Source organism: Natronolimnohabitans innermongolicus JCM 12255 (assembly GCF_000337215.1).
In the GTDB taxonomy this organism is placed as follows: domain Archaea; phylum Halobacteriota; class Halobacteria; order Halobacteriales; family Natrialbaceae; genus Natronolimnohabitans; species Natronolimnohabitans innermongolicus.
In genome coordinates this window covers 1-54,157 of record NZ_AOHZ01000068.1, presented here as the reverse complement: position 1 = coordinate 54,157, position 54,157 = coordinate 1, and the positions used below count along the sequence as shown (strand labels likewise).

General features: G+C 64.3%; 64 protein-coding genes and 2 pseudogenes. 24 read left to right on the top strand and 42 right to left on the bottom strand.

Features of this window, described 5'->3' with window-relative positions; genetic code table 11:
* Nucleotides 1–46: 46 nt before the first annotated feature.
* Nucleotides 47–256 carry a hypothetical protein gene (locus C493_RS14295; protein WP_007260169.1) on the bottom strand — a complete coding sequence of 70 codons (210 nt, stop codon included), beginning with the start codon at nt 254–256 and terminating at the stop codon, nt 47–49.
* Between the two features lie 108 nt (nt 257–364).
* Here C493_RS14295 and C493_RS14290 point away from each other — a divergent pair, with 108 nt between their 5' ends.
* Complete coding sequence (locus tag C493_RS14290; RefSeq protein ID WP_007260168.1) at nt 365–1,207, top strand: polyprenyl synthetase family protein; 843 nt, start codon at nt 365–367, stop codon at nt 1,205–1,207.
* 30 nt (nt 1,208–1,237) lie between these two features.
* Here the strand turns inward: C493_RS14290 and C493_RS14285 are convergent, their stop codons facing one another.
* The 3 genes from C493_RS14285 to C493_RS14275 form a co-directional block, all read right to left on the bottom strand.
* The gene (locus C493_RS14285) at nt 1,238–2,353 is read right to left on the bottom strand and encodes an NAD(P)-dependent alcohol dehydrogenase (protein ID WP_007260167.1); all 1,116 of its coding nucleotides are present in this window, start codon (nt 2,351–2,353) and stop codon (nt 1,238–1,240) included.
* Between the two features lie 165 nt (nt 2,354–2,518).
* Nucleotides 2,519–3,640 (bottom strand): DUF373 family protein, encoded by a 1,122-nt coding sequence (locus tag C493_RS14280; RefSeq protein WP_007260166.1) that lies wholly within the window; start codon nt 3,638–3,640, stop codon nt 2,519–2,521.
* A gap of 120 nt (nt 3,641–3,760) precedes the next feature.
* A complete protein-coding gene (locus tag C493_RS14275; protein ID WP_007260165.1) occupies nt 3,761–4,378 on the bottom strand; it encodes an MBL fold metallo-hydrolase in 618 nt (205 codons plus the stop codon).
* 195 nt (nt 4,379–4,573) lie between these two features.
* Between C493_RS14275 and C493_RS14270 the strand changes: the two genes are divergently transcribed.
* The gene (locus C493_RS14270) at nt 4,574–4,747 is read left to right on the top strand and encodes a DUF5786 family protein (protein ID WP_007260164.1); all 174 of its coding nucleotides are present in this window, start codon (nt 4,574–4,576) and stop codon (nt 4,745–4,747) included.
* Nucleotides 4,748–4,756: 9 nt separating this feature from the next.
* Nucleotides 4,757–5,353, top strand: coding sequence for an endonuclease dU (locus C493_RS14265; RefSeq protein ID WP_007260163.1), 597 nt, complete (start codon nt 4,757–4,759; stop codon nt 5,351–5,353).
* A 61-nt stretch (nt 5,354–5,414) separates the two neighbouring features.
* On the opposite strand, the gene C493_RS14260 is transcribed toward C493_RS14265, so the two are convergent.
* Complete coding sequence (locus tag C493_RS14260; RefSeq protein WP_007260162.1) at nt 5,415–6,653, bottom strand: MBL fold metallo-hydrolase; 1,239 nt, start codon at nt 6,651–6,653, stop codon at nt 5,415–5,417.
* 193 nt (nt 6,654–6,846) lie between these two features.
* Between C493_RS14260 and C493_RS14255 the strand changes: the two genes are divergently transcribed.
* On the top strand, nt 6,847–7,365 hold the full coding sequence (locus tag C493_RS14255; RefSeq protein WP_007260161.1) for an Lrp/AsnC family transcriptional regulator: 519 nt from the start codon (nt 6,847–6,849) through the stop codon (nt 7,363–7,365).
* Between the two features lie 159 nt (nt 7,366–7,524).
* Here the strand turns inward: C493_RS14255 and C493_RS14250 are convergent, their stop codons facing one another.
* Together C493_RS14250 and C493_RS14245 are read right to left on the bottom strand one after the other, a co-directional pair.
* A complete protein-coding gene (locus tag C493_RS14250; RefSeq protein ID WP_007260160.1) occupies nt 7,525–8,688 on the bottom strand; it encodes an acyl-CoA dehydrogenase family protein in 1,164 nt (387 codons plus the stop codon).
* Nucleotides 8,688–10,058 carry an aspartate aminotransferase family protein gene (locus tag C493_RS14245; protein ID WP_007260159.1) on the bottom strand — a complete coding sequence of 457 codons (1,371 nt, stop codon included), beginning with the start codon at nt 10,056–10,058 and terminating at the stop codon, nt 8,688–8,690. Before C493_RS14245 ends, C493_RS14250 begins: the two co-directional genes overlap by 1 nt.
* A 340-nt stretch (nt 10,059–10,398) precedes the next feature.
* On the opposite strand from C493_RS14245, the gene C493_RS14240 reads away from it, so the two are divergent.
* Entirely contained in the window at nt 10,399–11,805 is a 1,407-nt protein-coding gene (locus C493_RS14240; protein WP_049889378.1) for an APC family permease, read from the top strand.
* A 58-nt stretch (nt 11,806–11,863) separates the two neighbouring features.
* Here C493_RS14240 and C493_RS14235 read toward each other — a convergent pair whose 3' ends face one another.
* The 5 genes from C493_RS14235 to C493_RS14215 all read right to left on the bottom strand — a co-directional run bounded on the left by C493_RS14235 (nt 11,864) and on the right by C493_RS14215 (nt 14,875).
* Nucleotides 11,864–12,292: a hypothetical protein gene (locus C493_RS14235; RefSeq protein WP_007260157.1), complete on the bottom strand. Its 429-nt coding sequence runs from the start codon at nt 12,290–12,292 to the stop codon at nt 11,864–11,866.
* Between the two features lie 84 nt (nt 12,293–12,376).
* Entirely contained in the window at nt 12,377–12,721 is a 345-nt protein-coding gene (locus C493_RS14230) for a hypothetical protein (RefSeq protein ID WP_049889385.1), read from the bottom strand.
* 7 nt (nt 12,722–12,728) lie between these two features.
* Nucleotides 12,729–13,790 carry a hypothetical protein gene (locus C493_RS14225; protein ID WP_007260155.1) on the bottom strand — a complete coding sequence of 354 codons (1,062 nt, stop codon included), beginning with the start codon at nt 13,788–13,790 and terminating at the stop codon, nt 12,729–12,731.
* A gap of 42 nt (nt 13,791–13,832) precedes the next feature.
* Nucleotides 13,833–14,534, bottom strand: a complete 702-nt coding sequence (locus C493_RS14220) for a TetR/AcrR family transcriptional regulator (protein ID WP_007260154.1) — start codon at nt 14,532–14,534, stop codon at nt 13,833–13,835.
* A gap of 56 nt (nt 14,535–14,590) precedes the next feature.
* Nucleotides 14,591–14,875, bottom strand: coding sequence for a hypothetical protein (locus C493_RS14215; RefSeq protein ID WP_007260153.1), 285 nt, complete (start codon nt 14,873–14,875; stop codon nt 14,591–14,593).
* A gap of 381 nt (nt 14,876–15,256) precedes the next feature.
* Between C493_RS14215 and C493_RS14210 the strand changes: the two genes are divergently transcribed.
* Nucleotides 15,257–15,661: a 30S ribosomal protein S6e gene (locus C493_RS14210; protein WP_007260152.1), complete on the top strand. Its 405-nt coding sequence runs from the start codon at nt 15,257–15,259 to the stop codon at nt 15,659–15,661.
* Nucleotides 15,662–15,682: 21 nt separating this feature from the next.
* A complete protein-coding gene (locus C493_RS14205) occupies nt 15,683–16,120 on the top strand; it encodes a DUF7112 family protein (protein WP_049889377.1) in 438 nt (145 codons plus the stop codon).
* Between the two features lie 336 nt (nt 16,121–16,456).
* Here the strand turns inward: C493_RS14205 and C493_RS14200 are convergent, their stop codons facing one another.
* The 9 genes from C493_RS14200 to C493_RS14160 form a co-directional block, all read right to left on the bottom strand.
* Nucleotides 16,457–16,957 carry a helix-turn-helix transcriptional regulator gene (locus C493_RS14200; protein ID WP_007260150.1) on the bottom strand — a complete coding sequence of 167 codons (501 nt, stop codon included), beginning with the start codon at nt 16,955–16,957 and terminating at the stop codon, nt 16,457–16,459.
* A 331-nt stretch (nt 16,958–17,288) separates the two neighbouring features.
* Nucleotides 17,289–17,747, bottom strand: a complete 459-nt coding sequence (locus C493_RS14195) for a FlaD/FlaE family flagellar protein (protein ID WP_007260149.1) — start codon at nt 17,745–17,747, stop codon at nt 17,289–17,291.
* Nucleotides 17,748–17,874: 127 nt separating this feature from the next.
* Entirely contained in the window at nt 17,875–19,632 is a 1,758-nt protein-coding gene (gene flaJ / locus C493_RS14190) for an archaellar assembly protein FlaJ (protein ID WP_007260148.1), read from the bottom strand.
* 25 nt (nt 19,633–19,657) lie between these two features.
* A complete protein-coding gene (locus C493_RS14185; protein ID WP_007260147.1) occupies nt 19,658–21,337 on the bottom strand; it encodes a type II/IV secretion system ATPase subunit in 1,680 nt (559 codons plus the stop codon).
* Nucleotides 21,338–21,340: 3 nt separating this feature from the next.
* The gene (locus tag C493_RS14180) at nt 21,341–22,069 is read right to left on the bottom strand and encodes an ATPase domain-containing protein (protein ID WP_007260146.1); all 729 of its coding nucleotides are present in this window, start codon (nt 22,067–22,069) and stop codon (nt 21,341–21,343) included.
* Nucleotides 22,062–22,544, bottom strand: coding sequence for a flagellin (locus C493_RS14175; RefSeq protein ID WP_007260145.1), 483 nt, complete (start codon nt 22,542–22,544; stop codon nt 22,062–22,064). Before C493_RS14175 ends, C493_RS14180 begins: the two co-directional genes overlap by 8 nt.
* The gene (locus C493_RS14170; RefSeq protein WP_007260144.1) at nt 22,534–22,989 is read right to left on the bottom strand and encodes a flagellin; all 456 of its coding nucleotides are present in this window, start codon (nt 22,987–22,989) and stop codon (nt 22,534–22,536) included. The genes C493_RS14175 and C493_RS14170 overlap by 11 nt, the downstream gene beginning before the upstream one ends.
* 23 nt (nt 22,990–23,012) lie before the next feature.
* Entirely contained in the window at nt 23,013–24,245 is a 1,233-nt protein-coding gene (locus C493_RS14165; RefSeq protein ID WP_007260143.1) for a FlaD/FlaE family flagellar protein, read from the bottom strand.
* Nucleotides 24,246–24,249: 4 nt separating this feature from the next.
* Nucleotides 24,250–24,453: a hypothetical protein gene (locus C493_RS14160; RefSeq protein WP_007260142.1), complete on the bottom strand. Its 204-nt coding sequence runs from the start codon at nt 24,451–24,453 to the stop codon at nt 24,250–24,252.
* Between the two features lie 353 nt (nt 24,454–24,806).
* Here C493_RS14160 and C493_RS14155 point away from each other — a divergent pair, with 353 nt between their 5' ends.
* From C493_RS14155 to C493_RS14135, 5 genes are all read left to right on the top strand, one after another.
* Nucleotides 24,807–25,412: an archaellin/type IV pilin N-terminal domain-containing protein gene (locus tag C493_RS14155; RefSeq protein WP_007260141.1), complete on the top strand. Its 606-nt coding sequence runs from the start codon at nt 24,807–24,809 to the stop codon at nt 25,410–25,412.
* A 6-nt stretch (nt 25,413–25,418) separates the two neighbouring features.
* Nucleotides 25,419–26,009 carry an archaellin/type IV pilin N-terminal domain-containing protein gene (locus tag C493_RS14150; RefSeq protein ID WP_007260140.1) on the top strand — a complete coding sequence of 197 codons (591 nt, stop codon included), beginning with the start codon at nt 25,419–25,421 and terminating at the stop codon, nt 26,007–26,009.
* 50 nt (nt 26,010–26,059) lie between these two features.
* Nucleotides 26,060–26,533 carry a DUF7500 family protein gene (locus tag C493_RS14145; protein WP_007260139.1) on the top strand — a complete coding sequence of 158 codons (474 nt, stop codon included), beginning with the start codon at nt 26,060–26,062 and terminating at the stop codon, nt 26,531–26,533.
* 322 nt (nt 26,534–26,855) lie between these two features.
* A complete protein-coding gene (locus C493_RS14140; protein WP_007260138.1) occupies nt 26,856–27,161 on the top strand; it encodes a HalOD1 output domain-containing protein in 306 nt (101 codons plus the stop codon).
* A 146-nt stretch (nt 27,162–27,307) separates the two neighbouring features.
* Nucleotides 27,308–27,994, top strand: coding sequence for a twin-arginine translocation signal domain-containing protein (locus C493_RS14135; RefSeq protein ID WP_007260137.1), 687 nt, complete (start codon nt 27,308–27,310; stop codon nt 27,992–27,994).
* Between the two features lie 158 nt (nt 27,995–28,152).
* On the opposite strand, the gene C493_RS14130 is transcribed toward C493_RS14135, so the two are convergent.
* Together C493_RS14130 and C493_RS14125 are read right to left on the bottom strand one after the other, a co-directional pair.
* Nucleotides 28,153–28,578 carry a type II toxin-antitoxin system VapC family toxin gene (locus tag C493_RS14130; protein ID WP_049889376.1) on the bottom strand — a complete coding sequence of 142 codons (426 nt, stop codon included), beginning with the start codon at nt 28,576–28,578 and terminating at the stop codon, nt 28,153–28,155.
* On the bottom strand, nt 28,578–28,826 hold the full coding sequence (locus C493_RS14125; protein WP_007260135.1) for an AbrB/MazE/SpoVT family DNA-binding domain-containing protein: 249 nt from the start codon (nt 28,824–28,826) through the stop codon (nt 28,578–28,580). The genes C493_RS14130 and C493_RS14125 overlap by 1 nt, the downstream gene beginning before the upstream one ends.
* Before the next feature lie 652 nt (nt 28,827–29,478).
* Between C493_RS14125 and C493_RS14120 the strand changes: the two genes are divergently transcribed.
* The 4 genes from C493_RS14120 (at nt 29,479) to C493_RS14105 (ending at nt 32,651) form a co-directional block, all read left to right on the top strand.
* Entirely contained in the window at nt 29,479–29,907 is a 429-nt protein-coding gene (locus tag C493_RS14120) for a DUF5807 family protein (RefSeq protein ID WP_049889375.1), read from the top strand.
* Between the two features lie 90 nt (nt 29,908–29,997).
* Entirely contained in the window at nt 29,998–30,693 is a 696-nt protein-coding gene (locus C493_RS14115; RefSeq protein ID WP_007260133.1) for a hypothetical protein, read from the top strand.
* 105 nt (nt 30,694–30,798) lie between these two features.
* Entirely contained in the window at nt 30,799–31,659 is an 861-nt protein-coding gene (locus tag C493_RS14110) for a cyclase family protein (RefSeq protein WP_049889374.1), read from the top strand.
* Nucleotides 31,656–32,651 carry a fumarylacetoacetate hydrolase family protein gene (locus C493_RS14105; RefSeq protein WP_007260131.1) on the top strand — a complete coding sequence of 332 codons (996 nt, stop codon included), beginning with the start codon at nt 31,656–31,658 and terminating at the stop codon, nt 32,649–32,651. Before C493_RS14110 ends, C493_RS14105 begins: the two co-directional genes overlap by 4 nt.
* Before the next feature lie 27 nt (nt 32,652–32,678).
* Here C493_RS14105 and C493_RS14100 read toward each other — a convergent pair whose 3' ends face one another.
* The 9 genes and pseudogenes from C493_RS14100 to C493_RS14060 all read right to left on the bottom strand — a co-directional run.
* Nucleotides 32,679–33,074 carry a hypothetical protein gene (locus C493_RS14100; protein ID WP_007260130.1) on the bottom strand — a complete coding sequence of 132 codons (396 nt, stop codon included), beginning with the start codon at nt 33,072–33,074 and terminating at the stop codon, nt 32,679–32,681.
* A 100-nt stretch (nt 33,075–33,174) separates the two neighbouring features.
* Complete coding sequence (locus C493_RS14095) at nt 33,175–33,783, bottom strand: GTP-dependent dephospho-CoA kinase family protein (protein WP_007260129.1); 609 nt, start codon at nt 33,781–33,783, stop codon at nt 33,175–33,177.
* Nucleotides 33,784–33,794: 11 nt separating this feature from the next.
* A complete protein-coding gene (spt4, locus tag C493_RS14090; RefSeq protein ID WP_007260128.1) occupies nt 33,795–33,992 on the bottom strand; it encodes a transcription elongation factor subunit Spt4 in 198 nt (65 codons plus the stop codon).
* A gap of 2 nt (nt 33,993–33,994) precedes the next feature.
* On the bottom strand, nt 33,995–34,570 hold the full coding sequence (locus C493_RS14085) for a DNA-directed RNA polymerase (protein ID WP_007260127.1): 576 nt from the start codon (nt 34,568–34,570) through the stop codon (nt 33,995–33,997).
* Between the two features lies 1 nt (nt 34,571).
* The gene (locus tag C493_RS14080; RefSeq protein ID WP_007260126.1) at nt 34,572–35,015 is read right to left on the bottom strand and encodes a PIN domain-containing protein; all 444 of its coding nucleotides are present in this window, start codon (nt 35,013–35,015) and stop codon (nt 34,572–34,574) included.
* 27 nt (nt 35,016–35,042) lie between these two features.
* Nucleotides 35,043–36,275, bottom strand: coding sequence for a translation initiation factor IF-2 subunit gamma (locus C493_RS14075; protein ID WP_007260125.1), 1,233 nt, complete (start codon nt 36,273–36,275; stop codon nt 35,043–35,045).
* Nucleotides 36,276–36,350: 75 nt separating this feature from the next.
* The gene (locus tag C493_RS14070) at nt 36,351–36,800 is read right to left on the bottom strand and encodes a hypothetical protein (RefSeq protein WP_049889384.1); all 450 of its coding nucleotides are present in this window, start codon (nt 36,798–36,800) and stop codon (nt 36,351–36,353) included.
* A gap of 412 nt (nt 36,801–37,212) precedes the next feature.
* Nucleotides 37,213–37,890 carry a phosphate signaling complex protein PhoU gene (gene phoU, locus C493_RS14065; RefSeq protein ID WP_007260123.1) on the bottom strand — a complete coding sequence of 226 codons (678 nt, stop codon included), beginning with the start codon at nt 37,888–37,890 and terminating at the stop codon, nt 37,213–37,215.
* Between the two features lie 2 nt (nt 37,891–37,892).
* Nucleotides 37,893–38,300: pseudogene (locus C493_RS14060) on the bottom strand (phosphate ABC transporter ATP-binding protein); the annotation flags it as partial.
* On the opposite strand from C493_RS14060, the pseudogene C493_RS14055 reads away from it, so the two are divergent.
* Nucleotides 38,238–39,116: pseudogene (locus C493_RS14055) on the top strand (PhoU domain-containing protein); the annotation flags it as partial. The pseudogenes C493_RS14060 and C493_RS14055 sit on opposite strands and share 63 nt — an antisense overlap.
* Nucleotides 39,117–39,187: 71 nt before the next feature.
* On the opposite strand, the gene C493_RS14050 reads toward C493_RS14055, so the two are convergent.
* The gene (locus C493_RS14050; protein ID WP_007260120.1) at nt 39,188–39,670 is read right to left on the bottom strand and encodes a low molecular weight phosphatase family protein; all 483 of its coding nucleotides are present in this window, start codon (nt 39,668–39,670) and stop codon (nt 39,188–39,190) included.
* Between the two features lie 267 nt (nt 39,671–39,937).
* On the opposite strand from C493_RS14050, the gene C493_RS14045 reads away from it, so the two are divergent.
* Complete coding sequence (locus C493_RS14045; protein WP_007260119.1) at nt 39,938–40,354, top strand: arsenate-mycothiol transferase ArsC; 417 nt, start codon at nt 39,938–39,940, stop codon at nt 40,352–40,354.
* 19 nt (nt 40,355–40,373) lie between these two features.
* Here C493_RS14045 and C493_RS14040 read toward each other — a convergent pair whose 3' ends face one another.
* The 4 genes from C493_RS14040 to C493_RS14025 form a co-directional block, all read right to left on the bottom strand.
* Nucleotides 40,374–41,285, bottom strand: coding sequence for a universal stress protein (locus C493_RS14040; protein ID WP_007260118.1), 912 nt, complete (start codon nt 41,283–41,285; stop codon nt 40,374–40,376).
* A gap of 1 nt (nt 41,286) precedes the next feature.
* Entirely contained in the window at nt 41,287–42,468 is a 1,182-nt protein-coding gene (arsB, locus tag C493_RS14035) for an ACR3 family arsenite efflux transporter (RefSeq protein ID WP_007260117.1), read from the bottom strand.
* An 87-nt stretch (nt 42,469–42,555) separates the two neighbouring features.
* Nucleotides 42,556–43,011, bottom strand: a complete 456-nt coding sequence (locus tag C493_RS14030) for a RidA family protein (RefSeq protein WP_007260116.1) — start codon at nt 43,009–43,011, stop codon at nt 42,556–42,558.
* Between the two features lie 104 nt (nt 43,012–43,115).
* Nucleotides 43,116–43,505 carry an ArsR/SmtB family transcription factor gene (locus C493_RS14025; protein ID WP_007260115.1) on the bottom strand — a complete coding sequence of 130 codons (390 nt, stop codon included), beginning with the start codon at nt 43,503–43,505 and terminating at the stop codon, nt 43,116–43,118.
* A 128-nt stretch (nt 43,506–43,633) separates the two neighbouring features.
* Between C493_RS14025 and C493_RS14020 the strand changes: the two genes are divergently transcribed.
* Nucleotides 43,634–44,629, top strand: a complete 996-nt coding sequence (locus C493_RS14020; protein ID WP_007260114.1) for a DUF5787 family protein — start codon at nt 43,634–43,636, stop codon at nt 44,627–44,629.
* A gap of 39 nt (nt 44,630–44,668) precedes the next feature.
* On the opposite strand, the gene C493_RS14015 is transcribed toward C493_RS14020, so the two are convergent.
* Together C493_RS14015 and C493_RS14010 are read right to left on the bottom strand one after the other, a co-directional pair.
* A complete protein-coding gene (locus C493_RS14015) occupies nt 44,669–45,916 on the bottom strand; it encodes a DHH family phosphoesterase (protein WP_007260113.1) in 1,248 nt (415 codons plus the stop codon).
* 106 nt (nt 45,917–46,022) lie between these two features.
* Nucleotides 46,023–46,496, bottom strand: coding sequence for a universal stress protein (locus tag C493_RS14010; RefSeq protein WP_007260112.1), 474 nt, complete (start codon nt 46,494–46,496; stop codon nt 46,023–46,025).
* Between the two features lie 169 nt (nt 46,497–46,665).
* Here C493_RS14010 and C493_RS14005 point away from each other — a divergent pair, with 169 nt between their 5' ends.
* A complete protein-coding gene (locus C493_RS14005; RefSeq protein ID WP_007260111.1) occupies nt 46,666–47,133 on the top strand; it encodes a universal stress protein in 468 nt (155 codons plus the stop codon).
* A 79-nt stretch (nt 47,134–47,212) separates the two neighbouring features.
* On the opposite strand, the gene C493_RS14000 is transcribed toward C493_RS14005, so the two are convergent.
* On the bottom strand, nt 47,213–47,776 hold the full coding sequence (locus C493_RS14000) for a GNAT family N-acetyltransferase (protein WP_007260110.1): 564 nt from the start codon (nt 47,774–47,776) through the stop codon (nt 47,213–47,215).
* Nucleotides 47,777–47,778: 2 nt separating this feature from the next.
* Nucleotides 47,779–48,147: a universal stress protein gene (locus C493_RS13995; protein ID WP_007260109.1), complete on the bottom strand. Its 369-nt coding sequence runs from the start codon at nt 48,145–48,147 to the stop codon at nt 47,779–47,781.
* Between the two features lie 170 nt (nt 48,148–48,317).
* On the opposite strand from C493_RS13995, the gene C493_RS13990 reads away from it, so the two are divergent.
* Nucleotides 48,318–49,775 carry an ATP-binding protein gene (locus C493_RS13990; protein WP_007260108.1) on the top strand — a complete coding sequence of 486 codons (1,458 nt, stop codon included), beginning with the start codon at nt 48,318–48,320 and terminating at the stop codon, nt 49,773–49,775.
* Nucleotides 49,776–49,828: 53 nt separating this feature from the next.
* Here the strand turns inward: C493_RS13990 and C493_RS13985 are convergent, their stop codons facing one another.
* The gene (locus C493_RS13985; protein WP_007260107.1) at nt 49,829–51,520 is read right to left on the bottom strand and encodes a bacterio-opsin activator domain-containing protein; all 1,692 of its coding nucleotides are present in this window, start codon (nt 51,518–51,520) and stop codon (nt 49,829–49,831) included.
* Between the two features lie 322 nt (nt 51,521–51,842).
* Here C493_RS13985 and C493_RS13980 point away from each other — a divergent pair, with 322 nt between their 5' ends.
* The 3 genes from C493_RS13980 (at nt 51,843) to C493_RS13970 (ending at nt 54,058) form a co-directional block, all read left to right on the top strand.
* Nucleotides 51,843–52,310, top strand: coding sequence for a response regulator (locus C493_RS13980; RefSeq protein ID WP_161606904.1), 468 nt, complete (start codon nt 51,843–51,845; stop codon nt 52,308–52,310).
* Nucleotides 52,311–52,394: 84 nt separating this feature from the next.
* Entirely contained in the window at nt 52,395–53,177 is a 783-nt protein-coding gene (locus C493_RS13975) for a PHP domain-containing protein (protein ID WP_007260105.1), read from the top strand.
* A 293-nt stretch (nt 53,178–53,470) separates the two neighbouring features.
* Nucleotides 53,471–54,058 (top strand): hypothetical protein, encoded by a 588-nt coding sequence (locus C493_RS13970; protein WP_007260104.1) that lies wholly within the window; start codon nt 53,471–53,473, stop codon nt 54,056–54,058.
* Nucleotides 54,059–54,157 lie beyond the last annotated feature (99 nt).

Genomic DNA, 54,157 nt, shown 5'->3' with positions numbered 1-54,157 from the left:
CAGCGACAGGAACACGATAGCGATCCGCACAGTCGCCGACCGCGAGCTACCGAAGTCCGACGATCACCAGCGTGATACCCAGAAGCGTCCCGACGGCGACGAACGCGGCGCCGATCGCCCCGAGTAACTCCGGGGCGGTCCAGCCCGTGATCTCGTCTTCGTAGCTCATGACGCTCGCCGAGAGGAGCAACGAGAGACCGGCTCCGAAGATCATCGTCGCGAGGTCGACGCCGAAGGGATTCCCGAGGTCTGCCATACGATCCGGAGCGATGCGTGTGAAAATAACGCTGTTGCCGTCGGTCGCAACCTCGACGAGCCGGTCGCAACCGTCACGTACTTTTCGTCCCCATCCTAACCGCGGGTAATGGATCGTCTGGAGCGCCGTCGAGCGCTGATCGAGGAGCGCCTCGTCGAGGTGGTCGACGGCCTCGAGCCGGACGCGCTGCGCGAGGAGGTCCGACACACGGCCCTCTCGGGCGGCAAGCGCGTCCGACCGATGGTGACGCTGTTGACCTGCGAGACCGTCGGCGGATCGGCCGAGGACGCGGTTGATTTCGGCGTCGGCATCGAACTCGTCCACAGCGCCTCGCTCGTGATCGACGACATCATCGACCGCTCGGAGCTGCGCCGCGGAACCACCAGCGCGTGGGCCGAGTTCGGCTACGGCCCGGCGATCGTCTCGAGCGACGGCCTACTCGGCGAAGCGTTCGCGCTCTTTTCCTCGGACCCGCAGGCCACGCAGGTCGTCGCCGAAGCGATGGTCGAACTCGGCGTCGGCGAGGCGACGGAGCTGTCGGCCGAACCCGAAACCGAAGACGAGTACATGACGCTGGCCCGGCGCAAGACCGGTGCGCTGTTTCGCGCCGCCGCGGAGTTGGGTGCCATCGCGGCCGACTCGGACCCGCGGACCGTCGAGGCGCTCGGCGAGTACGCCGAACGGGTCGGTGTCGCCTTCCAGATCAGAGACGACGTCCTCGACGCGATCGCCGAGCCCGGCGAACTGGGGAAGCCGACCGGCCACGACGCCGCCCTTGAGCGGCCGTCGGTCGTCCAGGTGACCGATCTCACGCCCGAGGAGGCAAACGCCCGCGCTCGAGCCGAGTCCGACCGCGCGCTCGACGCGCTCGACCGCGTGGAGGTGGTCGATCCGACGGCGAGAGAGTACCTGCTCGAGCTGGCCGAGTTCGTCGTCGAACGGGAGCGGTAAGCGACGAGAAGGGCGGTTGAGGGCGGTGTCTCAGGGCTCGCCCATTCGCAGGATCGGCTTGATCGTATCGCCGCTCTCGGAGTCCTCGACGGCCTGTTCGATCTCCTCGAAGTCGTAGTAGGTGACGAGTTCGTCGAACGGGAACTTCCCCTGCCGATAGAGGTCGACCAGATCCGGGATGAACTCCTGTGGCATCGAATCGCCCTCGACGATACCGGTGATCGTCCGGCCGTTGATGAGGAGGTCGTTGACGTCGTAGCTCGCCTCGGTTCCGAGCGCTGGCGCGCCGACGATTCCCATCGTTCCCCGCTGGGTAAGCGTCTGAACGGCCTGTTCGGCGACGTCTGGGACGCCCGTCGACTCGAGGGCGTAGTCGACGCCGCCGTCGGTGTACTCCCGGACCGCGTCGACCACGTCGTCGACCGACTCCGGGTTAATCGTCTCGGTCGCGCCGAGCTCGGCGGCCATCTCGAGTCGGTTCTCCTTTAAGTCGATCGAGACGACCTCGGCACACCCCTTGAGATCGGCGGCCATAACGGCTGAGAGTCCGACGGAGCCGGCGCCGAAGATCGCGATCGAGGAGCCGGCCTGCGGGTCGAGCGAGTTGATGACGGCGCCCGCGCCGGTCTGGATCCCACAGCCGAGCGGGCCGAGCAACTCCAGCGGGACGTCGTCTCCAGTCTCGACCGGAACCACGTTGCGCTCGGTTGCGATCGCGTGAGTCGCGAACGACGACTGGCCGAAAAAGCGGCCGCTGAGTCGGTCGCCGTCCGCCGACAGCGGCGAGGTGCCGTCGGGACGCTGGCCGCCGAAGTTGTGCTCGAAGAACGACTCGCAGTAGGCCGGCTGCCCCGCGTGACAGCTGTGGCAGTCGTCGTCGTAGTCGAAGCTCAACACCACGTGATCGCCGGCTTCGACGTTGCTCACGCCGTCGCCGACGGCTTCGACCACGCCGGAGCCCTCGTGGCCCAACACCGCGGGCAGGGGTGTCGGGTACAACTGGTCGCGGACGATCAGATCCGTGTGACAGACGCCGGTGCCGACGATGCGGACGAGCACCTCTCCCGTCTGGGGTTCCTCGAGGTCGACGGTTTCGATCTCGAACGCTCCGCCCTCTTCAGAAACGACCGCTGCGTCGATCTCCATACTGTCTTCTGTTACCAACCGTCGAGATGAAGCTTTGGGGTCGACGCGGGTCTCGAGTCAGGGTGTCAAAACGAACGCGGCCTCGTACGGATTGCTGTCCCGATGTCCCGGCGCAACCGCCGCCCGGGTCGCGGGTGCGCCGGACCTGACGGACGGGAAATCGTATCAGAGCCGGTCGGTCGAGCGGGCGCTGCTGGCGTCCTCCGGTTCCTCGTCCGCGTACCGCGATTCGAGGACGGCGAACGTGAGCGTACTGGCGATCCCGAGCAGCGTACCCACGGTCAGCGCCGCCGCCAGAACGTTGATCCCGACCTCGTCCAGGAAGTACGCGCTCACCGCGTAGAGGACGACTGCAATCGAGATTACGTAAAAGGGCGCGTTGAGATAGCGCCACTCGAGTCTGCCTGCGATGTACTCGTCGGTGATCTGGCCGAGGCTGGTGGTGATTCCGGCTGCGGCAATCCACTGAATCGAGCCGTAGACGAGCGCCGCCACTACGACGGGAGCGCCGACGTCGCCCGAGGCCGACTCCTGGACCGACTCGAGGGTGTTCATACCGCTGACGCCGCCCAGTACGAACAGCGCGGCGGCGACGACGTAGGCGAGCAGCGTCGTCCGGCCGGCGTACAGCGATCGGCGGGCGCGCTCGACGGCCTCGTCTAGGCGCTCGCCCAGGCCGAGCCCCCGCGAGATCAGATAGAGCCCGAGCAGCGCGGAGGTCGTCCCGATGACGAACCCCGGCATCTCGAGGGCGCTGCCGATCAGCGCGAGCGGGTAGATCAACAGGAGGATGCCGAGCGGGATGAGGACCGTGCCGCGCGTCTCCGGATCGTTCAGCACCTGTTTGAACGTGTAGTACATCGACTCCAGGTTCTGGGCCTGCCGGACGACGACGCGGCGGACGCCGTCGATGGGGACCCGCGAGCGGATGATCGGGATGACGGACTCGTCCTGTGCGCCGTCGGTGATCACGAGCGCGGTCACGTCCTCGGCCGTCGAGAGGCTCGCGAGAACGGTGTCGACCTCGTCGCCGACCTCGCGGTTAGCGTTGACGTCACCCTCGTCGTTGCCGGTGACGACGGCGACCTCGACGCTCTCGTTTCGGTCGGCCAGGTCGTCGTAGACGTGCAGCCCCTGGAAAATTACGTTGACGTCGGAGTCCTCCGGGTCCGCCGTCGCGAGGGCGACGGCCGCCTCCTCGACGGGTTCGCGGCCGATGACTGGCGTCGAAAAGCCGGTCTTGCGACCGAGGTCGTCGTCTAAGTCGACACAGAGGACCAGCAGCATCTATCGACCGTTCGAGCGCCGGGTATTTCCATCTTCTGGGGACGACAAAATGCGGACCCGGCGCTCGAGCGGCGAGTCGACGCCGGTCCGATTCCGTTCGCCGTCTTCGGGACGCTCTCGCTACTCGTCCGGATACTTCGGCGTTCGCTCTTTGGCCCGCTCGAGCGACGTTTTGACGACGTCCTGGACGTTCCCGTGGAAGACGCTACCGTGACCCGCGTACATGTGCTCGACGCCCTCGGGCATCCGCTCGAGCAGTTCCTCGATGCTCTCGATGAGTCGGTCGCGCGACTGGCCGGCCATGTCGGTCCGGCCGAAGCTGCCGTAGTCGAAGGCGCCGTCGTCGTGGACGACCACGTCGCCCGAGAACAGCGACGAGTCGGAGACGAACGAGACGTGGTCGTCGGCGTGGCCGGGCGTGTAGACCACGTCGAACGCTTCGTCGCCGATCGTCACGGTATCGCCGTCCGCGAGTTCGTGGGTGCGCGTCGCATGGTCGTCGTAGGCGTAGACGTCGGGGTCGAACGCCTCGGCGACGGCCTCGAGCTGGGCGACGTGGTCGCCGTGCTGGTGGGTCATCACGACGCTGTCGACGTCGTCGGTGTGGCTACGGATCTCGTCGACGACGCCGTCCCAGCCGCCGGCGTCGACCAGGGTCGTCGTTCCGTCCTCGCCGATCGCGAGGAAGGCGTTACAGGTGAACGTCTCGGCGTCTTCGGTGACGTGGTGGACCTCCATACCACCTAGCTCGTGAGCCGGGCCCAAAACAGTGCTGTCCGCGATTGCGGGCGGCGTTTCGGGGTTCTCGATCCGCCGCCGTCCCCGACTCTTTGCTATCATCTTGGCGACAGAACCAGTTGGGAACGGTGAGATATCCAATTGTAAACCAATCACCACGAGATTTTTCACTTCCGATCCCCAATGGAACACTGTATGGGATTCGGGAGCTACGACGAATCCGAACAGCAAGAAGTCGACGCTGATTTTGACGACGACGATGCGGTACAGTCCGACGAGACCAACCACGACGGAACGATCGAGTTCGAAAACGGCGCCTCGAGCGACGAGTTACTCGATCGCCTCCAGGAGATCAAAGACGAGAGTTGATCGATCCGGATGAAATCCGGGGCGCGGGGGTTGGGTATCGCTGAATCGACGGCTGACAGCGACAGCCAAAGCACGGTCGCGGGTGCCGTCGTCCGCGCCGACCGCGTTCTCGACGGACTCGCCTACCGACGGTGTACGGTCGGCGGAACCGACGCGACCGACGCCGTCGTGGCGCTCGTCGACGACCTCGGTCGGCCCGACGTCCGGTACCTCCTTCTGGGAGCCGTCGCCCCCGCGTGGTACAATCTGCTCGATCTCGAGCGGATCCAGATGGCCGCCGACCGGCCGGTTCTCGCGGTCACGTTCGAAGCGAGCAACGGACTCGAGGCCGGCCTCCGGGACGCCTTCTCCGGCGCGGAACTCGAGGCGCGACTCGAGACCTACCGCTCGCTGCCCGAACGCCGGGAACTGACGGTCAACGACGAGACCGTCTACGTGCGCCACGTCGGGTGTTCGTGGGACACGGCCCAGGCGGTCGTCCGCGCGTTCACGCCGGAGGGTGGCCGTCCGGAGCCGATTCGAGTCGCGAGCGTGGCCGCTCGAGCGGGCGAGACCTACCGCGGGCGGGTCGACGGCGACGGCGACAGCGACGGCGACGGCGATTAGGACCCCGCTCGAGTGCGACGTCCACGACGACAGCGACGCCGACCGCGAGAGCTATCAGCCGCTACCCGGACACGGTCACGACGTCGCCCAGTTCGGGCGCGCTCGAGTCGAATCCCTCGCCTCGCAGCTCTTCGGCGAAGGCCTCGCAGCGGTCGCCGTGGTTGATCAGTACCTCGCTGTCCCGGTAGGACTCGAGGAACTCGAGGATCCCGTCGCGGTCGGCGTGGGCCGAGAAGTCGTACTGTTCGACCCGCGCGCTGACGGGCATCATCCGCCCGTCGATCTCGGCGCTCCCGGTCTCTAAGAGGTCCCGGCCGGGCGTTCCCTCGACCTGATAGCCGGTCATGGCGATCTTGTTCGTCGGGTTCGCCCGAATCTCGGGGATGTAGGTCATCGCCGGCCCGCCGGAGAGCATCCCGCTGGTAGTGATGATCGCGGCCTTTTGGTCCGTAATGCGCTTGCGCTGGCCGTCGCGACCCGTGACGAATCGCGCGCTCGAGATCGCTCGCTGGAGCGCGTCGGCGTCGCGGACGAACTCGGGGTACTGACGCAGCATTCGGGTCACCGATTTTCCCATCCCGTCGACGTAACAGGGAACGTCGTGGGCCTCACAGACGAGCAGCATCTCCTGTGTGCGGCCGATCGCGAAGGCGGGAACGACGACCGTGCCGCCCTCCCAGAGGGTCGTCTCGACGCTCTCGGCAAACCGCTCCTCGACGACGGCGCGATCCTCGTGTTCGACGTCGGAGTAGGTGCTCTCGCAGACGACGATATCGGCGTCGGGCCGCGCGGTCGTTCCCGAAACGAGGCGTTGATCGTCGGTGTGGAAGTCGCCCGTATAGAGCAGTCGGGTCTCGCCGTCGTCGACGAGCACGTGCGCGCTGCCGGGGATGTGGCCGGCGTTGAAAAACGTCACCTCGTGGCCGGCCGCCTCGAAGGACTCTCGGTAGCCGTGGGTCTCCGAGACCTGCGTCACTCGCTTGACGTCGGTCTCGGTAAAGGGGCAGTGAAACGATCCGCCGTGGAGTTTCAGGGTGTCTCGAGCCAGCGTCAGCGTCAGTTCGTACGTCGGCGGCGTCCAGTGGATCGACGGCCGCGCGTCGCCCGATAGCAGGGCGGGGACCGCCCCGACGTGGTCGAGGTGGCCGTGGGAGACGACGATCGCTTCGGGGTCGGGCGTTTCGACGGGGAACTGCGGCGGGTTCGCCGTCAGCATCCCGAAGTCGAGCAACAGGGCGTCGTTTACGACGATCGCGCTGCGGCCGACCTCCCCTGCACCGCCCAGAAACCGAATATCCATTAGCGATCGGTTGTCGTTCGTGCTGTTTGACAACGTCGATTGACCGGCGTCCGAAGTGTGAGATCACAGCCCGAGGTGTGGTCGAACTACTGGACTCGAGGGGCGCAACCGGTTCGAATCCCTCTCGAGGCCCAGCGCCGACGGACGCGGTATCAGAAAAGCATAGGATCGGGTGCGTCAAACGAACGCACGGATGTACAACTCACTCGACGAGCGGGACATCAAGATTCTCTTTGCGATCGCCGATCGGGAGACCGACAACACGGAAGTCATCCACGAAGAGACCGACATTCCGAAGTCGACGGTTCACTACCGCTTGCAGAACCTCAAGGAGGAGGGAGTTATCACGAACGATCTGTACGAACTCGATCTCGACAAAGTCGGCCTGGGACTGACCATCATCTCCGAGGTCTGGGCGGAGTTCGACGAGGGGTATCACGAACGAGTCGGCGAACAGCTCGCCGATATCGAGGGCGTTAACCAGGTGTATTTCACGATGGGCGATACCGACTTCGTCCTTCTCGGGCGGCTGACCTCGCGGGATATGGTCGAGAAACTCGTCGAGGAGTACGAATCGATCGACGAGATCAACCGGACGAGTTCGAAGTTCGTCATCTCGACGATCAAGACGAGCGAGGGGATCGGGACGCTGCGTAACTACGATCAGGCGTCATTTCTCGAGGCACACGGTTTCGCCGACGATGCGGAATAGCCACCGGCCGACCGCTCGCGTATCGTCCCCTGTCGCCGGGACGCCAGGCTCGTCGCTACTGGGTGCCGACGAGGGTTCGCGTTTCGACGGGCACGGTCAGCGTCGACAGCCGACGATACCGAAGCGCTCGACGGCGGCGTCTCCGCCACCGCTGTCCGCTCATTCGTAGGCCGGGATTCCCGTGAACGCCTCGCCGAGGACGAGGGTGTGGATGTCGTGGGTGCCCTCGTAGGTGTAGACCGTCTCGAGGTTGGCCATGTGACGCATCGGCGAGTAGTCCGTCGTGATGCCGTTCCCGCCGAGCATCTCGCGGGCGATCCGTGACTGGTCGCGGGCCATGCGGACGTTGTTTCGCTTGGCCATCGAGACGTGCTGGGGACGCAGCTCCCCGCGTGCTTTCAGTTCGGTGAGGCGGGAGACGAGCAGCTGGGCGAGGGTGATCTGGGTGCCCATCTCCGCGAGCTTGCGCTGTTGAAGCTGGAACCGGCCGATCGGACCGCCGAACTGGTCGCGATCTTTCGCGTACTGGCGGGCCTCCTCGAAGCAGTCGCGCGCGGCGCCGACGGCACCCCAGGCGATGCCGAACCGAGCCTGCGTGAGACAGGACAGCGGCCCTTTCATCCCGGAGACGCCGGGGAGAACGTTCTCCTCGGGCACGTGAACGCCGTTCAGCCCGATCTCGCCCGTAATTGAAGCCCGCAGTGAGAGCTTTTCGGAGATTTTGTTGGTCGTGACGCCGTCGCGGTCGGTCTCGACGAGGAAGCCCCGAACCGGCGCGTCGGGGTCGGACTGGTCGCGCGCCCAGACGACGGCGACGTCCGAGATCGGCGAGTTCGTGATCCAGGTCTTCGAGCCGTTTATTACGTAGCCGTCGCCGTCTTCCTCCGCGCGGGTCTCCATCGCCGACGGGTTCGAGCCGTGTTCGGGCTCCGTGAGGCCGAAACAGCCGACGGCCTCGCCGCTACCCAGTTTCGGCAGCCACTCCGTTTTCTGCTCTTCGCTCCCGTAGGCGTGAATCGGATACATCACGAGCGCTCCCTGGACCGAGGCCATCGAGCGCAGCCCCGAGTCACACGCCTCGAGCTCTCGCATCAGGAGGCCGTACGCCGTCTCGGAGACGTTCGGCGAGCCGTACCCCTCGAGGTTCGGGGCATAAAACCCCATGTCGCCCATCTCGGGAATCAACTCGGTGGGGAAGGTCCCGTTCTCGAAGTGGTCGCCGATGTCCGGGCGCACCCGCTCGTCGACGAACTCCCGGGCCGTGTCCCGAATCAGGCGTTCTTCGTCCGTGAGCTCCGACTCGAGGTCGAGGAAGTCGAACATCAGTTGCGTCCCTCCGCGGTACTCGCTCGAATCGCGTTACAGAGGATATCCATCCCGACCGCCGCCTGTTCACGGGTAAGGACGAGCGGCGGTATCAGTCGCAGTACGTTTCCGTGCCGGCCGGCGTTCCAGACGAGGAGCCCGTTTTCGTAACAGCGGGTCTGGATCGCCTCGACCAGATCGGCGTCGGGCTCGCCGTCGTCGACGAACTCAGCGCCGACGAACAGTCCCTTGCCCCGTACGTCGACGACCTCCGGTGTCGTCTCCGCGACTTCGTGGAGCCGATCGCGGAGGTACTGCCCGAGCGTCGTCGCGTGTGACAGCAGGTCGTGGGATTCGATGTATTCGATCGCTCGCAGTCCGCCGACCATCGCCGGCGCGTTGCCGCGGAAGGTCCCGACGTGGCCGCCGGGCCCCCACGTATCGAACTCCTCGTGATAGAGCATCGCCCCGATCGGCAGTCCGGTCCCGCCGAGTGCCTTCGCCATCGTGATCGCGTCAGGGGTCATGTCGAAGTGGTCGGTCGCGAACCACTCGCCGGTTCGACCCAGTCCGGTCTGAATCTCGTCGACGATCAACATCGCGTCGTTGTCGTCTGCGATATCGCGAAGCCCCTGGAGAAAGCCTTCCGGGGGAACGACGACGCCACCCTCGCCCTGAATCGGCTCGACCCAGATGCCGGCTGGCGTCTCGTGACCGCCGTAGGGCGCCTCGAACTTCCGCTTGACGGCGTCGAGACACCGCTCACAGGCGTCCTGACCGCCTACGCCCGCGTTCCGCATCGGATAGGGGACGTGAACGGCATCCGCCAGTAGCGGGCCGTATCCCGCTTTGTACTTCTTGCCCGCAGTGAGACTGAGTGCCCCAGCGGTCGTCCCGTGGTAGGCACCCTCGAAGCCCAAGAGCCCGTGGCGACCCGTATTGTGTTTGGCGAGTTTGATCGATCCCTCGATCGCGTCGCTCCCGCTCGGGCCGCCGAACACGACGTTGCTCGAGCCAGCCAGGCCCCCAGGAGCGATCGTTCGCAGTTTCTCGATGAGGTCGACTCGCGCCTCGGTCGGGAAATCGATCGTGTGTGCGACCGACTCGAGTTGCTCCTGCGTTCCCTCGAGGACGTAGGGGTTGGAGTGACCGACGTTCAGAACGCCGATCCCCGCAAAGAAGTCGAGGAAGGTGTTTCCGTCGACGTCACGAACCGTCGCCCCTCGCGCCTCCTCGAGCGCGATGGGGACTCGGCGCGGATACGCCACTGCGTTGCTGTCGATCTCTCGTTGTCGCTTCAGTAGTCGCCGTGAGTTCGGTCCCGGCACCTCGTCGACCGATGGTTCGGTCGCGAAGTGAAGGTCGCCGATCGATGGGCCTACGGCCATGGGTCATAATCACACTCCAGGAATATATTGGTTTGGATCCTACTGTATCGCCCATAGTAGCATTACATCCAATATAGAATTTTATATTGGATAATATCTAACAAGCCGTAAGCGACCGCCCGAGAAACGGTACTCGAACAGCGCTTTCGAGTGACCACGGTTGCCACTTACTAACAGTACCACGACCAGCTGCACAAATCTGTAGTCCATACAATATGGTGTATATAGATTGGATATTAGCCAATAATCTGGTTTGATGCTGGAACTAGTGCAAAATGTACGGAAGATATAAGAGCAATCGTATTTATGCGATATATGCTACGCAATCACAAGAGAAACCATGTCAGAGACCACACAGAGCGGCCTCGAGAAGGCACTGGGAAGAAAAGAGATGCTCATTCTGGCGTTCGGCGCGATGATCGGGTGGGGATGGATCATCCTCGCTGGCGATTGGATCAACGACGGGGGACCACTGGGTGCGATCGTCGCGTTCCTCGGCGGCGCGGTCGTCGTCGGCATCGTCGCACTGATTTACAGCGAACTCGCCGCTTCGATGCCGTTAGTCGGGGGTGAACACGTCTACAGTCTTCGGGCGCTCGGGCCGGTCGGTTCGTTCGTCTGTACCTGGGCGATCATCTTCGGGTACGTTACCGTTGCCGCGTTCGAGGCCGTCGCGCTCCCGTCCGCGATGGCGTTCATCATTCCCGGCTTCGATGCCGTCCCGCTCTGGAACGTTGCCGGCGAGCCGGTGTACGCGACCTGGGTCGTCGTCGGCGTACTCGGCACGCTCGGGATTACGTACCTGAACTACATCGGAATCCGGATCGCCGCACAGTTCCAGATAATCATGACCGTCGTTATCGCGTTCGCCGGCGTCGTCCTGATCGCCGGGGCGATTACGAACGGGCAACCGTCGCCGGATAGCTCGTTCGGTGGCGGGACCGCCGGCATCTTCGCCGTCGTGTTGATGACGCCGTTCATGTTCGTTGGCTTCGACGTCATCCCGCAGTCGGCCGAAGAAGCCGACATTCCGGCGCGGACACTGGGGCTGTTGATCGTTCTCTCCGTTGGATTGGCGGCGCTGTTCTATATGGCCGTCATCTGGGGCTCGAGTCGCGCGCTCTCGGGTAGCGCCCTCGTCGGGAGTTCGCTCCCCGCAGCGTCGGCGATGGCCGAGCTGTACAACAGTCCGACCGCCGGCCAAATCATGGCTCTCGCGGGCATCGCGGGGATTCTCACGAGTTGGAACGCGTTCATCATCGGCGGCAGTCGAGCCCTCTTTGCTCTCGCTGAGTCCGGAATGTTGCCAAAGACGCTCTCGAAGGTCCACCCGGAACACAATACCCCGAGCAACGCAATCCTGCTGATCGGCGGTCTGTCCGCGCTCGCACCGTTTTTCGGCCACCAGATGCTCACGTGGATCGTCAACGCGGGCGGACTCGGCATCGTCGTCGCCTGGTTCATCGTCCCCGTCTCGTTCCTGGTCCTGCGCTATCGTGAACCCGACATGGACCGGCCGTACAAAGTCCCGGGGGGATCCGTCGTCGGGATCCTCGGCTTCGTGGCGACGGCGATTTTCATCACACTCTATCTGCCGGGCGGTCAATCGGCACTGCTGTGGCCCTACGAGTGGCTCATCGTCCTCGGATGGTGTGTCCTCGGTCTCGTACTGTACGCACTCTCGGGCGATACGTCGGTCGAAACGGCAGACGAAGTGGTGAGCAGAATAGAGGCACTGGACGATTGACAGCCGGTTCACGACAGACTCGAGACCGCACCCGAACTTCTGTTTCCGTTCGTCTCCGCTATCGTTCTCTGTGTCGATGGCGCGACCGACCGGTCTCGACGTCGTCTTTCATCTCGCTCCCGTCCCCGTCGAAGAGACGATCGAGTTCGCGTTCGAACTCGGCCTCAGTGAGTTCCCCTTCGACGTACTTCGACTGAAGCGAAGCCGGTGTCGACGAGGCGTCTGCAGACGCCTCAGTGCTCGCTGTGTCGGTGCGGTACGCGTCGCTGCCGACCCCGTCGGCCTCATCGTCGCTGCCGAGAAACGAGACGAGTCCGTACGCGGCGAACACGAGGCCGGCGATGACTGCCAGGGTGATGGCCGCCGCGACGACGGTGGCGACGATCGAGAAGACGATCCCGATAATCGTCGCGATTACACTGAGGACGATCACCGCGAGGACGAGGGCGCCGACGCCCTTCAAGAGGAGTGGTCCGAGGCGTGCCATACGTGTTGTTCGGGGTACACGCACAAAAAGTCACCCAGGCTGCCCCAACAGGGGGCTACCGGTTCGAAGACGCAACGACTCGGATCAGGAGCCGTTCGAGTGTGCGTCGTTCGATGCGGCCGCGATCGAGCCGGGCCGTTTCGTGAGACCGATGAGGTAGACGTCGAGGAGACAACTCACCATGATCGCAAGCGGGATCGCGACGTCGACGTAACTGACGGACTCGAACTGGAGCGCGGTCACCAGGAAGGGTTCGCTCAGATCGAACGCGCCCGACAGCGTCCGCGCGGAGAGGAAGGCGAGCGCGAGCACGTAGAGCCCGAACCAGATCGCCCCGCGTTTCCACTCGCCGAGATAGCAGTGTCCCAGTCCGGCGACGAACACCGACAGGGGATAGGCCGGCCAGATCGGTCTCGAGAGGTCACTCATCGGTGGGTCACCCTCGTCGGCCACCCGACAGCCGCGTCGCGCGCTCGAGGCGCTCGAGCGGCGCCGGGTCGGTCGCTCGCTCCTCGGCCGCCGGTGCATCGGTTCCGATCGCATCGGCGAGTGAGGCGATCGCATCGCGAGCGCGCTCGAGGTGGCGTTCGACGAGCGGGTCCACCTCGGCGTCGGCCGTCTCGCGGTTTGCCGTGCCCGACTCTCGAGTCGGCTCGCCGACGAGGGCCTCGACGGCGTCCGATCGGTGGCTGACGGTGGTTTCGACGGCCGTCCATGAGGCGAGTGCGCTCATCAGTGCGTGACTATAGGTTCCGAGCGCCGTCCGTGTTTCGGCCGGCGCGCCGACGACCGCAGCCCCGAGTCGGCCGGCCGTTTTCGCGAGCGTCGCTTCGACGCCGATCACGTCCGGCGTTCGAGACTCGCCACGCTGTTTCGGGCTCGAACTGGACCGGTCTCCGTCGACGTCGATGTCGCCGACGCCGCCCCCGTCTCCGTCCCCTCGAAGACAGCCTCGAGCGAGCGCCGTCGATCCCGACGTCAGCGCGCGGTACAGATCGAGGCGAGTCCGGTCGGAAACGGGGGCGTCGGCGATCATCGTATACGCGCTGGCGTGGAGGTGGTCGCTCGCCAGAATGGCCGTATCGCGGTCGGTCGGCGATTGAATCCGCTCGAGCAGCGGGGGAAGCCAGTCCGATCGAGACGCCGCCAGCGCCGTCGATCCGTCTCGGACAGCAGTATCGGTATCGCCGTCGTCATCGCCAACAACCAGTGCGAGTCGAAGTCGGACGTATCCCTCGAGGAGCGCGGTCGCGCCGGCCACGGGCTCGAGCAGGTGTTCGACGCTGGTCGGACCCGGGCGCGTCGGATCGTCGCGGTCGACGGCCTCGAAACCGACCGTACCGGCGGCCGTACACAGCGCGACGGGAAGCGACCGATCCCACCGCGGAAGCGACGCGGAGGCGACGGTTCGGACCGTCGGTGCAAGCCCGGACAGCGAGTCCGCGATCTGTGCTGGCCGGTCGTCCCGAACGGCGTCGGCGATGTCGTGTCGAGTCATCGAATCACCTCATGCGGATCGCATCCGGCGAACGATGCGCAATCATCCGGAGGACGCTCCGTTTTCGTCCGCGTTCGATTCCGATCCAATTGCTGACTCGTCGTCCTCGAGTAGTCGATCGTCGGCGGGGAACTCGGTGTCGACGTCGGTAGGGAACTCGACGCCCGGTGCGAGCAGGTCCGCAAGTATTCGCTCGGTGGCGCCCGCTTCGACCGTCTCGAGGTATTCGTCGCGATCGAGCGTAACCTGTCGAATCCGCGCGCCGTCGAACGTCGCGAGCAACAGGGCGGCGACCGACTCCGAATCGTGGTCTCGGAACACCTCCTCCTCGATTCCGTCCTCGAGGATGTCCTCGAGGGCTGCGCGGAGCCGATCGTCGCTCTTGCGAAGCTGCTCGCGATAGACGTCGTTGTACGGCGCTTGCGCGCGGAGCTCGAGCAGTGCCGTATGAAAGCCGAGGTGTTCGTCCTCCGGCTCGGAGAGAAACCAGTCGACGAACATCGCGAGGCGCTCGAGCGCCGGCCGGTCGCGCGTCTGCTCGATTCGCGCGTCGAATCCCTCGATCAGGTACTCGACGAAGTCGGCGACGAGCGACTCGAGCGAGTCGTAGTGATAGAACAGCGCGGACTTGCTCCGCTCCGTTCGGTCCGCGATCGCCTGTGCGGTGAGATCGCTGTACCCCTCCTCACAGAGCGCTTCGTACGTCGCGCGCATGATCGCGTCGCGAATGTCGGGACTGGTCACTGACCGAGTAGTCAGCTAGAACGAGCAAAAGTCGTTTCGGTTCGACCGGTCGATCGTCACTCTTCGGTTCGATACCGTCTGATTCCGAACTGGCCGTAGCCGCCGTAGGCGAGTTCGAGCGAGCCGATCCACCAGTTCCAGCGATCGGTCGGCGGCCCCTCGGGGGCGTCCGACAGCTCCTCGACGACGACGTCGTTCGTCAGCGTCGCGCCGACGTCGTCCTCGTACTGGCCGGAGTCGGCGAGGTCGACGGCCTGCCGGACGACGACGCGGGACTGGCCCATCGTGCCGCCGAACTCGTCGCGCAGCCGCACCTCGAGTCGCCCGGGATCGATGAACACGACCGAACGTAGGTCGCCGACCTACTTTACTCTTCGAGCACCAGCGATAGCGGAGCGACTCGAGAAAGACGAGACGATTTCGAACACCCCGATCAGAACGGAGACAGTGGTCGATCGTAGTGGCCGAGAGGACGGCTCGAGCAACGCGAGAGCCGTCCGACCCGGGGGAGGGCAGGCCAGTACCCGTAATTTCACCACGAGTGAGGCCGAAGGCCGAACGAGTGGGCCGACGACCGATGTGAAAGGCGCTCTCGAGCGCCTGACACGGAGGGAGGAGCGCTTTTCATCCAAGTTTTGCCGAGGGCCACCTTCGGTGGCCCGCAGCGCAAAAGTTGGGTCGTGATCGATGTTCTTTTGAGCGACGACGCGCTTTCGTCGGGTATGGCAAGTTTCACTGTCGTCGTCGGCGACCCAGACTCCGGGTCGTCCTACCAGCTCGAGGCGGAAGCACAGGATGCGAACCGATTCATCGGCAAATCGATCGGCGAGGAAGTCGACGGTGGCGCCGTTGGCCTCGACGGCTACACGCTCGAGATCACCGGCGGCTCCGACGACGCCGGCCGCCCGCTCAACTCCGACGTCGCGGGCGCGAACCTGAAGGAAGTCCTGATGCAGGGCCGCCAGACGGGCTACAAGCCGGCCCGCGACGGCGAGCGACGCCGGATCACGGTCCGCGGCAGCGAGGTCTCGGACGCGGTGGCCCAGATCAACGCCTCGATCGTCGAGCGCGGCAGCGCCGACGTCGACGAACTGCTCGGTGAGGGCGACGCCGAGGACGACGAGTAACGACGCCCCGTTTTCATTGTCATGGCAGATCGAATCCCGAGTGACCACCCGTCAGTGCAGACGGTCCGGGCCACGTGTGCGGAGACAGCAACCGGCGTTCGACTCGAGGTGCCGGCCGACGACCGCGAGGCGTTTCCGACCGATGAGGTCGTCCGAATCGTCTGCGACGGTGACGAACTGTTCGGTCGCATCGAGCGAGCGCTGACCGGCGAGGATCGATTCGTTCCGGGCGTCTACGACACGCCGGACGCAGCCCGCGATCCGAGCGGCGCGACCGACCGACTCCTCGAGTGGACCGACGCCCACGACGTCGCGGCGGGCGGATCGGTCCTCATCGACGTCATCGAACCCGAGTTTCTCTACGGACTTCGCGAACCGGGCGAGACGACCTTCTACGACGCTCGAGAGCCGCCAAGCGAGAGCTTGAGCGATATCGCGAAGGATCTCGAAGATCAGTAGCGGGCAAGACACCGGTAACACCTGCGCCGGCTCGAGGCTACGAAGCGGTTCGAGAGCGCCTGTAGTGGCCCCAGACACGAGCCAGTAGCGATGGAGCCGACGGGAACTCGAGTGCGGCTCGTCGTGACTCGTTGTGGTTCGTCGCGACTCGAGACGCGAGCGAGCGACTGTTGGAGAGTCGGTATCTCAGACATGGTCGTTGCTGGCTGATAGCGGGTGCTGGCGGCGATGACGTATTGATCCACGGGCACAAAGAAGTGAACGCAATCTCTCGGTCGTGGCGTGTGACCGACGATAACCGAAGGCGCGATGCCGCGAGTTGTCTCGCGAGCGCTCTCAGAGCCGTGGGAGAAACGCGTACAGCAGGAGACCGAACGCCAGATGCTGGACCATCGTTCGCTCGACGTTCGCTCGAACGTACTCTTCGTCGGCGATGGAGTACTCTTTGGTCCGAACCTTCGCGTGCATCGAGAGCACGTCCTCTTCTTCCAGGTTGTGCAGGCTCGGATAGACGGTGCCCGGGCTGAGCTGGGCGCCGAAGAGATGGGTCAGATCCGACAGGAGCTCCTTTCCGTGCGTCTCCTCGTGCAAGGCAATGAGCATCAGCAGGATCTCGTCCAGATTCTCTTTGATTATCGCCTCGTCGAACTGGACGTTCTCGGTCGGTAGCGCCTCGTTGACCTGTTCCATCAGTTCGTCGAGCTCGCGCTCGATATCCTTGGTCGACTCTGCCGTCGTTCCGAGGGTAATATCGTACGATTCCGACTGTTCGTTCGCAGTCGCCGCCCTCGACAGTTCGTCGAAGACGGACTCTGTATTGGGGGTTTCCTCACGCATTGACGATCACCAGTGGGGGGTTCGTGAAAGGTATCGATACCTGTCGGCCACACACTGCCGACGGAAGACTGATACCAACCACGACTAGTAAGTCCCTGGGACTAACAGATATTAAACAACAGGGAACCGAACAGAACAGTTTTCAATAATTAAAAGCGTTCTAGATTTATAAAATAAAAAGAGAGTTTAGCGGTGACCGAGGCTCCAAACACGATCAACCTCGTAACCACAATTCTTCAACCATATAGGGGCACATAGTTCTTATTCTGAAATATATACGACCCATGGATTCAGTCCGATAAGTGTTATGGCCATCCCCACCAATGAATGATCAGTAGCTCGGTGATTCGTCGCGGATGACGCTCACCATCTCGTCCGGTTCGTCGGACTCCTCTTGATCGTCGATCCGGCGTTCGACTCGCCGTTCTGCCATGCGCGCGATCATAACGTGTTCCTCGAGGTCGTCGCCGCGAATGGTGGCGATGTACTCGAGGCTCTGGGCGTGGGCGCTAAACAGCGTTCCGCTGAGCGATTCGAGGGGATACTCGAGGGAGGTCGGTTCGTCGTAGCGCTTGTTGTGAATCTCGCCGAGCGAGAGGCCGCGGAGATACGAGGTCATCTGCTCGCGGACGAGCGGGCTGATCCAGCCGAGGTCCTCGTAGTAGCGCAGGCAGTTGAGCGCGCCCGTCGTTCCGAACGTTTCGCCGAGAAACCGCGCCCATCGGATGGTCGCGTCGGTTCGTCCGGCTGATCGTTCGAGCGTCTCGAGATACGGTTTCGATCGTGACATGGTGGGGTGACCGGTCTCTCCGGACTATACCGATAGCAGTCGTGGAAGTATCAAGAAGGTTCGTCCGATTACGAGCGGTGAGTCGCTCGCGTTCGCCCCGCCGGAAGGCGGTGGCGCCGGAGACGGGTCACATCACGAAATTGACGACGTACTGCGTGGCCGTCGCGATGATCGCGCCCAGCCAGGTCAGGAGGACGAAGTGGACGAGCGAACTGATCATGTGACCGCGGTCGGTGATCCGGATCATGATCGCCGACAGCATCGCGTTGATCAACACCGTAACGATGAGCAGGTATTCGATGGCGACGATGTTGTACTGCTCGGTGTGCATGAGGCTGTTTGCGACGTTGCCGCCGCTTACACCCGTTCCCTCGCCCGCGGCTTCCTGGCCGAGCTCCATCTCGGTCGTGATATCCATCATGATGTCGACGACCTCGAGGCCGATGAAGAAGGCGAAGACGCTCGCCGCGGTGATGCCGTAGAGGACGCCGAGCAGCGTCGTCGTCGCCTGCTGGCGCTTCTCGCGAACCTTGAGCACCTCGTTTTGGTTCTTGCTGATGACGTTGCCAAGCACCTGCGGATCGCCGCCCATCTGCCGACCGACGACGTACATGTCGCCGAACTTCTGGATGAGGTAGGAGCCGGTTTCGGCGGCGAACAGTCGCCACGAGCGGATGTTGTCGATCCGCATGTTGAGCCGTTTGTACAGGGCGTCGATGTTCGGCGTCAACGCGCCGAAGTCCTTCTTTCGCAGACTCTCCAGTACGCTGCCCGTCGACGTCTGTTTGACGCTCTCGACGGCGCCGAGCGCGCGGATGAAACTCGGGAACTCGCCGTCTCGCACCTTGACGCGCTCTTCTTCCTGTCGCATCTTCCAGCCGGGGTACAACAGCGGCGTCACCGGAATCGCCGCCATGATCGGCAGCGGAATCCGGTCGCTCGCGATCGGCACGTAGCCAAGCAGTGTGACCAGGACGAGCGCCGCGAGAACGATGCTGGCGCCGACACCGATCACGAGCGCTCGAGGGATGCGTGAGAGCGGCCCGGTTCCCGCCGTCTCCTCGATGTACCAGAGCGGGTCGTACGGCGCGACGACGTGGATCGCGTACACGAACCCGATCTGAACGATCGCGAACATGACGATCGTCCCGCCGATGAGCAGCGTCGGACTGACGCCGGTCAGGATCGGCAGGACGATCGCGAACACGAGAACGAACGCGACCGAGAGCATCATCGACATGTACAGCTCTTTCATCACGTCGAGTTTGGCCAGATCCGCCTCGTAGCGCGTGACGAACTGCTGGATGATCGTGTCCTGTTCGTCGATGAGGAACTCGTCGATCTGCTGGCCGCCGCCGACCGTGTACGCCAGTCGCTCGAGGAAGTCCGTCAACAGCGGACTCGTCGTCTGTTTGGCCCGCAGACGGCAGGCGTCGTCGAGGCTCTGATTCCAGGTGTCGACGAGCGCGACGAGGTGGCCCATCTCCTCGGCGATCGCGTCGTACTCGTCTTCCTCGGCGAGGATCCGGAACACCTCCACGCGGTTGATGTTCGTCATCGAGAGGACGGTGATGTGCGTCAGAAAGAGGTGAAACCGCTGGCGCACCTGCTTTCGTTTCCGGTCTCGCAGCAGCTTCGGGTAGATGATGGCGACGCCCATCAACAAGAGTCCAAGGAGCATCACGGGGACGACGACGAACAGCGGGAATCCGATGACGATCACCGCGACCGTCGCGACGACGAAGAAGAGAAACGCCGGCGCAATGGCGAGCAGGAGATACCGTCCCGTCGACATCTCCATCTCCGCGTACGCGCTGTGTAACGACTTGAGCACCGCTCGAGCGCTCATATCGGGCGACGGCGGAGAGTCGGTGTTCGTCGACATGGTCGTAGTGAAGGGAACGCGTTCGTCAGGCGAACTGGTTGATACCGCTGATCCGGATCGGCAATCCTTCGATCCCGTCCCGCTGGAAGTCGGAGATCGCCTTGTTGACCTCGTGGTAGCCGAGCACGTCGGCGTCGATGAGCTGGCGGATGATCTCGGCGCGACGGTCGAGTTCGTCGTAGATCTCTCGCGTGTCCTCGTAGCCGAGCAAGGTCGCGATCTGTTCTTCTAACACGTAGGAGTTGTTGCGGCCCGTGAAGGCGACCTCGTCGTCCCGCGGATCCCACTTGAACGCCTGCCGGGTGACGACCCCGCCCTCGTAGTCGGAGTAGCCTTCGATCTCCTGAACCGAGGTGACCCGACGGAGGACGTCGTCGCCCTGCTTGACCCGATTCTGGAACAGCGCGACGTCGCAGTTGTCCATGAACGTCTCGGGGACGTTGATCGGGTTCCCGGTAAAGCGCTGGATCATCGAGACGATGTCGCTGGCGTGGAACGTCAGCATGACGGGGTGGCCCGTCTGGGCCGCCTGGAACGCCATCTGTCCTTCCGCGCCACGAACCTCACCCACGATGATGTAGTCGGGACGCGAACGCAGCGCGGCCGCGACGAGGTCGAACATGTCGACGTCCGCCGACTCGTCGCCCGATCCCTCGCGCGTGAGCAGTTGCTGCCAGGTGTCGTGGGGCGGAATAACCTCCGCCGTGTCCTCCGCGGTGTAGATCTTTGCATCCCGCGGGATAAACGAGAGGGCGGCGTTCAGCGTCGTCGTCTTCCCCGACGCCGTCTCGCCGACGACGAACACCGTCTGCTCGTTCTCGAGACAGAGCCAGAGGTAGGCCGCCAGCTCCGGGCTGAGGGTTCCCCACTTCGTGATCTGGAAGACCGACAGCGGAATGTCCTCGCCCTGGCGGATCGTCAGCGAGGGGCCCTGGACGGAGACGTCGTCGGAGTAGATGATGTTGATACGCGAGCCGTCGGGCAGCGTCGCGTCGATCACCGGATCGGAGTCGCTGACGGGGGGGTTCATCCGCTCGCCCATGTTGCGCAGCCACTGCTCGAACTCCTCGGGCTCCCCGAAGTCGACGGTCGCCTCGATCATCCCGTAGGTGCCGTGGTCGAGGTAACACTGCTTGGGGCCGATGACGTGAATGTCCTCGTTAGCCGGGTCCGTCATCACGGGCTCGAGCGGACCGAGGCCGACGATGTCGCGCTGGAGCTGATAGCGCAGTCGGTCGAACTGATCCTGCGAGAGCGAGATCTTGCTCGAGCCGAAGGAGGTCAGTCGACCGACCGACTGGCTCGCGATTCCCGAACTCACGGTGACGACGTCGTCGAGCAGTTCGTCGAGGTGGACCTCGAACTCCTCGCTGTCGCCGGGCGCCGGTCGCGTGACGCTCCGGTCGAGGATTCGGCGACGGATCCGATCGTACAGTTCCTGATCTTCCTCCTCGAGGGTGGGCTCGACGCAGTAGTAGGTCGTACTGATCCCCATGTCGCCGTAGACGTGACAGAAGATCGGTTCCTCCGCCTCGTAGATGACGTTCGGCCGGTGGGACTCCCACTCGCTCGAGGGTTCGTCGATGAGCTTCGGATACTCGCCGTACTCCGCGTAGAACCACTCCAGGTGTTGTCGGAGGTGGGGATACTCGTCGGCCAGCGCGTCGAGTTCGGTCTCGAGTCGGTTGGTCCCGAAGTCTGCCATGCGTTATGCCACCGTCCTGCTGACGATCGAGATGCCGCGTCCCTGCTGGACGCTGAAGCCGATGGAGTCGTCGACCGGCGACTTCATGTTCTGGAATCGTCGAACCAGGATGTTCCGGCGGATCTCCTGCCCGACGGTGTTCGTCTCGATCTGGAAATAGATGTCGGCTACGTTCCGCAGCGGGCGCAACGCGTCGTCGCGAACGCTCGTCGGGTCGACCGTCAGGACGACCGTCTTGTCGGCCATCGTCACCTGCCGGAGGAACGTCACTAGCCGCTGAATCACGTGGTCTTCGTTGCCGTCGTCGATGACGGCCTCGTAGTTCGGATCGTTGCGCAACAGCGCCGAGAGGGTGTCGACGAAGACGACGTCGGCCTTCCAGAGCGTCTTCGCGCCGGCGAATCGAGCCAGCAACTGGCGCTTCGTCCCCTCGTCGTGAGTGTCAACGTCGGCGTGGAGGAACAGCAGTTGCTCGTTTAACAGCAAGTCGACGACGTCGTAGGACAGCGAGTCCATCTGCTGGACGAACTCCCAGGACTCGAGTTCGGTCGAGATGTACGTTACGTAGGCGTCTTCGGTCGCCATCCCGTAGGAAAACCGCTGGGAGAGGGCGCTCTTGCCGGCGCCGTCTTCGCCCTCGATGAGGACGACGCTTCCCGTCGGGAAGCCGCCGCCGATGGCGTTGTTCACGCGATCTCGCCCGGTCAGTCCGATGGAGTGGTAGTCAGTCATTGGTGGATGGGACGTAGAATTCGAACGTCTCGTCGTCGCCGTTGGTCAACACGGCGATGCGGTGCTCGGTTCCCGAGTCGAGGTCCGCTCCGTCGAGGCGAATCTCGAGAACCTCGCCGCTGCGCCAGGCCGAGGAGTCCGCGTCGCTGCCGTGGAGTTCGGTCGAGAACTCGCCGTTCGTGCGGTACTCGCCGTTTATCAGAACGTCGAGGTCGCTCCCGTCGCCGGAGAGCGTTCGGTCGCCGGTGTTCTTGACGAGGATCGAGACGGTCCCCTCGCCGTCGTAGACCGCGTCGCTTCCCGGATCGCTGATGATCTCGATGTCGGTGTCGATCTTTTCTCTGACGTCGCCGCTCTGGGTCTCGATCGAGCCGCTGATATCGTTGACGTTCGTCACGAGCGTCCCGGCGACGCCCGCCGCGACGAGCATCGCCGCGATGAACAGGACCAGCGTCGAGACGGACTCACTCGACATCGTCTACCTCCGTCTCGGTTATCGCGAGTCCGTGCTCGGTCACGAGTTTGATTCGATCGGGGTGGTCGTCGGCTGCGACCGTAATCGAGAGCTCCTCGCCGGGCTGCCAGGTCTCGCGGTCCACACTGCCGTCGACGCGCGTGTCGTCGCCGGACAGCGCCGTGTACTGGCCGTCGATCAAGAGATCCGTCGCCGGCACCGACAGCGTCGTCGAACCCGTGTTGGTCGCGGTCACGGTGAGCGTTCCGGACTCGTCGCCGGCCTCGTAGGTCGCCTCCTCGAGGGCAAAATCGGCGTTCCGAAGGTCGAGCATCCGGTCGTCGCGGTCGTCGATCGCGGTCATCCGGTTGTCGTGGGCCGTCTGTACCACCGGGTAGGCGAGTCCGACGGCGATGAGAACGCCGACGAAGATGATCGCGGTCGCGCCACTGGTACTGAATCCCACGTCCGGTCACCTCTCGCGGTCGATCACAGTTCCGGCTCCGGCTCCGGCTCTGCCGTCGGTCCCGGCGCGGTCGCCGATGGCGACGCCGCGTCCGCGCTCCGGTCGGGATCGACTTCCTGTTTCGTCTCGTGAATCTCCTGGAGCTTCATAATGTACGTGTAGCTATCGGCGTGATCCTCGGCAGTTAGTTCTTCGGGTGTCGTGCCCGGATCGACGTGTATGTCGAGGTCGGGACCGCTCAGGACGTGCTCGAGGTGCTCCTTGACGTCGTCGTTGATCCAGCCGATCTCGGCGTAGTAGGAGATCGCCCGCAGCGTCGCGGCCGAGCCGCCCGTCCGAACCAACTGGGTGAGCCACTCGAAGACGATGATGTCCGTCGCGTACGTGTCTGCGAGCCCGGTGAGGGTCACGTCGGTCGAGTCGTCGTCGGTCGTCCCCTCCTCGCCATCGGCCGCGTCGGCGTCCGCCTGCGCTCGAGCGTCGTCGGACGCATCGTCGCTCCCGTCGACGCTCTCGGTCGCCTGCACCTCGACGCGGGTGTCGTCGGCCGCGTCGTCCTCGTCGAACGTGATCGTCTCGCCGCCTTCGGATTGGGCGGCCGCCGCGTCCTCGATCACGCCCTTGAGATCGCTGAACGAGACCGTCTCGTCTTCCTCCGTCGCCTCGACGGCGGCCTGAATGCCGGCGCCGAGTTCGGCGTCGTCCTCGGGGCCGTCCTCGGCGGCCATCTCGTCCTCGCCGAAGACGCCGAAGCCGTTCTGGGCCTCGCCCTCTCCGGTGAACGGGTTCACGTTGTCGGTCACCTGGTCGTACATCCCGACCAGCTGCTGGACGCGTTCGTTGACCTCTTCGACCTGATCGGCGACGTGTTGCTGGGAGTCCTGTACCGATCCCAGCTCCGATTTCTTGTCCTCGAGTTCCTCCTCGAGTTCTTCGATTCGGTAGTGGAGGTCGTCGATGTCGTCGTCGCTCTTCGAGCCCCGGCTGAAGAAGCCACCGCCGCCGCTGCCGTCGTCGTCATCGTCGTCGTCGTCTTCGTCCTCGGCGGCCGCGCTTATCGCGTCGGCGTTCATGTTGAGGCTCGATCCCGACGACTCGTCGCCGTCGGTGCCGTCGCCGAGGTCGGTCTCGGACGCGGCCTCGCCGTCGAACTCGTCGCTGTTCCGTCGCGCCTCGCGGTCGTTCCCGCGTCGGCCGCCGCTGTTCGTGAGGAAATCTTCGATGAGTTCGCGGAAGGTTGCGAGTCCGAAATTCATCGCGTTAGGCACCTACACCGATCCGTCGTTGGCCGGCGCGTTCGTCGGGCTCGCACTCGAGGTCGAAATCGAAGTCGAAATCGCGGTCGCGGTCGAACGAGACGGTGAGACACCCGCCCGTCCCGACACGCGACTCGAGTGCGGACGCCGGCTCGGCTGCGCCGACGAAAACGGGCGGCGCTTCCCCGGGGACACGTCGCAGACTCATGCTACTCCACTGTAGAGAGTAGGGTCCTAAAGGTCTAGCCTCGAGTTCGGTCCGCGTTTCGAACCGTGAGTCGAGTTTCGATACGCCGTCTGAAATGGTACGGAGCTTGATAGTCTAACTATTCATTGTGCCGACCGGGGTGCATCCCCAGATACTGTGATGCCAACGACGTCGCCACACGCCGACCTTCGACGGGACGCAACCGCTGTCCCGTCGCCACGCCCATCGCGGGAGCGACGGGCTCGGCTCGTCGAGTCGGCGGTCGCCGTCCGAGGGGACGGCCATCTCGAGCGTCTCACGCGAACGCGTGACGACGCGGCGCTGGCGACGACGGCACGCAGGGTGTACGCACTATGTTCGAAACTATAACAGACAACGACGAACGCGGTCAGGTGGGTATCGGTACCCTCATCGTGTTTATCGCGATGGTGCTGGTCGCAGCGATCGCGGCAGGTGTACTGATCAATACGGCCGGAGATCTGCAGAGTCAGGCCTCCGATACCGGATCCGAAACGCAGGAGCAGGTTGCGAACCAGATTGAGGTCGTTCACGCGACTGGCAGCGTAGATGACAGTCAGGATACCGCTGTTGTCGACCAACTCAATTTCACACTGATGAAGTCGGCTGGATCGGATGTTATTGACTTGCAATCGATGACGGTCCAGTTCACTGGTGCACACGATGATCTTACACTTGCACACAGTGAATCGGAAAGTGACGCTGACGGTGAATTCACTACTGAAGAAATCGTTGGTGACGAGAACTCACTTACTAACAGTGAAGACAGAGTCAAACTCTCTCTCGATCTTTCGGCTGAAGGCTTAGAGGTTGGTGACGAGGATGGTCTCGAAGGCGGTGAGAGTGCAACTGTACGTCTCGTTGATCAGTCCGGTGCACAGTTCAGCTACGGTGTGAGCGTGCCCTCGACGATCGACGATTACGAAGTTGTGGAGGTCTAATGTATAATGTTCGAAACTATAACAGATAACGACGAACGTGGTCAGGTAGGTATCGGTACTCTCATTGTATTCATTGCAATGGTGCTTGTTGCCGCAATTGCAGCGGGCGTACTGATTAACACAGCTGGAGACCTGCAGAGTCAAGCCTCTGATACTGGTTCCGAAACGCAAGAACAAGTCGCGAATCAGATTGAGGTAGTGCACGCTGTTGGAGAGAAAGACTCACCAGAGGACAACATCAGTGAACTTAACCTAACGGTCATGAAGTCCGCTGGCTCTGATGTCATTGATCTTGAGTCAATGACTGTTCAGTACACGAGCTCGTCTGTTGATGAAACTCTGACATATGATGCCGAGAACAACGAAGCTGATGACAGTGAATTCGCAACGCACAGCGTATACGGAACCAACAGTGGCTCACTGACAAATGCTGAAGACCGCGTCGCAGTTGTAATTGACGTTGATGCTCTGGAAGAAGATGGTCTTGGAGGCGGCGATAGCGCAACGATCCGTCTCGTCGACCAGTCCGGTGCACAGTTCAGCTACGGTGTGAGCGTGCCGTCGACGATCGACGACCGAACGGTTGTCGAAGTCTAACGCGAACCCATAGACTCACAACCCTCTCGCTCGAGGCACAACGCAGAACCATGACCCCGGAACCGACAGACGATGACGGCGTCCTCGCCCCCGACGAGTTGCAGTTGACCGACGATCGCGTCGACGCGCTGGGTGAGAACCGCTATCTCGTCCGTCCGGAACGGATGGACCGGGACGACTCGAGCGAGTCGGCTGCGGCGGCGGCGGCGTCTTCGGTGATCGACGCCGACGTCGATACCGAGACGGCGACCGACGACGCGAGTCGCCCGACGCGACTCGAGTCGGATCAGGATCAATTCGACCGCGCACGCGCGACGGACGGCCTCGCCGCCGCCCCCGAACCGCACGGGGTCGATATCACGTTGAAGACCGACGGGGAGATCGCACACCACTACGCAACGTCGAACGACGTTCGCGAGGTGTTCGTCGACCTCCTGACCTGGTACGCAGACCAGCTCGACGACGACGTGTCGCCCGAAGAGGCGCTGCAGGTTATGCTGGCCGCGTCCGATCTCGAGGTCTGAGCCGTCGACCGTCGGACACACGCCACGGAGTGGGAATACAGGAATCCGGCGTGGTTCGCTCTCGGCGGAGCTGGGTGCTCCGCCGTTTTCGCGACGCGGGTGTCACCACTACACTGAGCGACACCGCTGCACCGCGAGCTGCCGATCGATATCTATTGCTAATCAGATCTGCATATTGCCGGCAATTTCGATCGCTGCGGTAGGCATCGCACCAAAACCGGCGAGAGAAGCGTCGAACGGCGATTAAACAAGTATCGATACTATCTTCTGTTCCAATATCTTTTGGAATCAAGCTAATCCGGAGACGGGGAGAACGTCGGGTATGGATCGTTCAGCCCACTCCATCCCGCTCGCCGACGACGCGATCGTGACGCGAGTCCAGCGATACCCAGACGAGTCGGTCCTCGAGGTGGTCGTCCGGGCGTTGACGGCGATCGACGGGCATTCGAGTGCGGAACTCGAGCCCCTCTACGAACGCGTCGATCCCGAGGCGCTCGCTGCGTTGCTCGAGCACGCCGACCGGTGTGGTGCCGACGTCGCCGTCGAGTTCGCCGTCGACGAGTACGGCGTTGTCGTCAGGCGGGACGGAACGGTCTACGTCCACGAGGCCGAATCCACGCTGGTGTGACGGTGATACGTCGATGACGGCCGCATCAGTTCCGGGCCGTCGTGATACGGTCACGTCGCCGCGACGCGATCGGAGCGCCGTTCGATCACGACTCACCGTTCGATATCGTCCGGATGTTTTTACGAGTACCGCGGCGACTGAACGGTATGTCACGCAACTCTCCAGAGCGTCCGTCGCGGCGTCACTTCCTCGGCGCCGCCGCCGGAACGGTTGCGGCCGTCGCGACCGCCGGCTGTCTCGGCTCGCTCGTCGGCACCTCGTCGGCGACCGAGATCGAGCCCGAAGCGCCGTCCGAACCCCGCGAGGGATCCCCCGAGGAATTCTACTACTTCCTCGAAGAGAACGGTATCGAGGTTACCGAACTCCTGTACGACGACGACGAACTCTATCTGACCTACCGCTCCGAGGCCGAAACGGTCGAGGAGTCCGACGACGAGATTATGACGGCCTACCAGGTCTACCGACAGGCGCTGATCCACCGCGGCTCGGACGTCGAATTTCTCTACACCGAGATCGAGAATCCGTTCGACGGCCAGGCTCACGGCTGGGGGATCAACTCGGAGTGGATCCACGACTACGACGCCGCGTACACCGACGGGGAGGTGGACGACGATGGAGACGAGGACGTCGAGGTCGACGCCGGCAACGAAACGCCCGACGACGAAAACGTCACGGAGGCCGACGACGACGACGATATGGGCGCGATCATTATCTGGACCAACATCATGAACTCGAAGGTCTACGGTGACGGTGACGACGGCGACGAAGAATTCGACAACGACGACCTCGAGGACGAACCGCTCGAACTCGAGAACGAGACCGACGATACCTGATCGAACCGAACTGGTCTGGACCGGAGTCGTTCCGCCCGTCGTTCGACGAGGGGTGGGCGATCGGTTCCGTTTCTGTGCCCGTCAACTCGATATCGGAGAACGTGCCTACAGTCGAGATCAGGTGGAGACTCGTTCCGAACGAGACGGCCAGTAGATGGCTAGAACGGATCGTCTGCAGTCGTCAGCCGAGTGATGTCGTCGACAGCATCGAAGCCGTCATCGAACGAGTAGAGAGGCTCCAGTTCGAGTCGCTGCATCGCAGCAACGATGATCGCATCCGTCAGTGAGAGCGATTCGTATCGCCGAAACAGCGATCGCCCAGCATCGTAATCACTTTTTGGAGTTTGAACGATTTCGAAGCCACTGCTTTCGATGAGTGCATCAAGCGTTCGGATCGCAACGTCGTGTGTGCTCCTCGCTTGCAGATAATTGATGACTTCTGTGAGAACGTCGCTCAGCACGTATGCGGTCGGGAGGTCGTTCTGATCGAACGCCTGTGAAATGGCACGGGCTCGCTCGTGGTTCTGGTCACGCGATAGTCGTGCAGCGATGAGTACGTTTGCGTCCACCACGACACGAGCCACTACGGATCACCAGCGATAAGATCGTGATCGTCGGCCGCATTCGTTTCCTCATCGATATCTACCGGTTGGAGTTCCGAGAACGCACCATATCGTTGCTTGACGATTTCTACTGAAAGCGCTCCGTCGTCGTCGACCTGCCAGCGAAGCTTGTCACCGGACTCGATATCGGCCGCTCGTCGGACTGCTGCCGGTACTGTGACCGAGTAGCTATCGTTGATCGTCGTTTCATCCTCGACACTCTGTGTCATCATCGAACGATACGCACTCGCGAGCAAAATAATTTGGCCCCTAATTTGAACGCTCGGCCGCTGTAACGTAGGTTGCTTATTCAATTACCGATAATACCTCGTTTCTCACCCTGAGCGACAACCGTAACAGATGCACGGGGTTTCGATCTGCCATCTATCACGGTTCACAAGGCAACTCGAGGAAGACATTCCTCGAGCGAGGCGCTGCAAGTCATGTTGGCTGTGCCCGGTCTCGAAGTACGTACCGAGAGCAGCTCTTGTTTGTCTGTGCGCCGTGTGTCGTGTACGAGTCGATCCACGTCTGCACTCGAGAGCGCAGTCGCTTCGACGCGTTGTTCGACTCGCTCCCCGAAATTCTGCTGCCGAAGAGCAGTCGGCCTTCTTCACGACGAGGCCGTTATCGGTCGGTGCGACCATCACTTCTGTGCCGGCTTCGATCCCGAACTGCTCGCAGAGTCGACTCGAGGACGTGATCTGTTCTTCCGATGTCACCGTCATCACTTCGGAATCAATACCCATTGACTGTGAGAGTACCATATGTAACCGTCTGAACCAACTGGTCGGCAAAGATCGACAGCGAGCGGAGTCATTCGAATCGTCCCCCCAACCCGATGACGCGCCCTTTTTCCACCTCGAGCAACGAACACGAGGTATGACCGATGTACGCGCGGAATTTATGGCTGGCGATCGGCCCGAGGACGTGGCGCTGTTTCTGGCCGATTCGTACGTCTCCGACGACCGATTCAAACAGTTCGGCGAACGCGTCGAGGACGGCGTCGTGATCGTCGTCGGCGGCGAGCGCGGCCGCGGCGCGTTCGAAGCCGCGACCGGTACCGAAGCGATGCAGTTCGCCAAAACCGCGATGGAACTCGAGGGCGACGTCGACGACGATCTCGCCGGCGGGAACTGTCCGGAGGACGACGGGTCCGACGACCACGAGGTCCAGTTCGTCTTCGCCTTCGCGGAGGAGCAAAACGAGGATATCGGCGGCCTCTACGCCGACGGCGACGTGATCCACGCCTACGCGAAGTGTACCTGTGGGGCGGCGTACTCCGACAAGTGGAACGCCCGCGAACAGTGAGCGATCGAACCTGACGGACGAGACGACTGCGGGCCGCCGATTCTGCCGTTGGCACTACGCTTTTGCGATCGGACGCGCTACTAGCGCTCAGTGAGTTCCTTCGAAACACCACACGAGACCAGCCGCGGGTTCGGTCTCTCGAGTCGCGAGGTGCAGGTGATCGGCGGCGCGAGCCTGCTGATGGCGATCAACGTGGCGGTGATGTACGCCGTCGCGATGACGCCGCTGCAGGAAATTAACGCCTATCTGTTTACGTATCCGATCCTCGGCGCCGTCGCCTACGGGGCGGCGATCATGGGCGGCGAACTGATCGCCGAGCGGGGCGTCACCGGCGGCGACATGGGGATCGCCTTCGTCGGCATGGTCGTCTTACAGCTCGCGTTCGGGATCTTCGGTGCGGGCGTGCTTCGATTCGCGCCGCCGGAGACCCATCTGACGCTGCTCGGAATCACCGCGGTCATCACGGCGCTGCTAACCGCGCTCGTCGCGGGCTACATCTACGCTCGCTCGAAGACGTTCGAGAACTGGGGGACGTACGCCGGAATCGGATTCATCGGCGGCCTCGTCGCGCTGCTGGTCGGGACGTTCGTCCCCGTCGTCCTGCCGGTCGCGTTCGTCCTGATCTTCCTCGGGTTCGTCTTCCGGCTCGGGTACGAGATCTGGCAGGTCCGAGACCACCGCGACGCCTCCGTGGCGCTGCAGACCATCGGCGTCTACATCGCCGTCGCCGGCGTCTTCGTCCACATTCTCCAGCTCGTCTTGCGGTATCTCGCCTCGCAAGACTGACGGACTCGAGTCGTCCGCGACCGTTTCGGGATACGCTCGACACGAGAGCCGGCACTTTCGTCGCCCGTAGTCAGTTTGAAATGACTTCCCGCAGTCGTCGGTACTATGAGTGGATTGGTGCCATTCGACGATGCGACGCTGATCGACCTGAGCATCGGCCTCGAGGACGGCCCGCCGAGCGAGCCGATGCCGCCGTCGATCGACCACTTCGGCCACGAGGCCGGCGCCGAGCGCCTCGCCGAGAACCTCCGCGAACTCGGCCACGATGTCGAGGCGAGCGACTTCCCCGACGGGATGGGCCTCGCCTGGGAGGACCTCGAAGTGATCCCCCACGCGGGAACGCACATGGACGCGCCCTGGCACTACGGCCCCGAGGTCGACGACGAGCCCGCGAAGACGATCGACGAGGTTCCCCTCGAGTGGTGTCGAGGAAATGCGGTCGTCCTCGATTTCCGATCGAAGGAACCCGGCGAGGAGATTTCCGTGGCGGACCTCGAGGACACCCTCGACGAACTGGATCACGAGCTCTCGCCGGGCGAGATCGTCCTGATTCAGACGGGCGCCGACGAGCTGTGGGGGACGCCCGAGTATCTCACCCAGTTCCCGGGGATGAGCGCCGAGGGGACGAAATTCCTCGTCGAACAGGGCGTCAAAGTGATCGGAACGGACGCCTACGGCTTCGACAAACCCTTTACCGCGATGGGCGAGCGCTACGTCGAGTCCGGCGACGAGGACGAGCTGTGGCCGGCTCACTTCGCGGGTCGCGAGGTCGAGTACTGCCAGATCGAGAAGATGGCCAACCTCGACGCGCTCCCGCGGAAAACCGACGTGCCGATCGTCGCCGTCCCGATCTCGATCGAAGACGGAAGCGGTGGCTGGGTACGGCCGGTCGCGTTCGTCGAGGACGGCGCTGCGGACGACGCTGTGGACGGCGCGAGCGACGAAATTTGGGGTGACGACGCGTGAAACTCGCTACCTTCGAAATCCAGACGCCTGTCGGCCCGGTCGAACGAATCGGAGCCGTCGCCGAAGCCACCGAAGCCGAGACCACACCGGCCGGAGAGGCCACCCTCGTCGACCTCACCGCGGCATACGGCGCTGCCCTCGAGGCGGAGGGCGAACCCGCGCCGGCCGACCTCGCCCGCGCCCACGTCCCGCCTGAGATGATCGCCTTCCTCGAGCGCGGCGATCGAGCCATCGCAGACGCGCGAGAGGCCCTCGAATACGCCGCCGAGACGGACGCCGAGCGCGGACCCGGCGGGGCGAAACTCCGGTACGAGCCCGGCGAGTACGATCTGCTCGCACCCCTCCCGCGTCCGAACTCGTTGCGCGATTTCATGGCCATCGAGGAGCACGTACAAAACAGCATGGACGGCGAGATCGACGACGTCTGGTACGAGCTGCCGGTCTACTACAAGGGCAACGCCGACAGCGTCGTCGCGCCCGGCGAGACGATCCGGTGGCCCGACTACTCGAGTATCATGGACTACGAACTCGAGATCGCCGCGGTGATCGGTAAACGAGGACGCGACATCCCCGCCGACGAGGCCGAGAAATACGTCGTCGGCTACACCGTCTTCAACGACTTCAGCGCCCGCGACATCCAGGGTAAAGAGATGGAGGGCCGTCTCGGCCCCGCGAAAGGGAAAGATTTCGCCAACGGGCTCGGCCCCTACTTCGTGCCCGCCGAGGATATCGACGTCCTCGAGGCGCCCATGACCGCCCGCGTCGACGGCGAGGTCTGGTCGGAGGGCACCGTCGACGAGATGTACCACTCCTTCCCCGAGATCATCGAACACGTTTCCCAGTCCGAGACGCTCCACCCGGGCGACGTCATCGGCAGCGGGACCGTCGGCGGCGGCTGCGGACTCGAGTTAGGGCAGTGGCTCGAGGACGGCTCGACGGTCGAACTCGAGATCGAAGGGATCGGCGTGCTCGAGCACACGGTCGTCGAGTAGCGGTTCTCGAGCAGTTCCATCTGACGTTCAGACACCTTCCTCCGTCTCGTGATCGCCCCACGAGGAGAGGACCCGATCGTACTCGTGGAAGTGCTCGCCGCCGTGCTCGGTGAGGACGCCGTACATGTTCTCGATCGGAACGTCCCAGCGGTCACAGGCCGTCTCGAACGCGGCCCGGACGAACGCCCGCCGCTGGTCGAACGGCCGCCCCTCGCGGATGTCCGCGTTGAGCATCACCGCGTCGTCGCCGGCCTCGAGACGGCCCAGATAGAAGCCGCCGTCCGTACGCGTCCGAACCGTGACCGCGACGTGGTCGGTTCCGGTCTCCATGTGCTCGGCGTACAGATCGGCGATCTCGTCGCTGAACGCGCGCTTCTCGGCGCTCTCGAGGGAAACGGTCGTCTCGAACTGCAGGTGTGGCATGCTCGAACAGAACACGGGCGAGCGGATAGCTCTGGGGACGGTCGCGTGTGCACTCGCACAGAACTGACGCGTACGTATGAGGCGACAAACAGGACGGCGTTCAGCGTTCGGCGTCGACCAGTTCCCAGAACCGGTCGACGTCGCCCTCGAACCGATCGAGCAGGTCCCGCATGTCCCGTCGGTGCTCGTCGGTAACTTTCACGTGGACCATCCCCTCGTCGGGCTGGCCGTAGACGACGCTCGCCCCCTCGGGCGCGGCGACGATCGCCGGCAGCGCGACGAGGTCCTCCTCGCCCTCGACCAGGATCGTCGTCGGCTCCTCGCGCTCGAGTCCCTCGAGCAAGGCGTCGATCATCTCGGTCGAGAGCTCCGCGGGCGGGTTGACCGCCTCGAGGTGAGTCGACTCGGTAACGGTCTCGCGAACGTCGTCGTCGACGGCGGATCGCTTGGTCCGCTCGTCGACGACCGCGAGGTCCGGCGGGCGCCCGGCCTCGAGGAAGTGGTAGGTGACGACGTCGCCGACGGCGATCAGCGGTCCGTCGACGGCCTCCAGAAGAACGTCGGCGTCGGTCTCGATTGGACCCATCGGGTCCTTGAGTTCGTGGCGAAGGTCCTCGGGAAGGACCAGTAGCTGCTCGGCACCGCTCTCGACGTCGACCTCGGCGTCGGCCTCGGCGTCGTCGTCCGCAGTGTGATCGTCTCGAGTCACGTGTGCGGACGTTAGCGAACCTTCAGCGCGTACGCGCCGGGTTCGGTGACCTGCATCTCGGTTGCGATTTCGCTGTCTTCGGGGTGGGCGATGACGACGTAGCCGGCCCAGTCCTCGGTCAGCGACGAGGAGTTACAGGCGTCGCAGGTGTCGGCATCGGGGTCGTTGACCCGGTGGCACTCCCGACAGACGAGTCGATCCGATGCCATCGTTACTCACCCTCTGCCGTGGTCGCTTCCCGCTTCTCGTGGTCTTCCTCGAGCCAGCCGTGTTTGCCCAGGCCGGGCTGTTTGGCGGTGAGGCCGATCTTCGAGTCCCGCGGGTTGCGCTCGTCGATGCTCTTGGTGACGATACGGGCGCGGACGGCGTCGTCGACGCCGAGCGTGCGGTTGGACTCGTTCGAGGCGAGTTGCTGGTTCTCGCCGTCGAAGGCGAGATACTCGTCGGAGATCTGCGAGACGTGGAGCAACCCGTCGACGGGACCGATGCCGACGAAGGCGCCGAACTCGACGACTTCGACGACGGTGCCGTCGACGACCTCCTGCATCTGCGGATCGAAGGTGACGGCGTCGAACTCGGCCTCGTAGTAGACGCCCGGTCGGTTCGGCAGGACCGTCCCCTCGCCGATGTCCTCGACGTTGGTGACGGAGACGACGCTGCCGACCTCCTCGTCCATGCGCCCCTCGAGTTTGTCCTGGAGCAGTTTCTTCACGAGGTCCGGCGAGACGTCGCCGAGTTCCTCCGGCGGTACTTCGACTGTGTCTTTCAGTCTGACCCGTTTGTACATTCTATGGTTGAGTGATCGCTAACTTGTTTCTCCCGCGTAATGCAATTACCGGTGTACTCGTTTCGAGCACTCGGTCGCGCAGCGGGCGGTCGTTCGTGACGACGTAGTCGACGGTCCCTTCGCGGGCGAGTTCGACCAGCGCGTCGTCGGCGTACGATGCCTCGGTGTCGACGACGAGACAGCGCTCGGTCGCCAGATCGTGGCCCACGTTCGCGGCGGTTCCCTCGGTGCCGCCTTTCTCGGAGAGGCGGCGAAGCTCCTCGATGACGGCCTGTGGGGCCGTCGGCTCGAGCGCATCGGCTCGCGGCTGATCGCCGCTCGCTGAGCCCGGCGTGCGTGGCACACCGCCCAGCAGCCGGTCGAGTTCGTCGAACAGCCGCACGTCGAGTTCGACCGGCATCATGAGCGCGCTCGTATCGAGGGCGACCCGCGTCGGGGTAGACATTCGTGTGTCTCGTCCTCGTCGATCGTCTTAGTCCTTCAGCGTTCCCAGTCCGATCAGCCGCCAGCGCGCGCCGATCCGGCGGTTGATCGCGATCTTCGCGCCGGGTTCGGCGGCGACGGGGCGTTTGAGGTTGACCTCGCACTCGCCCTCGCGGGCGCTGGTGACGGCGCCGACGGTCGTCGCCGTGCCGACGGTCATCATCAGCGGCTCGCCCGTGCTGATCTCGTCGACCGTCTCGCCGCTTTCAGCGCCGACGACGCGGTCGAGCAGATCGACGTCCATCGTAAAGGACTGCCAGGTCGGCGGAAGCGAGCCGATCGGACCGGCGAGTCGGCCGGCGAGCGCGTCGCCTTTCGTCAGCGACGGGTCGAGTCCGGTACCGACGCCGAGCAGGCCGCCCGGCGTGACGGTGTCGACGGTCTCGCCGCCGGCCTGCAGCGAGCGTACCGACGTCTCGATCGGGACGTACTCGGTCTGGCCGCCCTCCTCGATCTCGCGGCCGGGACGGATCTCGATTTCGTCACCGACCTCGAGTTGGCCCTCGACCAGGCTGCCGCCGAGGACGCCGCCAGCCAGCGAGTCGGCGGTGGTACCCGGCTTGTTGATGTCGAAACTGCGGGCGACGTGGAGTCGCGCGTCGGTGTCGGGGTCGCGTTCGGGGGTCGGGATCTCCTCCTCGATCGCCTGGATCAGCAGGTCGAGGTTGACCTCCTGGCCGGCCGAAACCGGAACGACGGGCGCGCCTTCGGCGACGGTCCCCTCGACGAACTCCTGGATCTCCTCGTAGTTCTGTCGAGCCTGGTCGGTGCTGACGAGGTCGACCTTGTTCTGGGCGATGACGATGTTGTCGATGCCGATGATGTCGAGCGCCATCAGGTGCTCTTCGGTCTGGGGCTGGGGGACGGGCTCGTTGGCGCTGACGACCAGCACCGCTCCGTCCATCAGCGAGGCGCCCGAGAGCATTGTCGCCATTAGGGTCTCGTGACCCGGCGCGTCGACGAACGACACGGTCCGAAGCGGCTCGCTTTCCGAGCCGTCCGGACACTCCTCTTCGACGGTGTAACATTTGGGTTCCTCGAGTCCCTCGCAGTGACGGAACGTGGCGTCCGCGTATCCAAGCCGAATGGAGATTCCGCGTTTCATCTCCTCGCTGTGTTGGTCCGTCCACGAGCCGCTCAACGCTTGCACCAGCGTCGTCTTGCCGTGGTCGACGTGGCCGACGAGCCCGATGTTCACCTCCGGTTGTCGATTTCCTACCATAAGACGATGAGTAATCTTAGGTAGTGGTTCCGCCGTGCGCTTGATAAACCTACTGTTCTGGGACCGGCTCTGGCGTCACACGACGAACATCATGCCGGTAAACTCCGTGCCGTCCGGGAGCCGACAGCCGAGTTCGTACGCTCCTTCGAACGGGAACTCCCACTCGTGGTCTGCACCGCCTTCGACGCCCGACCACTGACAGCCGTCCGGAATATCGATGGGGTAGATTTCGTAGTCAGCGTCGCCAGTCCACCTGATCTCCGCCATGCTGTCGACCATCACGGGATCCGGATCGAACCGTGGTTCGCCGTCCGGTGCGACCTGGATGTGGACCGACGACTCTCCCGTTCGATCGACGGGGTCGTACTCATCGATTCGTTCCTCGAGGTCGGTTTCGTCCTCACTGTCGGCTCCCGTTTCGTCGTCCGTCTCCCCGTCGTCTCCATCGTCGGTATCGTCTCCGAGACAGCCGGCGAGAACAGCCGTCGTACAGACTGCACCGACGAACGTCCGGCGGTTGACCATGTTCGATCGTACGGAGACGCCGACGATAATGCTTCGCCGAAATTCGACGATCGAACTATCGCCACACACTGACCGAGCGATCGACCACCGCCACGACGTAAGCAGCGATACCGGGTCTCGTTACAGCGGACCCATGGGAAAGACGGTGCGATCACGGGACCGTCCGGTGAGCTATCGGCTCGTCTCGGTCGGCAGCCACTCGAGGAGCAGTTTGCTGATCCGACGCTTTCGGTAGCTGGTGAGACTGCCGGACAGCAGTCAGCACACCGTCGGTCGCGAAATCGCGGCCGTCCCTCGGATGACGGACGCAGTCGCTCGCGCGATCGGCGGTTGCACCGTGGCCGGCCGTCGACCGATCGCCCGAAAAAGGCAGTATCGAGCTGGCACGCCGATAGTGGTACAGTAGTCCGTCTCAGTAGATCAGCGCGTCGTCGGTCTCGACCATGTACAACGTTCGCGCAGCGACGTTGACCGCGTGGTCGCCGACGCGCTCTAAGTCGCGGATCGTCAGCAACGTCCGTCGGACGTCCTCGAGGAGGGCATCGTCGTCCACCTGAACGGCCCCGGCCGTGTCGACCTCGAGCAAATCCCGGGCGACGATCTCGCTGGCATTCGCACAGAGGGCGTCGATCTCGTCGTCAGTTGCCGCCACGTCGTAGGACGTTTCGGCGTCGTCCTCGGCGTAGGCCTCGATCGCCGTTTCGATCATCTCGAGCGTCCGCTCGCCGATATACACGACGTCGACGTCGGGGTACCGGTCCCGTTCGGCCTCGAGGGTGTACTTTCCCAGGTTCACCGCGAGATCCCCGATCCGCTCGAGGTCGGTCGTGATCTTGAACGACGAGGCGATAAATCGCAGGTCGCCGGCGACGGGTTGTTGGAGCGCGAGCAGGTCAATACACTGTCCCTCGAGTTCGAGGTACAACTCGTTTACCTCGTCGTCGCCAGCGACGATCGCCTCGGCGAGGTCGTCGTCTTTCGACTCGAGCGCCTCGAGAGCCTTTCGGAGCCGCTGGCAGACGAGTTCGCCCAGTTCGAGGACGTCCTCGCGAAGTGTCTCGAGTTGCTGTTGGTACTCGTTTCGTGCCATGGTTAGCCGAATTTACCGGTGATGTAGTCCTCGACGCGGTCGTCTTCTGGGTTCTGGAAGATCTCGTTCGTGTCGCCGAACTCGACGAGTTCGCCCCCGGTGAGGAAGACGGCGGTTTTGTCGGAGATGCGGGCCGCCTGCTGCATGTTGTGGGTGACGATGACGACCGTATAGTCCTGTGCGAGGTCGGCGATGAGATCCTCGATCTTCGACGTGGCGATGGGGTCGAGCGCCGACGCCGGTTCGTCCATCAAGATGACTTCCGGGTCGGGAGCGATGGATCGCGCGATACAGAGTCGCTGTTGCTGCCCGCCCGAAAGATCCAGTCCCGAGGAGTGTAGTTTGTCCTCCACCTCGTCCCACAGCGCCGCACCGCGCAGCGCTCGCTCTACTGCCTCGTCGAGATCGCCGCGCTCGCGGACGAACAGCTCGTCCGCGCGGTCATGACGATGTACGTCAGCGGCTTCGACGTCATCCACCTCGAGGCGAACGCCATCTCGACGGACCAGCGGCGGGCGATCCGCAGCGCCGTCCAGGGGCTCGTCGGCGTCGAGGTTGTCGAGGAAAGCGACGATCACGTCGTCGTCCAGGACCTGCTCGACTCCGCCGAGCTCTCGATCGTCAACGCGATCACGCGCATGCGACTGATCGCTACCTCGATGCTCGAGGACGCCGTCACCGCGCTTATCGAGGACGACGACGCCGTCGCGGCGAACGTCGTCGACCGCGACGACGACGTCGATCGGCTCTTTCTGGTCGTCTCGCGGATCTTCCGTGCGACGCTTTGCTCGCCGCAAGCCGTCGAAGGGGTCAGCGTCTCCCGCGAGGACTGCTTCGACTTTCACTCCAGCGCCCGGCAACTCGAGCGCGTCGCCGATCACGCCGTCAAGATCGCCCAACTCGCGCGTAATCTCGAGGCGATTCCCGAAGCGGTCGCCGACGCCCTCGTCGAACTTCACGGCGACGCATCGGCCGTTCTCGAAAAAGCGATGGATGCGCTCTTCGCGGACGACAGCGACGAGGCGACCGATCTCAGCCACGACGCGCTCGCCGCCGTCCGGGAGATCGACGAACACACGCGGACGATCGACGATATGCTTCGCGACCTCGAGTCCGTCCAGGCCCAGTCGCTCGGGCTGGTTCTCGACTCGCTGTCCCGGAGCGCCGATTACGGCGGGAACATCGCGGAGACGGCGTTACAGAAGGCGGCACCCGAACCGAAGTGATCGGAACATCGGAAAACAGTGGGTGCGATTCGGGCGTTCACGCCGCGTATGTCACCGATTTGCGCCGACGGTCACGCGTCGTCGCTTCCCGTTCGGCCGGTCTCGAGCGACGGTTCGTCGGCCACACCTTGCGACTCGAGTTCGTCGAACAGCGCCCGCACGCGGTCCTCGACCGTCGACCGAATCTCGCAAACGCGCTCGAGATCCTCGCCGTGGGGGTCGTCGAGGGCCCAGTCGCGGACGTCGACGCCGTCGGCCTCGAGCTCGAGCGTCGAACAGCCCATCGTCGCGACGACGTCGCAGCGGGCCAGTTCATCGTCGGGGATCTCCCGGGGCGTTCGACCCGAGAGGTCGATCCCTTCCTCGTCCATTGCGTCGGCGACGACCGGATGGACCTCGTCGGCGGGGTGGGTGCCGCCGGTATGGATCTCGAGCCGATCGTCCCAGCCGCGACGGTCGCGTTCACGTTCGGCAAAGGCGGTCGCCATCTGGCTGCGGCCGGCGTTCTGGACGCAGACGAAGCCCACGTGGACGGCGTCGTCGGTCTCAGTCATCGCCGCCACCTCGAGCCCCTGCGAGCAGGTCGCCCGTAATCGGCTCCGATCGTTCCGGTCGATCCGATCTACGGTTGTTTTGTATCATCTGACGGGGCGTTTACGCCGATCCGAAAATACCGTTTATATGAGTCCTATATGCCGAGCTGTAGCAGTACGTACCGTGATCTATCCAAGCAACCTGTCGAGCGGCTCTCTCAGGACAGGCGGAAAAACGACTCGAGTCCTACCGAAATGCGTTTGGACCGAGCATCCCTCCCTCGTACCATGAACGTCGCGTTCGTCTGCGTCCAGAACGCCGGGAGAAGTCAGATGGCCGCCGCCTTCGCCGAGCGCGAGCGCGTGAACCGGACTCTCGAGGGCGAGATCACTGTCGTAACCGGCGGGACGCAACCGGCCGAGCGCGTCCACGAGGAAGTCATCGATGTCATGGCTGAGCGTGAGATCGATCTCAGCGAGCGGACGCCTCGAGAGATCACTCCCGAGGAGCTTCGGGACTGTGACTACGTGGTGACGATGGGCTGTTCAGCCGAGGGGGTCTGCCCGGCGACCTGGAGCGGCGAGAACCGCGACTGGGGCCTCGAGGATCCGCACGGAACGGGCCGCGAGACGGTCCGCGAGATCCGCGACGAGATCGAGACTCGAGTGCGCGACCTGTTCGACGAACTCGAGTCGGGGCGGTAGTCGATCCCCGTCGGATGAGCTACTCCCCGTCGGCCCCTGGTTCGTTCGCTCGTGTCGTCATCACCGGGATCGACGCCGTTCTTACGACTTTGTCCGTCACGCTTCCGAGGAGGTACCGTTCGAATCCGCCGCGACCGGCGGTGCCCATCGCGATCAGGTCGACTGTCGCCGATTCGGCGTAATCGACGATTTCAGTGGCCGGGTCGCCGTCTCTAACTTCGGCCACGGTCTCGAGACCGTGGGAGCGCGCCTCGGCCGTCAGCGCCTCGACGGCGTCGGCTACCGCCTCCCTGCGGTCGTCCGATCCCTCGCGATCGTCGCCCGAGAGCGTCGAGAGAACGCCGTCACGGCCGTGATCGGTCACTGAGAGGAGGTGGACGGTCGCCTGGAGATCGGTCGCGAACTCGAGTCCCCGACGAGCTGCCGTCATCGCGGTGTCGCTGCCGTCGGTCGGGAGGAGGATCGAGTCGACGGTCGGTTCACCGTCGCCGGCGGCCGCGTCGGGCGTGATCGTCAGGACGGGAACCGGTGCGGTCCGGACGACTTTGTCAGCGACGCTGCCGATCACTGCGCGAGCGACACCGCCCCGCCCGGACGTACCGATCGCGATGGTATCGATGTCGTGTTCGTTCGCGTACGCGACGATCTCCTTGGCGGGAATTCCCTCACGGGTCGCGGCGGTGGCCTCGAGTCCGCGTTCGGTGGCCTCGTCGCGGAGGGACGTTGCCCGATTGGTCGCCCGTTCTCGAAGACGGTTGCGGATCGATGGGGAATCGCCTGCGTATCCTGCGCCGGTCGCGACGCTGCTGTCCGCTACGGAGAGGACGCGGACCGACGCGTCACACTGTGCTGCGAGCACGAACCCGCGTCGGGCCGCGCTTTCGGCCGGATTGCTGCCGTCAGTCGGAATCAGGAGTGTGTCGATAGTCATCTCAATCGTCGTCCGTTTTCGAGGGCGCCACGTCGTTGTTCGCTGGCTTCGTACTCTCGAGTCGGCCGGTCTCGTAGCCGCCCCAGTCGAACCGGCGCTGGAAGTAGACCGCCACGTTGACCAGCGCGAGCAGGACGGGCACCTCGATGAGCGGACCGACGACGGTCGCGAACGCGACGCCGGAGCCGACGCCGAAGACGGCGACGGCGACGGCGATGGCGAGTTCGAAGTTGTTCGAGGCGGCGGTGAAACCGATCGCCGTGGTCGTCGAGTAGTCGGCCCCGATCCCGCGTCCCATCGCGAAGCTCACGAGGAACATGACGACGAAGTAGATCGTCAGCGGGACGGCGATCCAGAGTACGTCGGTCGGTTGAGCGATGATAGCGTCGCCCTGCGTGGCGAACATCACGACCACGGTGAACAGCAACGCGAGCAGCGTCACTGGGCTGATCGTCGGGACGAACCGCTCTTCGTACCACGCTTCTCCCTTCGCTCGAACGCCGCCGAAGCGGGTGAGGATGCCGCCCGCGAACGGAATCCCGAGGAAGATCGCGATCGCCCAGAACACCTGTTCGATCGTGATGTCGAACGTGCCGATGCCGGCAACCAGTGCGTCCATACCCAGCAACGGCGGCAGGAACAGCGCGAAGAACCAGACGTACACGCCGTAGGTAACGATCTGGAAGACGCTGTTGAACGCGACGAGTCCGGCGGCGTACTCGGAGGAGCCGTCGGCGAGGTCGTTCCAGACGAGCACCATCGCGATACACCGGGCCATCCCGATGAAGATCAGTCCGAGGAAGTACTCGGGGTGTGCCGGAAACGGCGGCACGAGGCCACTGAAGAAGACCACCGCGAGCGCGAACATCAGCGTCGGCCCGATCAGCCAGTTCTGGATCAGGCTCAGACTGAGCACGCGCCAGGCGCTGAACACCCGCGGCAGTTGCCCGTAGTTGACCTTCGCCAGCGGCGGGTACATCATCGCGATGAGGCCGATCTCGACGAGATAGTACTCCTGAATCGGGTCGACGACTCCCGGAGCGACGTACCCCAGGCCGACACCTACCCCCATCGCGAGGAAGATCCAGACGGTCAGGTACTTATCGAGAAAGTCCATCGACCGCGGATCGCCGCAGTCCGGACACGCACAGTCGGAACCGTGGTCGTGCTCGCGGTTACTCATCGCACGTCACCATCGCCGGGAGAAAACCGTTCGTCGAACGCTCGAGTCGACGATCTTCGAGTGAGTGTTCCGTCATCTGGGCCTCCGTTACTCGTCTACAGCGACGACATCGAGTTGGACGGCGGCCCCGCCGGGCAACGCGCAGACGCCGACGGTCGTTCGCGGTGGATACGCACCGTCGAATCGGGTCCGGTACACGCCGTCGACGGCCGCCCGGTCGTCGATATCGGTCAACTGGACCTCGACTTTCATCACGTTCTCGAGGGGGACGGCTCGCGACGAGAGGATCGACTCGAGCCTGTCGAGACACACCGTCGTTTGCTGCTCGGTTGAGAGATCGCTCAATACACGATCGTCGGTTTCGGGGAGGATTCCCTCGAGAAAGACGAGATCGGAGCTGCCCGTTCGCTTGCCGAACGCGCCGACGGTTCCCGTCCCCTCTCGTTGCCGCTTGCTCGCGGTGCTGGCGCGGGGTGGTGAGATCGACTCGGTCTCGCCGGCTTCCGTCGCTCCGTCGTCACGCTCTGCGCCTGATTGAACCATAGTTCAATTGAACGACTCCTCATACATAAGTCCGTCCCTCGGATCGAGCGCGCAGTACCGCTACCGAAACCGGACGCGAGAGTCGTGGGGTCTCGAGTTCGGGCTCACCGCGAGCCGTCGAGAACGGTACAGAGCGCGCTCGCACGGGTCGTTGCCCGATACTTTCGCCACCGGCCGTCCTTGCGTTTGGTCACGAGACCCGCATCCGCGAGCGTCGAGAGCGCGTGGCTGACGGCGCTGTCGCTGACGTCGACGAGCGGCGTAATCTCACAGACGCAGAGTTCGCTGTCGGCTTCAACTAACAGCCTGACGAGTCTGTACCGCGTCTCGTTCCCGAGCGCCGACAGCGCCCGTACGTCGCTCGCCACGGCCTCCTCGTCGAACACCGCACCGAGTTCGTCGAGTTCGTCGAGCCGTTCCTGCAGGTCTTCGTTCCGACACTCGTCGAGTTCGTCCTCGAGATACCGGCGGAGTCGCGCGTTCGGTTGGGCCATTGTAGTTCGATTGTACAGCCATTCAAATAAGGATTCTGTCGGCTGCGAACCCGGTCGACTCCCGACGACTCGATATCGCCGCAGCGACGGACGACGACCTTTTCTCGAGTCGGTCCCTCGCTTCGCCCGTGTCGGAATTCGCGTTCGAACTCGAGTTGTGCGCTCACCTCGAGTCCCGCGGCGACGACCTGCTCGCCCGCCAGCTCGGGGCCAGCGTCGCCGATCCCGGCGGCCGGATCCTCGATATCGTCGCCGTCGAGCCGGGCCCCGAGTTCGACGAGCGCGCGGCGATCACGAGCGCGGTGATCCCCGACGCGGCCATCGAGGCCGACGTGGGAACCGGCCGGGCGCGCTACTGGAAGGACGCCTTCGACTGCCACCCCGAGCGGGCGCGATCGGCGACGGAACGAGCCTGCGAGATCGGCTTCTTCGAGCGCGAACACCGCAAGGGACGCGAGTACGTCCGGCAGGTCGCTCGCTACCCCGACTGGTTCGGCCGCATCGTCGGCATCGAGAACAAGCCGGATCTCGGCCGGCCGGGCGACCTCGAAGCGCAGCTGCGGACGGACGTCAGCCTGGGCGTCGTCGACGAGGCGATCCTCGCGACCGAGAGCTACGTGACGCGGGCGCACCTGAATCGGATTCCGGACGAAGTCGGCGTCTGGCGCGTCCACCGTGACTCCGGCTCCGCTCTCGAGTTCGAGGTCGAGATCGTCCGCGAACCGACGCCGCTGGCCGTCGACGAACCCGGCGTCGAACCACTCGAGTCCCACGCCGGCCGTACCGATATCGCCGTCGTGGACGCCGACGCCAAGCGGCGACGACGACGCCGGCTCGCCGAACGGGCCTACGGCAAGGGCTGGCGGACGTACGCGTTTCCCGACTGCGGCGCCTGCCGAGCGACGGACGCGGACGCGATGGGTGCGACGCTTCCCTACTGCGCGTGGAACGGGCGCGTCATCGACGCCGGCGCCGAGTGCGGACCGGCGTGTGGCGGCTACGAGGAGCGTCCGGACGGCGAAGCGGACGTCGATCTCGAGGGCGAACGAGACCGTCGTACGCCGTGGGTCGCGAAGCCGGACGGGAAACGGCGGCGACAGTCGGGACTGGATCGGTTCGGTTGAGTCGATCGCAAACCATCGGTCGCCGGTGGCTCGAGGGGGTTATTCGTCGGACTCGTCCGTCGGTTCGTCCGCTTCGTCCGCGACGACGTCCCGGAAGGCGTCCAGAATCACCTGCTTCGTCACCGCGCCGCGGGAGGTCCAGTGGTTCGCGTAGTCGAGCATGTCGTCGTAGATGTCCGGTTTGCAGCCCGCGGCCTTGGGGTGGCCGCCGCCGTTTACCTTTCCGGCGACCTCGTGGCAGCGGTCGAAGGCGTCGGTGCCGCGGATCGACGCCGAGCCGGCGGGCTTGACGATCACTGACGCGTCGGCGCCGTCCTCGCGCATCGACTCGGCGACCTCGTTTTGCGAACAGCGGCCGTAGGTGATACCGACCGTGTAGCCGCCGATCTCGCGGAACTCCGCGCGGGCGAGCGCGCGATCGATTAGCGCCTCCTTCTCCTCGCGACGCTCGGCGATGAACTCCTGGACCCAGTCGGGAAGGTCCGCGCCGTACTCGCGGACTACTTCGACGTACTCCGCGGGGTCGGTCCAGTAGGAGTAATCCGCCAGATCGTCGCTGCGGGGGTCCTCTCGCAGCCAGAGGTCGTGATCGCGGGTGACGGCCGCCAGCTCCTCGTAGCGCTCGTCGAAGTCGTACTCGAGCGAGCGGTAGACGACGTCGGCGGAACACTCCTCGTCGGAGTCGCCGATTTCGAGGTCGGCGCCGGCCTCGCGGACGGCCGCGGCGACCTCGTCGTCCCACTGGTGGTGGTCGTACCACGAGACGCTAGCGGCGGTCTCGAGGGCGGCGTCGAGTTCCTCGTCGACGTACTCGTAGCGGTCCGGCGCGAGGTCGCAGACGTAGAGGTCGATCCCGTCGTCGCCGTACTCGGCGACGCGGGCCAGCGCGTCCTCGACGTCGTGGGGGCTGGCCGGGACGAGCGCGACCTCGTGGGGCGTCGGCTCGGGGTCGGCGAGCGGGGCCTCGCTCTCGTCGGCGAGGCCGGCGATCGGTTCGTCGGCGTCGTCGACGGCGTCCGCGGCCGACGCGTCGTCGCGCTCGTCGTCGCGCTCCGGTTCCGGAACGTTCTGCACGTCGCCGTAGGCCTCGCGAATCAGGGCGACGCAGGCAAGGCCGTCGGCGTCGGGATCGGCGATGACGGCGACCTCGGCCCCCTCGAGGGCGGCTTCGGTCTGTTCGTCCTCGAGGTCGTCCTCGAGGGTGTCGGGGAGGAAGAATCCGGTGCCCGGCAGGATCGACTTGCGGGCGATGGGGAGGTCGCCGCTGTCGATCAGTTCGTCGTACATGTACGCCACTCCGGCACGCCGGCGGAAGTAACCGCCGGTCTTCGGTGTTCGGTCTTCGCCCCCTCTCGAGCGGTCGATCTTCGGTTCGGGCGAACGACGCTCCGTCTCAGTTCCCGGCGTTCGCCGGCGCTCCGTCGTCGTCGGTAGCGGCCGCCGGTTCGAGTTGTCTGACCGTCAACACCGGCACCGGCGACGTGCGGACGACGCGCTCGGCGACGCTGCCGAGCAGGAGCCGATTCTCGCCGTGGCGTCCTCGCGTTCCGGTCGCGATCAGATCGGCGTCGACCTCGCGAGCGTACTCGCAGAGTTCGACGGCCGGTCGACCCTCGCGGACGGCGGTGATAACGTCGGCGCCGTCCGCGCGTTCCTCGACGGTGGCGAGCGCGGCGTCGGCGGTCGTCTCGAGGGCGGTCCGCAGTTCGTCTCGGAGTTGCTGGGGTGAGGCGTCGACCTCGCTGGCGTCGACGACCGAGAGGGCGTGGACCTCGGCGTCGAAGCGGTCGGCGAGATCGAGCGCGACGTCGACGGCCCGTTTGACGCTCTCGGAGCCGTCGGTGGCGACTACGACCGTATCGAACATGCGCTGTACTTTCGACCGAGCCGTCATAAATACCGGCGACGGTCGACGGCTCGTCTCGTCTCGTCGCGGAGACGGCCGTGACAACGAGTTGACGGCACCGTGGTGATCTCACCCGGCCGCTGCAGGCCGTGGGGGTGGCTTTTTTGCGACGCGGCACACACCACGGGGTATGGACGCCAGTGAGCCGGTTACCGTCGAGACGGTGCTCGCTCCGGTCGACGGAAGCGAGGAGTCCGCCACCGCCGTCGAGTACGCCGTCGCGGTCGCCGATCGCTACGACGCCGAAGTCCACGCCCTGTTCGTGCTCGGACGGGGCGTCGTACAGGAAATGAACGCCGGGACCGTCGACGAGGACGCCGTCGCCGCGGACACCCAAGGCTTTTTCGACGACATCCAGCTGATCGCAGACGACGCCGAGGTCCCCCTCGTCACGTCCGTCGACGACGGCTTCTCGCCGACGCGAAAGACCCGTCATCCGGGCAACGTCGTGCTCGATACCGCCGACGCCATCGACGCCGACTACATCGTGTTACCCAGAGAGCCCGGTCCGGGGACCGATACGCCCGCGCCCGAAGTCTTAGAGCAGGCCGCCGAGTACGTCCTCTCCTACGCGAGCCAGCCCGTCCTCTCGGTGTAGGTGAAAGCGGTTCCCTCCCCTCGGAGCGCGAGGACGAACACGGAGACGCGTACTCGAGTGAGAACAGCGGCCCCGTCGATCAGCCGAGCCGTATTGCCATCTCCTGTTCGAAGCTCTCGGTACCGGTGGCTTCGAAGCCGACGCGCTCGTAGAGGGCAATCGCCGGATTGTTCCAGCGCTCGACGGTGAGCCACACTCGCTCGATGCCGATCTCGCTCGCGTGGCCCAGCAGGTGCTCGAGCAGTTGCGTGCCGATGCCGGCGCGCTGGTACTCCTGGAGGACGAAGATCGCCAGCTCCCACTCGACGTCGGCGCGGTCGTCGATCGCGTCGGGATCGCTCGTGTCGGGGACGAGCATCGCGTGTCCGATGACGGCTCCGTCGTGGGAGGCGACGACGTTGATGCTGTGGGTTGCGATCGTCTCGAGCCAGTTGCGGATGCGCTGCTCGCCGGTCGGCGGGATCCCCTGAGCCCGGTCGGTCGGATCGAACTCGACGTACATCTCGACGACGTCTTCGAGGGTCGTCTCGAAGTCGTCGGACGCCTGAATCTCGATCGTGCGGCCGTCTCGATCCTCGAAGCTCGTCGGCGGGGCGGGAAACGGGCCGGCCGGATCGTCCGGGTACGGTCGCGTTCCAGCCATCGTTATCGCACCAGTTTGACGGTCGTCGGGGCGTTCAAGAGGACGAACTCGGTGATCGGGCCGAGCTGGATTTTCCCCATCGGTGAGAGGGTGCCGCCGCCGATTACCAGCTGATCGAACTCGCCCTGTTCGGTGTAGTCGACCAGCGCGCTGCCGGGATCGCCCTCGAGCCGGACGATTTCGGCCTCGAGTTCGGCCTCCGAGAGCAACGCTTCGGCTTCGTCGACCATTTCGGCTTGCGAGCGCTTCGACTCGGGCTTTTCGACGACGGCGACGGTGAGGTCGTCACCGACCTCGTTCGTTCGGTCGACCGTCTGTCGGAGCGTTTTGATCGATTCGTCGCTTCCGACGAGACCCACTAAGACGTTCATATGCATGCATGTGTACCGATGCACGAAAACGATTGTGCCACATTTGAGATACGATTCCGTCTCGAGAGCCGTTTTCCGGCTCGACGTATGTGGCTATCTGTCATGATTGATTGTCGCAGACCTTGCGGATGACGACGGGGTTAAGAGCGTGTGGCGAATACGTTGACCGAATGAGTGATGCGGCGCTCGATGTCGTGGAGTTCCTGCTCACGGCGAGCGTGTATTCGGACGATCGATCGCTGGACGAGAACGACCTTCCGCCGTCGTTCCGCCGAGTCTACTGGACCGGCGGCGTCGACGACGGGGACGACGAGGACGGCGCGAGCGGGCGAAAACCCGCCGGAATCAGTCGGCCGCTCTCGGTAACGACCTCGACGGCCCGCGAGGCGACGGAGGTCGCCCAGCCCTGGGACGCTATCTCGGAGCTGATGTTCACCGAGCGAGACGAGTTCTCGGGCACGATCACCCTCGCACAGGAGGAGATGGCCGAGAAGTGGTACGCCGAGCGCGTCGACGACGATCGACTGCGCGAGAACCCCACGCTGGCGAAACACTTCACGCGCCACGAGGAGTTCGGCGACCGCTTCGACGTCACCCACGAGGAGGCTCGCGAGCAGAACCGACCGATTCAGGCCGACCGCGTCTGGATCGACGGACTGCTCGATCAGTACTTCGACGAGGAGGAAGACGAGGAGATGCTCGATCTCGTCGAGGTCCGCGCGCCCGAGGAGGTCGAAACCTCGCTCGACGAACTCGTTCTCACGCAGGACCAGGAGAACGAACTCGACAAGATCGCGAAGGCGATCGAACACCGCGATTACCTCTCGAACATCGGCCTGCGCGAGATCGGTAAGTTGCTGTTCGTCGGCCCGCCGGGCACCGGGAAGACGTCGACGGCACAGGCGCTGGCTCAGGATATGGACCTCCCGTTCGTCGAGGTCAAACTCTCGATGATCACGAGCCAGTACCTGGGCGAGACGGCGAAAAACGTCGACAAAACCTTCGAGGTCGCAAAGCGGCTCTCGCCGTGTATCCTCTTTATCGACGAGTTCGACTTCGTCGCCAAAACGCGCAGCAGCGACGAACACGCCGCGCTCAAGCGCGCGGTCAACACCCTGCTCAAGAGCATCGACAACATCTCGCTGATCGAAGACGACGTGCTCCTGATCGGCGCGACCAACCACCCCGATCAGTTAGACGACGCCGCCTGGCGGCGGTTCGACGAGATCATCAACTTCCCCAAGCCCGACTACGACATGCGGGCGGATATCCTCCGGGTGATCACCCGCCAGATGGACATCGACGAGTTCGATCCGCAACTCATCGCCGAGGCCACCGAAGGGCTGACCGGCAGCGACCTTCGGATGGTGCTCCGGGAAGCCGTCCTCGAGGCGCTAACCGAGGACCGAACGACGCTGACCCAGAACGACCTCTTAAACGCCGTCGAAGAGTTCGAAGAGCGCGACACCCTCAAAAACATGGACATGATGGGCGGCGACCACGACGCCCTCGTCGCCGGCGGGGATCTCGGAAAGGCGAGCGACGGTGGGCATTCGCACGACCACGATCACGATCACGATCACGACCACGACCACGATCACGACCACGACCACGATCACGATCACTGATCGCCAGCCGCGACAGCGAAACGTTTGCTGCCGAACTCGAGCGTCGACTCGTCCTATCGCTCCGGTTCCCGGCGGTCGTCCGAATCGATCGCCAGCCGTGTCAACTTCTCGAGGCCCGCCTGCAGGTGCTGGTGGAACGTCGGCCCGGAAATGTCGAGTCCGGGCGCGATCTCGGTGCCGGAACTCTCCCTGGGCTGGGTGAAGTAGCCGGCGTAGTAGGCGCTCTCGAGAACGTCGCGCTGTCGGTCGGTGAGCCGTTCGTCGAGTTCGCCGCGGAAGCCGCGAACCGAGCGAAGCGGCCGTTCGGCCCGGCGTTTCGAGACGAGGCGCACGTCCGGATGGGTCCCGCGGACCGTTTCGACGACGTCCCGGACCGACGTCCCCGCGGCGACGACCGCCGTCAGCCGGAGCGTTCCCGCCTCGGCGTGCGCTCGCTCGACGCTTGCGCCGTACTCGACGATCGGACGGAGTGGGGACCCCCCGCGAAGCGTACACTCGAGCAGAAAATCGTCCGTGCGGTCACTGACGACGCGGACGGCGTCGACGTCGTCGGCGCCGGCGAGTGCGTCGACGACCGTTCCGGCGCTCGTTCCGCTGACGGTTACGTAACACCGAAGCGCGCCGTTTTCGGCCGGAACGACGCCTTCGAGTGCGATCGCACACGAAAGCGTTGCAGACAGCTCCGCAAACAGCGACGCCGCGGCCGGCGCCTCGAACGTCAGCTCGGTTACCGCGTCAGCGTGGAGGATCAGTCGGTTCTCGATGGCGTTGAACGCGTAGCCGATCGCGTCACCGAGAACGTCGAACGCCGCCGGTTCGCGGTCGGCAAACGCGTTCGGCTCCGTCGCGTTCACCACGAGTGCCCCGTAGACGGTTCGTCGGTGGCGGATCGGAACGACGAGCAGCGACTCGTACCCCTCTCGCTCGGCGACGCTCACGATCGATTCCGGAAGCGAATCGGTCGTCTGGGGCTCGTCGGCGACGTACCACTCGCCGCCGTCGAGGACGGTCTCGAGTTCGCTTTCGAGTAGCGCCGCCGCCGTCAACGACGCGACCCGTTCGGCCGACCCGTCAGAGAGGCCGGCTGCCGTCTCCACCGTGATCCCGCGCTCGTCGGGGACGCGCTCGAGGACGTACGCGGCGTCGAACAGTGCCGAGTCGGCGAGTTCGGCACAGGCCGCCGCCGTAATCTCCTCGCGGGTCTCACCGGCCAGCAGCGCGTCGATCACGTCGCGAACGCTCGTGTTGACCCGGTTGTAGGTCTCGAGTTGAGCGTTCTGCTCGGCGACGCGGCGCTCGGAGCGCCGTCGGTCGGTGATGTTCAGGTGCAAGACGAGGACGTAGGACGTCCCGTCGTACGCGAATGGAATCGCCCGCATCGTAAACCATCGCTCCGCGTCGGGACCATGACACGGATACTCGAAGCTGAATTGCTCCTGTCGTCCGTCGATAACCGCGTTGATTCCCGCTGCGGCGTTGGCGGCGTTTTCGCCGTCGCTCCCCTCGCAGACGGCGAGATAGTTGACGCCGACCGTATCGGCCGGTTCGGTGATGTCGTTTTCCTCGCCGAAGCGTCGCCAGGCCTCGTTGGTGTAGACGATCTCGCCGCTCGGCTCGAGAATTGCGATCTGGGTTGGTAGCGCATCGAACGCCGCCGCGATGAACCCCGAGTCGGTACCCGTACCCGACTGCGTGGGGGGCGGGGACGAATCATCGTTCGAGTCCGAGGGAACTGGCGAGGTCATGCGCGGGTAACACTATTCCTATCGCGTCCGGTTCAGTAAGCCTGTCGCACGAGCGGCTGTAGTAGCCACTGAACGTCACTGCACACCAGATCAGTACATAGTCATTAGGTATGCTACTTTATGCCGTCAATTCCCTCGACGAAGGTAAGAGAGCACGGCATCGCTCTGTATACTATCGTTCGACCACACGTACTACAATGACAGCTTCCCCGCAGCGACCGACTGGATGCGGTACCGCTTGCCCCGATGGGATCGGCGTCGGCCACGTTCGACCACGTGCCGATCGCGACGCGAACCGACGCCGAACCGGCGGGGTGTCGCCGTGACAGTTCCGTCGCCGAACCGGCGCTCGTCGGACTCCGGCATGGTCCTGTTGATCGCCGATACTGAAGACGAGGTTCGCCGAACGAAGACTGCGTTCGACGCGGCCGATGTCGAGATCACCTGTCGGGCGGTTATCGGAAGCGACGACGGACTGGACTATCTGCGCGAACACGCGACCGACGAGCCCCAGTCGGGGCCGGATCTCGTCCTCCTCGACCTCGACGACCCCGACGATGGCGACGACTTACTCGAGGCGATCCGCTCGGAACCGGTGTTCGGCCACCTTCCCGTGATCGTCCTCGCGAACACCTCGACCGACGAGGACGTCGCACGGCTCTATCAGGCCACCGCCAACGCGTACCTGCCGAAACCGGAGACAGACGAGGAGTTCGTCGCGGTCGTCGAGACGATCCAGGCGTTCTGGCTCGAGCAGGCACAGTTGCCGACGCGACGCCGTCGTCACTGACGCGACTCGCCGGCGCGTCCGCCAGAAGCGAGCGAAAACGAGCGAAACACCCAACTATCCGTTCGGCGTCGTCGATAGATAGCAATGGAGGATTTCCACGCCCACACCAACTACTCCGACGGGGGCTTTCTCAAAGGGATGGTCGACGCCGCCGACGCGGCCGGCCTCGAGGGAATCGGGCTCACCGACCACTGTGCGGTGTCGTCCCGCGAGCGGCCGACGACGATGCGGTCGGTCTACGGCTTCAATCTGGATCTGACCTACGAGCGCCGCCGCCGGGCGATCGAAGCCCAGCGCGAGCGCGAAGACGTTTCGCTCAGTATCTACGACGGCGTCGAGATGGACTACGACCCCCGCGACGAGCGCGAGATCGAAGACTTCCTCGAGACGGCCGACTTCGACTACTCGATCGGGAGCGTCCACGCCGTCGACGGGCTGAACGTGCAGGCGCGGAGCAACTTCACGGGCCTGTCGGACGCCGAACTCGAGGCCGTCGTCGACGGCTATTTCGAGAACCTCGTCTCGCTTGTCGGTTCGGAGTTGTTCGACGTGGCGGCCCACCTCGATCTGATCGAGCGAACGCCACAGCTTCGCGGCCGGGCGACAACCGATCAGTACGAGCGCGTCGCGCGGGCGCTCGCGGACTCGCGAACGGTTCCGGAGGTCAACGCGGGCCGTGCAACCGTCGATATGGCGATCGTCCACCCCTCCGAAACGTTCCTCGAGGTGCTCCGTGAGTACGACGTCTCCGTCACCGTCGGCAGCGACTCGCATCGCCCCGGAGAGATCGGCGAGCGAGCCGACTTTCTCGCGGACTACCTCGACGAGCGCGGCCTCGAGACGGTGCGGCCGCCCGGGCTGACCTGACGCGTCGGCTGGCGTGAGTGGAGTGGCTGGTGCGAACGACGCCGCGGAGTGGCGAGTGGCCTCCCCCTCCCCCGTCCCGGACGGCGCGGTTCGAAGCGAGCACGCGGCGAACCGGAAACGACGCGACCGAGTGGTCCAGTAATCGTACAATCAGCGACGCGAATCCCGACGCCGGCAGCCGGTTTTCGATTTTGGCGGATTCGTCGACGACGCGGACTGTGTCGGCCGTCTCCCGCGATTGAACTGGCCAATTTCCGATACATTAATAATGCTATTCATGAAAATAGCGGTGTATGTCTGAGAGTGACTCACAGCGAGCTCAACTCGAGCCCGCGCTATCGCGATCGCTGTCGCCGCACTCGCTTCGCGTTCTCGGCCGAGTCGCGACCTCGATGCTGGTCGTCGGCCTCGTCCTCGGTCTGACCAGCTACCTGAGCTGGATCTGGATCGAAGCGTCGATCCTCCCGGAACAGGAGGGGACGGAAGCGCTCATCGTCGAGGGGTACACGCCGCTGGTGTACCTCCTGGGTGCTGCCGTCGCCGCCCCGGTGGTCGGGAGCATCCTCGGATTCGTCGAGGGTCGGCGGGTCGCGACCCGCGGCGACGCACTCGTCGTCGGCGTCGGGTGTTTGATCGGCGCGATCGCGCTGCTTTTCGCCGCCGGCGTGTTCATCGGCGCGACCGGCGGCGGAGACAGCGCCGGGCCCGGCCCGATGGATCTCCTGTCGCTGGCCGGACTGAGCGCCCTCTCGAGTGGGGTTGCCGCCGCGTTGCTGGCAATTCTGGCTCGAGAAACGCGGTCCCAGCGACTGGCGCTGCCGCGGTCGCGCTTCCGCGAGCCGTCGACGCCGGACGCCTCGAACGCCGGCGAAGACGCGTAGAGTTCGGGCGTGTCTCCCACAGACGCCGGCGAGGACGCGTAGAGTTCGGGCGTGTCTCCCACAGACGCCGGCGAGGACGCGTAGCGTTCGGGCGTGTCT

Coding starts and splice junctions, on each gene's coding strand:
- C493_RS14040 (WP_007260118.1), bottom strand. CDS start 41,285: ATGACTATCGACACACTCCTGATTCCGACTGACGGCAGCAATCCGGCC.
- C493_RS14150 (WP_007260140.1), top strand. CDS start 25,419: ATGTTCGAAACTATAACAGATAACGACGAACGTGGTCAGGTAGGTATC.
- C493_RS14210 (WP_007260152.1), top strand. CDS start 15,257: ATGGCAAGTTTCACTGTCGTCGTCGGCGACCCAGACTCCGGGTCGTCC.
- C493_RS14265 (WP_007260163.1), top strand. CDS start 4,757: ATGAAATCCGGGGCGCGGGGGTTGGGTATCGCTGAATCGACGGCTGAC.
- C493_RS13990 (WP_007260108.1), top strand. CDS start 48,318: ATGAGTGATGCGGCGCTCGATGTCGTGGAGTTCCTGCTCACGGCGAGC.
- C493_RS13975 (WP_007260105.1), top strand. CDS start 52,395: ATGGAGGATTTCCACGCCCACACCAACTACTCCGACGGGGGCTTTCTC.
- C493_RS14195 (WP_007260149.1), bottom strand. CDS start 17,747: ATGTCACGATCGAAACCGTATCTCGAGACGCTCGAACGATCAGCCGGA.
- C493_RS13985 (WP_007260107.1), bottom strand. CDS start 51,520: ATGACCTCGCCAGTTCCCTCGGACTCGAACGATGATTCGTCCCCGCCC.
- C493_RS14135 (WP_007260137.1), top strand. CDS start 27,308: ATGTCACGCAACTCTCCAGAGCGTCCGTCGCGGCGTCACTTCCTCGGC.
- C493_RS14075 (WP_007260125.1), bottom strand. CDS start 36,275: ATGGTAGGAAATCGACAACCGGAGGTGAACATCGGGCTCGTCGGCCAC.
- C493_RS14005 (WP_007260111.1), top strand. CDS start 46,666: ATGGACGCCAGTGAGCCGGTTACCGTCGAGACGGTGCTCGCTCCGGTC.
- C493_RS14175 (WP_007260145.1), bottom strand. CDS start 22,544: ATGTCGAGTGAGTCCGTCTCGACGCTGGTCCTGTTCATCGCGGCGATG.
- C493_RS14045 (WP_007260119.1), top strand. CDS start 39,938: ATGAACGTCGCGTTCGTCTGCGTCCAGAACGCCGGGAGAAGTCAGATG.
- C493_RS14025 (WP_007260115.1), bottom strand. CDS start 43,505: ATGGCCCAACCGAACGCGCGACTCCGCCGGTATCTCGAGGACGAACTC.
- C493_RS13995 (WP_007260109.1), bottom strand. CDS start 48,147: ATGAACGTCTTAGTGGGTCTCGTCGGAAGCGACGAATCGATCAAAACG.
- C493_RS14295 (WP_007260169.1), bottom strand. CDS start 256: ATGGCAGACCTCGGGAATCCCTTCGGCGTCGACCTCGCGACGATGATC.
- C493_RS14145 (WP_007260139.1), top strand. CDS start 26,060: ATGACCCCGGAACCGACAGACGATGACGGCGTCCTCGCCCCCGACGAG.
- C493_RS13970 (WP_007260104.1), top strand. CDS start 53,471: ATGTCTGAGAGTGACTCACAGCGAGCTCAACTCGAGCCCGCGCTATCG.
- C493_RS14050 (WP_007260120.1), bottom strand. CDS start 39,670: ATGACTGAGACCGACGACGCCGTCCACGTGGGCTTCGTCTGCGTCCAG.
- C493_RS14080 (WP_007260126.1), bottom strand. CDS start 35,015: ATGTCTACCCCGACGCGGGTCGCCCTCGATACGAGCGCGCTCATGATG.
- C493_RS14280 (WP_007260166.1), bottom strand. CDS start 3,640: ATGCTGCTGGTCCTCTGTGTCGACTTAGACGACGACCTCGGTCGCAAG.
- C493_RS14255 (WP_007260161.1), top strand. CDS start 6,847: ATGTACAACTCACTCGACGAGCGGGACATCAAGATTCTCTTTGCGATC.
- C493_RS14155 (WP_007260141.1), top strand. CDS start 24,807: ATGTTCGAAACTATAACAGACAACGACGAACGCGGTCAGGTGGGTATC.
- C493_RS14250 (WP_007260160.1), bottom strand. CDS start 8,688: ATGTTCGACTTCCTCGACCTCGAGTCGGAGCTCACGGACGAAGAACGC.
- C493_RS14180 (WP_007260146.1), bottom strand. CDS start 22,069: ATGACTGACTACCACTCCATCGGACTGACCGGGCGAGATCGCGTGAAC.
- C493_RS14070 (WP_049889384.1), bottom strand. CDS start 36,800: ATGGTCAACCGCCGGACGTTCGTCGGTGCAGTCTGTACGACGGCTGTT.
- C493_RS14235 (WP_007260157.1), bottom strand. CDS start 12,292: ATGGCACGCCTCGGACCACTCCTCTTGAAGGGCGTCGGCGCCCTCGTC.
- C493_RS14085 (WP_007260127.1), bottom strand. CDS start 34,570: ATGTACAAACGGGTCAGACTGAAAGACACAGTCGAAGTACCGCCGGAG.
- C493_RS14185 (WP_007260147.1), bottom strand. CDS start 21,337: ATGGCAGACTTCGGGACCAACCGACTCGAGACCGAACTCGACGCGCTG.
- C493_RS14165 (WP_007260143.1), bottom strand. CDS start 24,245: ATGAATTTCGGACTCGCAACCTTCCGCGAACTCATCGAAGATTTCCTC.
- C493_RS14285 (WP_007260167.1), bottom strand. CDS start 2,353: ATGGAGATCGACGCAGCGGTCGTTTCTGAAGAGGGCGGAGCGTTCGAG.
- C493_RS14200 (WP_007260150.1), bottom strand. CDS start 16,957: ATGCGTGAGGAAACCCCCAATACAGAGTCCGTCTTCGACGAACTGTCG.
- C493_RS14010 (WP_007260112.1), bottom strand. CDS start 46,496: ATGTTCGATACGGTCGTAGTCGCCACCGACGGCTCCGAGAGCGTCAAA.
- C493_RS14100 (WP_007260130.1), bottom strand. CDS start 33,074: ATGCCACACCTGCAGTTCGAGACGACCGTTTCCCTCGAGAGCGCCGAG.
- C493_RS14290 (WP_007260168.1), top strand. CDS start 365: ATGGATCGTCTGGAGCGCCGTCGAGCGCTGATCGAGGAGCGCCTCGTC.
- C493_RS14270 (WP_007260164.1), top strand. CDS start 4,574: ATGGGATTCGGGAGCTACGACGAATCCGAACAGCAAGAAGTCGACGCT.
- spt4 (WP_007260128.1), bottom strand. CDS start 33,992: ATGGCATCGGATCGACTCGTCTGTCGGGAGTGCCACCGGGTCAACGAC.
- C493_RS14205 (WP_049889377.1), top strand. CDS start 15,683: ATGGCAGATCGAATCCCGAGTGACCACCCGTCAGTGCAGACGGTCCGG.
- C493_RS14015 (WP_007260113.1), bottom strand. CDS start 45,916: ATGTACGACGAACTGATCGACAGCGGCGACCTCCCCATCGCCCGCAAG.
- C493_RS14140 (WP_007260138.1), top strand. CDS start 26,856: ATGGATCGTTCAGCCCACTCCATCCCGCTCGCCGACGACGCGATCGTG.
- arsB (WP_007260117.1), bottom strand. CDS start 42,468: ATGAGTAACCGCGAGCACGACCACGGTTCCGACTGTGCGTGTCCGGAC.
- C493_RS14225 (WP_007260155.1), bottom strand. CDS start 13,790: ATGACTCGACACGACATCGCCGACGCCGTTCGGGACGACCGGCCAGCA.
- phoU (WP_007260123.1), bottom strand. CDS start 37,890: ATGGCACGAAACGAGTACCAACAGCAACTCGAGACACTTCGCGAGGAC.
- C493_RS14240 (WP_049889378.1), top strand. CDS start 10,399: ATGTCAGAGACCACACAGAGCGGCCTCGAGAAGGCACTGGGAAGAAAA.
- C493_RS14000 (WP_007260110.1), bottom strand. CDS start 47,776: ATGGCTGGAACGCGACCGTACCCGGACGATCCGGCCGGCCCGTTTCCC.
- C493_RS14030 (WP_007260116.1), bottom strand. CDS start 43,011: ATGGTTCAATCAGGCGCAGAGCGTGACGACGGAGCGACGGAAGCCGGC.
- C493_RS14125 (WP_007260135.1), bottom strand. CDS start 28,826: ATGACACAGAGTGTCGAGGATGAAACGACGATCAACGATAGCTACTCG.
- C493_RS14110 (WP_049889374.1), top strand. CDS start 30,799: ATGAGTGGATTGGTGCCATTCGACGATGCGACGCTGATCGACCTGAGC.
- C493_RS14245 (WP_007260159.1), bottom strand. CDS start 10,058: ATGGCCGTAGGCCCATCGATCGGCGACCTTCACTTCGCGACCGAACCA.
- C493_RS14160 (WP_007260142.1), bottom strand. CDS start 24,453: ATGAGTCTGCGACGTGTCCCCGGGGAAGCGCCGCCCGTTTTCGTCGGC.
- C493_RS14120 (WP_049889375.1), top strand. CDS start 29,479: ATGACCGATGTACGCGCGGAATTTATGGCTGGCGATCGGCCCGAGGAC.
- C493_RS14275 (WP_007260165.1), bottom strand. CDS start 4,378: ATGGAGGTCCACCACGTCACCGAAGACGCCGAGACGTTCACCTGTAAC.
- flaJ (WP_007260148.1), bottom strand. CDS start 19,632: ATGTCGACGAACACCGACTCTCCGCCGTCGCCCGATATGAGCGCTCGA.
- C493_RS14260 (WP_007260162.1), bottom strand. CDS start 6,653: ATGGATATTCGGTTTCTGGGCGGTGCAGGGGAGGTCGGCCGCAGCGCG.
- C493_RS14230 (WP_049889385.1), bottom strand. CDS start 12,721: ATGAGTGACCTCTCGAGACCGATCTGGCCGGCCTATCCCCTGTCGGTG.